The sequence below is a fragment of the Pseudoalteromonas sp. 120-MNA-CIBAN-0494 genome (genome assembly GCF_040308885.1).
GTDB lineage: Bacteria > Pseudomonadota > Gammaproteobacteria > Enterobacterales > Alteromonadaceae > Pseudoalteromonas > Pseudoalteromonas nigrifaciens.
Genome location: NZ_JBEOOE010000001.1, coordinates 1 through 57671, shown reverse-complemented (window position 1 = coordinate 57671; position 57671 = coordinate 1). Strand labels below are relative to the sequence as shown.

49 protein-coding genes, 3 tRNA genes, 1 other RNA gene and 1 pseudogene (1 of these 54 running past the window's edge) are annotated in these 57671 nt (G+C 40.0%); 29 read left to right on the top strand and 25 right to left on the bottom strand.

All coding sequences use genetic code 11. From position 1 onward, the window contains the following. The 4 genes in view from cydD to AAEY55_RS00255 are tightly spaced (at most 12 nt apart) and all read right to left on the bottom strand, a layout consistent with a single transcriptional unit that may run on beyond the window. Nucleotides 1-1457: the 5' portion of a thiol reductant ABC exporter subunit CydD gene (cydD, locus tag AAEY55_RS00270; RefSeq protein WP_350549548.1), read on the bottom strand. It extends 319 nt beyond the left edge of the window; 1457 of the gene's 1776 nt are visible here — the first part of the coding sequence; the start codon lies at nt 1455-1457; its stop codon lies beyond the left edge, outside the window. Further along, nucleotides 1447-1611, bottom strand: a complete 165-nt coding sequence (gene cydX, locus AAEY55_RS00265) for a cytochrome bd-I oxidase subunit CydX (RefSeq protein ID WP_011328678.1) — start codon at nt 1609-1611, stop codon at nt 1447-1449. Before cydX ends, cydD begins: the two co-directional genes overlap by 11 nt. Before the next feature lie 12 nt (nt 1612-1623). Continuing rightward, nucleotides 1624-2763, bottom strand: coding sequence for a cytochrome d ubiquinol oxidase subunit II (cydB, locus tag AAEY55_RS00260; protein WP_089368552.1), 1140 nt, complete (start codon nt 2761-2763; stop codon nt 1624-1626). Continuing rightward, nucleotides 2760-4343, bottom strand: a complete 1584-nt coding sequence (locus AAEY55_RS00255; RefSeq protein ID WP_011328676.1) for a cytochrome ubiquinol oxidase subunit I — start codon at nt 4341-4343, stop codon at nt 2760-2762. The genes cydB and AAEY55_RS00255 overlap by 4 nt, the downstream gene beginning before the upstream one ends. Nucleotides 4344-4678: 335 nt before the next feature. On the opposite strand from AAEY55_RS00255, the gene lpxB reads away from it, so the two are divergent. The 6 genes from lpxB to AAEY55_RS00225 all read left to right on the top strand — a co-directional run bounded on the left by lpxB (nt 4679) and on the right by AAEY55_RS00225 (nt 13008). Beyond that, the gene (gene lpxB, locus AAEY55_RS00250) at nt 4679-5836 is read left to right on the top strand and encodes a lipid-A-disaccharide synthase (RefSeq protein ID WP_011328675.1); all 1158 of its coding nucleotides are present in this window, start codon (nt 4679-4681) and stop codon (nt 5834-5836) included. Further along, nucleotides 5826-6428, top strand: coding sequence for a ribonuclease HII (gene rnhB, locus AAEY55_RS00245; protein ID WP_011328674.1), 603 nt, complete (start codon nt 5826-5828; stop codon nt 6426-6428). The genes lpxB and rnhB overlap by 11 nt, the downstream gene beginning before the upstream one ends. A 2-nt stretch (nt 6429-6430) precedes the next feature. Then, nucleotides 6431-9922 (top strand): DNA polymerase III subunit alpha, encoded by a 3492-nt coding sequence (gene dnaE, locus AAEY55_RS00240; RefSeq protein ID WP_089368550.1) that lies wholly within the window; start codon nt 6431-6433, stop codon nt 9920-9922. A 16-nt stretch (nt 9923-9938) separates the two neighbouring features. Then, complete coding sequence (gene accA, locus AAEY55_RS00235; RefSeq protein ID WP_350549544.1) at nt 9939-10898, top strand: acetyl-CoA carboxylase carboxyl transferase subunit alpha; 960 nt, start codon at nt 9939-9941, stop codon at nt 10896-10898. 452 nt (nt 10899-11350) lie between these two features. Further along, nucleotides 11351-12658, top strand: a complete 1308-nt coding sequence (gene tilS, locus AAEY55_RS00230; protein ID WP_089368972.1) for a tRNA lysidine(34) synthetase TilS — start codon at nt 11351-11353, stop codon at nt 12656-12658. Next, the gene (locus tag AAEY55_RS00225; RefSeq protein WP_182677449.1) at nt 12658-13008 is read left to right on the top strand and encodes a hypothetical protein; all 351 of its coding nucleotides are present in this window, start codon (nt 12658-12660) and stop codon (nt 13006-13008) included. Before tilS ends, AAEY55_RS00225 begins: the two co-directional genes overlap by 1 nt. An 88-nt stretch (nt 13009-13096) precedes the next feature. Here the strand turns inward: AAEY55_RS00225 and AAEY55_RS00220 are convergent, their stop codons facing one another. Next, nucleotides 13097-13993 carry a GGDEF domain-containing protein gene (locus tag AAEY55_RS00220; protein WP_182684241.1) on the bottom strand — a complete coding sequence of 299 codons (897 nt, stop codon included), beginning with the start codon at nt 13991-13993 and terminating at the stop codon, nt 13097-13099. Nucleotides 13994-14121: 128 nt separating this feature from the next. On the opposite strand from AAEY55_RS00220, the gene AAEY55_RS00215 reads away from it, so the two are divergent. After that, nucleotides 14122-16095, top strand: a complete 1974-nt coding sequence (locus tag AAEY55_RS00215) for a cation:proton antiporter (protein ID WP_089368547.1) — start codon at nt 14122-14124, stop codon at nt 16093-16095. A gap of 38 nt (nt 16096-16133) precedes the next feature. On the opposite strand, the gene AAEY55_RS00210 is transcribed toward AAEY55_RS00215, so the two are convergent. Continuing rightward, the gene (locus tag AAEY55_RS00210) at nt 16134-17279 is read right to left on the bottom strand and encodes a patatin-like phospholipase family protein (RefSeq protein WP_011328667.1); all 1146 of its coding nucleotides are present in this window, start codon (nt 17277-17279) and stop codon (nt 16134-16136) included. A gap of 172 nt (nt 17280-17451) precedes the next feature. On the opposite strand from AAEY55_RS00210, the gene AAEY55_RS00205 reads away from it, so the two are divergent. From AAEY55_RS00205 to AAEY55_RS00195, 3 genes are all read left to right on the top strand, one after another. Further along, nucleotides 17452-18321, top strand: a complete 870-nt coding sequence (locus AAEY55_RS00205; RefSeq protein WP_086999367.1) for a DUF3014 domain-containing protein — start codon at nt 17452-17454, stop codon at nt 18319-18321. A 138-nt stretch (nt 18322-18459) separates the two neighbouring features. After that, an RNA gene (gene ffs / locus AAEY55_RS00200) (signal recognition particle sRNA small type) lies at nt 18460-18556 on the top strand. Between the two features lie 326 nt (nt 18557-18882). Continuing rightward, entirely contained in the window at nt 18883-20376 is a 1494-nt protein-coding gene (locus AAEY55_RS00195) for an acetyl-CoA hydrolase/transferase family protein (RefSeq protein WP_011328660.1), read from the top strand. A 228-nt stretch (nt 20377-20604) separates the two neighbouring features. On the opposite strand, the gene AAEY55_RS00190 is transcribed toward AAEY55_RS00195, so the two are convergent. The 4 genes and pseudogenes from AAEY55_RS00190 to AAEY55_RS00175 all read right to left on the bottom strand — a co-directional run. Then, nucleotides 20605-21009 carry a DUF6691 family protein gene (locus AAEY55_RS00190; protein WP_182677443.1) on the bottom strand — a complete coding sequence of 135 codons (405 nt, stop codon included), beginning with the start codon at nt 21007-21009 and terminating at the stop codon, nt 20605-20607. A 3-nt stretch (nt 21010-21012) separates the two neighbouring features. Continuing rightward, on the bottom strand, nt 21013-21426 hold the full coding sequence (locus AAEY55_RS00185) for a YeeE/YedE family protein (RefSeq protein ID WP_179807317.1): 414 nt from the start codon (nt 21424-21426) through the stop codon (nt 21013-21015). A gap of 3 nt (nt 21427-21429) precedes the next feature. Continuing rightward, on the bottom strand, nt 21430-21561 hold the full coding sequence (locus AAEY55_RS00180) for a hypothetical protein (protein ID WP_350549539.1): 132 nt from the start codon (nt 21559-21561) through the stop codon (nt 21430-21432). Further along, nucleotides 21558-21752 (bottom strand): annotated as a pseudogene (locus AAEY55_RS00175) (MFS transporter); the annotation flags it as partial. The pseudogene AAEY55_RS00175 and the gene AAEY55_RS00180, both read right to left, overlap by 4 nt. 123 nt (nt 21753-21875) lie before the next feature. On the opposite strand from AAEY55_RS00175, the gene AAEY55_RS00170 reads away from it, so the two are divergent. Then, nucleotides 21876-24068 carry an exonuclease domain-containing protein gene (locus tag AAEY55_RS00170; RefSeq protein ID WP_192531565.1) on the top strand — a complete coding sequence of 731 codons (2193 nt, stop codon included), beginning with the start codon at nt 21876-21878 and terminating at the stop codon, nt 24066-24068. Here the strand turns inward: AAEY55_RS00170 and AAEY55_RS00165 are convergent. The 5 genes from AAEY55_RS00165 to dinG all read right to left on the bottom strand — a co-directional run bounded on the left by AAEY55_RS00165 (nt 24057) and on the right by dinG (nt 28088). Beyond that, on the bottom strand, nt 24057-24218 hold the full coding sequence (locus AAEY55_RS00165; protein WP_080516815.1) for a YbaM family protein: 162 nt from the start codon (nt 24216-24218) through the stop codon (nt 24057-24059). The genes AAEY55_RS00170 and AAEY55_RS00165 overlap by 12 nt on opposite strands. Beyond that, entirely contained in the window at nt 24208-24483 is a 276-nt protein-coding gene (locus AAEY55_RS00160) for a late competence development ComFB family protein (protein WP_089368542.1), read from the bottom strand. Before AAEY55_RS00160 ends, AAEY55_RS00165 begins: the two co-directional genes overlap by 11 nt. A 140-nt stretch (nt 24484-24623) precedes the next feature. Then, nucleotides 24624-25232 (bottom strand): primosomal replication protein, encoded by a 609-nt coding sequence (locus AAEY55_RS00155; protein ID WP_086999300.1) that lies wholly within the window; start codon nt 25230-25232, stop codon nt 24624-24626. Between the two features lies 1 nt (nt 25233). After that, nucleotides 25234-26010, bottom strand: a complete 777-nt coding sequence (locus AAEY55_RS00150) for a TSUP family transporter (protein WP_011328650.1) — start codon at nt 26008-26010, stop codon at nt 25234-25236. 2 nt (nt 26011-26012) lie between these two features. Then, nucleotides 26013-28088 (bottom strand): ATP-dependent DNA helicase DinG, encoded by a 2076-nt coding sequence (gene dinG / locus AAEY55_RS00145; protein ID WP_350549534.1) that lies wholly within the window; start codon nt 28086-28088, stop codon nt 26013-26015. A gap of 59 nt (nt 28089-28147) precedes the next feature. On the opposite strand from dinG, the gene AAEY55_RS00140 reads away from it, so the two are divergent. The 3 genes from AAEY55_RS00140 (at nt 28148) to AAEY55_RS00130 (ending at nt 35498) form a co-directional block, all read left to right on the top strand. After that, the gene (locus AAEY55_RS00140) at nt 28148-30493 is read left to right on the top strand and encodes a DNA polymerase II (protein ID WP_350549531.1); all 2346 of its coding nucleotides are present in this window, start codon (nt 28148-28150) and stop codon (nt 30491-30493) included. A 373-nt stretch (nt 30494-30866) separates the two neighbouring features. After that, the gene (locus tag AAEY55_RS00135) at nt 30867-33497 is read left to right on the top strand and encodes a TonB-dependent receptor (RefSeq protein WP_350549528.1); all 2631 of its coding nucleotides are present in this window, start codon (nt 30867-30869) and stop codon (nt 33495-33497) included. Nucleotides 33498-33746: 249 nt separating this feature from the next. Further along, a complete protein-coding gene (locus tag AAEY55_RS00130; RefSeq protein WP_350549525.1) occupies nt 33747-35498 on the top strand; it encodes a DEAD/DEAH box helicase in 1752 nt (583 codons plus the stop codon). 36 nt (nt 35499-35534) lie between these two features. Here AAEY55_RS00130 and AAEY55_RS00125 read toward each other — a convergent pair whose 3' ends face one another. Beyond that, complete coding sequence (locus tag AAEY55_RS00125; RefSeq protein ID WP_011328642.1) at nt 35535-35870, bottom strand: ribonuclease E inhibitor RraB; 336 nt, start codon at nt 35868-35870, stop codon at nt 35535-35537. 201 nt (nt 35871-36071) lie between these two features. Here AAEY55_RS00125 and AAEY55_RS00120 point away from each other — a divergent pair, with 201 nt between their 5' ends. From AAEY55_RS00120 to AAEY55_RS00110, 3 genes are all read left to right on the top strand, one after another. Next, nucleotides 36072-37799, top strand: coding sequence for an autotransporter assembly complex family protein (locus AAEY55_RS00120; protein WP_041454736.1), 1728 nt, complete (start codon nt 36072-36074; stop codon nt 37797-37799). After that, the gene (locus tag AAEY55_RS00115; protein WP_182677421.1) at nt 37799-41476 is read left to right on the top strand and encodes a translocation/assembly module TamB domain-containing protein; all 3678 of its coding nucleotides are present in this window, start codon (nt 37799-37801) and stop codon (nt 41474-41476) included. Before AAEY55_RS00120 ends, AAEY55_RS00115 begins: the two co-directional genes overlap by 1 nt. A gap of 90 nt (nt 41477-41566) precedes the next feature. Then, nucleotides 41567-42463 carry a peptidylprolyl isomerase gene (locus AAEY55_RS00110; protein ID WP_182677419.1) on the top strand — a complete coding sequence of 299 codons (897 nt, stop codon included), beginning with the start codon at nt 41567-41569 and terminating at the stop codon, nt 42461-42463. A 38-nt stretch (nt 42464-42501) separates the two neighbouring features. Here AAEY55_RS00110 and queF read toward each other — a convergent pair whose 3' ends face one another. After that, nucleotides 42502-43347, bottom strand: a complete 846-nt coding sequence (queF, locus tag AAEY55_RS00105) for an NADPH-dependent 7-cyano-7-deazaguanine reductase QueF (RefSeq protein WP_011328638.1) — start codon at nt 43345-43347, stop codon at nt 42502-42504. 59 nt (nt 43348-43406) lie between these two features. Between queF and syd the strand changes: the two genes are divergently transcribed. Beyond that, entirely contained in the window at nt 43407-43946 is a 540-nt protein-coding gene (gene syd / locus AAEY55_RS00100) for a SecY-interacting protein (RefSeq protein WP_089368970.1), read from the top strand. A gap of 97 nt (nt 43947-44043) precedes the next feature. On the opposite strand, the gene AAEY55_RS00095 is transcribed toward syd, so the two are convergent. From AAEY55_RS00095 to AAEY55_RS00085, 3 genes are all read right to left on the bottom strand, one after another. After that, nucleotides 44044-44817, bottom strand: a complete 774-nt coding sequence (locus tag AAEY55_RS00095) for a Zn-ribbon-containing protein (protein ID WP_350549520.1) — start codon at nt 44815-44817, stop codon at nt 44044-44046. 16 nt (nt 44818-44833) lie between these two features. Continuing rightward, the gene (locus AAEY55_RS00090) at nt 44834-45097 is read right to left on the bottom strand and encodes a hypothetical protein (protein ID WP_011328635.1); all 264 of its coding nucleotides are present in this window, start codon (nt 45095-45097) and stop codon (nt 44834-44836) included. A gap of 121 nt (nt 45098-45218) precedes the next feature. Next, entirely contained in the window at nt 45219-45455 is a 237-nt protein-coding gene (locus AAEY55_RS00085) for a DUF2789 domain-containing protein (RefSeq protein ID WP_011328634.1), read from the bottom strand. Nucleotides 45456-45733: 278 nt separating this feature from the next. Here AAEY55_RS00085 and AAEY55_RS00080 point away from each other — a divergent pair, with 278 nt between their 5' ends. Continuing rightward, nucleotides 45734-46375: a GNAT family N-acetyltransferase gene (locus AAEY55_RS00080; protein ID WP_011328633.1), complete on the top strand. Its 642-nt coding sequence runs from the start codon at nt 45734-45736 to the stop codon at nt 46373-46375. Nucleotides 46376-47048: 673 nt separating this feature from the next. Here AAEY55_RS00080 and AAEY55_RS00075 read toward each other — a convergent pair. Next, on the bottom strand, nt 47049-47348 hold the full coding sequence (locus AAEY55_RS00075; protein WP_011328632.1) for a DUF3301 domain-containing protein: 300 nt from the start codon (nt 47346-47348) through the stop codon (nt 47049-47051). Further along, nucleotides 47349-48377, bottom strand: coding sequence for a DUF3549 family protein (locus AAEY55_RS00070; RefSeq protein WP_089368533.1), 1029 nt, complete (start codon nt 48375-48377; stop codon nt 47349-47351). Between the two features lie 210 nt (nt 48378-48587). Here AAEY55_RS00070 and AAEY55_RS00065 point away from each other — a divergent pair, with 210 nt between their 5' ends. The 4 genes from AAEY55_RS00065 (at nt 48588) to AAEY55_RS00050 (ending at nt 51263) form a co-directional block, all read left to right on the top strand. After that, nucleotides 48588-48908, top strand: coding sequence for a YqcC family protein (locus AAEY55_RS00065; RefSeq protein WP_192531553.1), 321 nt, complete (start codon nt 48588-48590; stop codon nt 48906-48908). After that, complete coding sequence (gene truC / locus AAEY55_RS00060; RefSeq protein ID WP_011328629.1) at nt 48901-49665, top strand: tRNA pseudouridine(65) synthase TruC; 765 nt, start codon at nt 48901-48903, stop codon at nt 49663-49665. The genes AAEY55_RS00065 and truC overlap by 8 nt, the downstream gene beginning before the upstream one ends. A gap of 3 nt (nt 49666-49668) precedes the next feature. Continuing rightward, nucleotides 49669-50112: a flavodoxin gene (locus AAEY55_RS00055; RefSeq protein ID WP_011328628.1), complete on the top strand. Its 444-nt coding sequence runs from the start codon at nt 49669-49671 to the stop codon at nt 50110-50112. A 77-nt stretch (nt 50113-50189) separates the two neighbouring features. Then, nucleotides 50190-51263, top strand: coding sequence for an aminoglycoside phosphotransferase family protein (locus AAEY55_RS00050; protein WP_338411595.1), 1074 nt, complete (start codon nt 50190-50192; stop codon nt 51261-51263). Nucleotides 51264-51307: 44 nt separating this feature from the next. Here AAEY55_RS00050 and AAEY55_RS00045 read toward each other — a convergent pair whose 3' ends face one another. Both AAEY55_RS00045 and gloB read right to left on the bottom strand, forming a co-directional pair. After that, nucleotides 51308-52891, bottom strand: a complete 1584-nt coding sequence (locus AAEY55_RS00045) for a LysM peptidoglycan-binding domain-containing protein (RefSeq protein WP_350549515.1) — start codon at nt 52889-52891, stop codon at nt 51308-51310. A 156-nt stretch (nt 52892-53047) separates the two neighbouring features. Further along, on the bottom strand, nt 53048-53821 hold the full coding sequence (gene gloB / locus AAEY55_RS00040) for a hydroxyacylglutathione hydrolase (RefSeq protein ID WP_350549512.1): 774 nt from the start codon (nt 53819-53821) through the stop codon (nt 53048-53050). A gap of 53 nt (nt 53822-53874) precedes the next feature. Between gloB and AAEY55_RS00035 the strand changes: the two genes are divergently transcribed. Beyond that, nucleotides 53875-54642 carry a class I SAM-dependent methyltransferase gene (locus AAEY55_RS00035; RefSeq protein WP_011328624.1) on the top strand — a complete coding sequence of 256 codons (768 nt, stop codon included), beginning with the start codon at nt 53875-53877 and terminating at the stop codon, nt 54640-54642. A 21-nt stretch (nt 54643-54663) separates the two neighbouring features. Here the strand turns inward: AAEY55_RS00035 and rnhA are convergent, their stop codons facing one another. Then, on the bottom strand, nt 54664-55128 hold the full coding sequence (gene rnhA / locus AAEY55_RS00030; RefSeq protein WP_011328623.1) for a ribonuclease HI: 465 nt from the start codon (nt 55126-55128) through the stop codon (nt 54664-54666). 68 nt (nt 55129-55196) lie between these two features. On the opposite strand from rnhA, the gene dnaQ reads away from it, so the two are divergent. From dnaQ to AAEY55_RS00005, 5 genes are all read left to right on the top strand, one after another. Then, entirely contained in the window at nt 55197-55910 is a 714-nt protein-coding gene (gene dnaQ / locus AAEY55_RS00025; RefSeq protein ID WP_086999245.1) for a DNA polymerase III subunit epsilon, read from the top strand. Nucleotides 55911-55919: 9 nt separating this feature from the next. After that, nucleotides 55920-57290 carry a TIGR03503 family protein gene (locus tag AAEY55_RS00020; RefSeq protein WP_350549508.1) on the top strand — a complete coding sequence of 457 codons (1371 nt, stop codon included), beginning with the start codon at nt 55920-55922 and terminating at the stop codon, nt 57288-57290. A 98-nt stretch (nt 57291-57388) separates the two neighbouring features. Next, nucleotides 57389-57465: transfer RNA gene (locus tag AAEY55_RS00015), tRNA-Asp, on the top strand. Nucleotides 57466-57491: 26 nt separating this feature from the next. Continuing rightward, nucleotides 57492-57568, top strand: a tRNA-Asp gene (locus tag AAEY55_RS00010). A 26-nt stretch (nt 57569-57594) separates the two neighbouring features. Next, nucleotides 57595-57671, top strand: a tRNA-Asp gene (locus AAEY55_RS00005).

Sequence of the window (57671 nt, the reverse complement as noted above, 5' to 3'; positions counted from 1 at the left end):
AGCCCCTCACCTTGCTCGCCAATTAAAGTATTAAAACCATCAGGCAGTGCCTTTATAAAATCCAAAGCACCTGCTTGCTTTGCTGCATGTTCAAGCTCTTGTAGTGTTGCATTAGGCTTAGCTAATTTAATATTGGCAGCAATAGTGTCGTAAAATAACGTGGCTGATTGCGGTATCCACGCAATGCGATTTTGTAATTGCCCAATATGTGCAGTACTTAAAATTTGCTTATTAATACTTATATGCTTAATTACCTCAGGGTGAAACCCTAATAAGCAATCAAATAGGGTACTTTTACCAGAGCCACTGGCACCAACAACGGCAATTAACCCTTTATTGGGGAGAGATAAGTTTATATTTTTTATTCCTTCGTCACTATTTGGGTAGGTAAAGCTAAGGTTATTAACAGTAATTGAGCTTATAGTGGCACTAATGTTGTCAGTAGTGTGTTCACTTTGTTGCTCAGGCAATGGGGCATTTAAAATAATTAGCATGTCGGCGGCGGCACTTATACCTTGCAAGCGCGCATGATAGTGGCTGCCTAATTGACGCAGCGGCAAATAAAATTCAGGCGCTAACAGTAAAACTACAAAACCAGTGGCAAAATCAAGTGTGCCAAAAAACAATCTAAAACCAATAATAACTGCCACTAATGCCACACTAATGGTCGCTAAAAACTCCAATGCAAATGATGATAAAAAAGCAATTTTTAATACGCTAAGTGTTGCGTGTCTAAAGTCATCAGATATTTTAGCAATTTGTTTTAGCTCTAAGCTAGTTGCGTTAAATAGTTTAAGTTGGGTAAGCCCTTGTACGCGATCAAAAAAGTAATTCCCTAATACCGCCAGTTGTTGCCAGCGTTGTTGATTAAGCGCTTCGGCTTTTGAGCCCACTAAAATCATAAAAAAAGGAATGAGCGGGGCAGTTAATAAAAATATTAGCCCAGCTTTGTAATCTGTCGGAAAAATAACGATTAATATAGCCAGCGGAATAAGCGCACTGTAGGCAACGCCAGGTAGGTACTTAGCATAATAATCGTGTAGCGCTTCTACACCATTGTGCAATGTATTGAGGGTAGCACCTTGGCCATGTTGCTCTACATAGCTTGGCCCAAGTAGACTGAGCTTATTAAGTAGGGTTTGGCGCATTGCCGACTTTATTTTAAGTGCAGCATAAGCGCTAAAGCGTTCACTTAGTGCTAAAAATACCGCGCGAAGCAAAATAATACCGGCCAAAGGCCATAATAAGTAAGTGATTTCAGCCAAGCTTTGCTGTTCAAAAATTACATTATGAATAGCCTGAGCAAGTAAATAAGCCCCTGCAATCATGAGTAATGCGTTAACAGTACCCAGTGCAATGCTAAGCTTTAATAGCATTGCAGCGGGTTTACTTTGACGCTTTAAAAAAGCGCGCAAAGACTGCTGTTGCGCGCGATCAGGGCGGGTGTTAGTCGTCATTTTTAGTTGTGTTAGTCTCTTTTAATAAATCATGCATTACTTGCTCGTCATCAGCAATACTGTCTTTATTTTGCTGAAACTCATACCACATTACATTTATTACACCTAAGGTACAGGCTAAAAGTACACCTAAAATCCAAGCGAAATACCACATAGTTTAGTCTCCTTAGTAGCTACCGTGAGGGTTGTTTTCTATTTCTTCTACCGTAACGCGGCGCCACATTTTTACGTAACACCAGATGGTGTAAGATAAAATAATTGGCACAAAAATAACTACGGCAACAAACATAACGTTAAGCGTCATATGGCTCGACACCGCATCCCAAATAGTTAAACTAATATTTGGGTTATTACTCGATGGCATAATAAAGGGGAACAGTGATACGCCTGCCGTCATAATAATGCCTATTAACATTAAGCTTGTTGAAGCAAGCCCTAATGCGGGTTTATTTAATTTAGAGAACAACAATGCACTGAGTGCCATTGCAAACGCTAAAATAGGGAAGGTCATAGTCCAAGGGCGCTCACTGTAATTAGTTAGCCAAGCACCTTGCGCAGTTGTAACTACTTTTGCCAGTGGGTCGGCATGGCTTTGTGTATCCGGCATAGATACAATTTGATAACCCGTTAAATTAGCAACCCAAAAACCAGCTGCTGCAAATAGCACAATAAATAGAATAAGTGCATAACGACCATATTGCCCTGAGCGCTCTGCAACTAAGCTAGCAGTACGCAGTTGTAGCCACATACCTGCATGAGCTATTAACATAGTAATACTAATTACACCTACTAACAGTGCAAATGGGTTGAGTAGTGCAAAGAACGAACCTTGGTAACTTACTCGTAAAAAATTATCAATGCTAAAAGGCACACCTAAAAAGAGGTTACCAAAGGCCACACCAAATACTAATGCAGGAATGGCACTGCCAGCAAATAGGCCCCAGTCCCAGTTATTACGCCAGCGTTTTGAATCTACTTTACTGCGGTAATCAAACCCAAGTGGTCTAAAAAATAATGCAAACAATACCAGCATCATAGCAAAATAAAAGCCTGAAAAAGCCGCTGCATATACCATAGGCCACGCGGCAAATAGTGCACCACCGGCGGTAATAAACCATACTTGGTTGCCATCCCAATGCGGGCCAATAGTATTAATAACGGTGCGGCGCTCTGAATCAGTTTTACCCACTAGGCGCAGCAGCATAGCAACGCCCATATCCATGCCGTCGGTAATTGCAAAGCCAATTAGCAGTATGCCTATGATCAACCACCACAGCATTTTTAATGTTTCATAATCAAAAATCATGATTGCTCTCCTCTACCTTCAGTGGTGTTATTAGGTAGTTCAAAGTGATACTTACCGGTATGTAGTGAGCTTGGGCCTTGCTTAATAAAGCGTAGCATTAACCAACCTTCAACAATGGCTAAGCCGGTATAAAATACAATAAACCCAGTTAAGCTAATTAAAATATCGTTTACCGTTAGCGTAGAAGTTGCTAAAAAGGTTGGTAATATTTCAGAAATAGCCCAAGGCTGGCGACCATATTCAGCCACAATCCAACCAAATTCAATGGCTATCCACGGCAGTGGAATACTTAAAACAGTAGCCCATAACAGCCAACGTTTTTGCTCAATAACTCGCTGCGCGTTATAGTAAAAAGCAAGAATAAACACACCCAGCATTAATACGCCACAGCCAACCATAATACGAAAAGACCAAAACATTGGGCCCACTTTAGGAAAAGAGTCTTTAACTGCTTTTTGAATTTGCTCTTCTGTGGCATCTACTACATCAGATGTATAACGCTTCAGTAATAGGCCGTAGCCTAAATCGTCTTTTAGGGTGTTAAATTTAGCGACGTTTTCAGGCGTGTCATCACCAGCGCGCAGTTTTACTAGGTATTCGTACGCAATCATACCGTTACGAATTCGCACTTCGTGTTGTTTTTCTAGATCGTTAATACCGGTCACTTGCTCATCGAGCGAGCGAGTTGCAATAAGCCCTAATGCATACGGGATTTTTACAGCGCCGTGAGTTACCTGCTTTTCTGAATCTGGGAAACCTATAAGTGTAAACGCTGCTGGAGCTTCTTCGGTATGCCATTCTGCTTCAATGGTGGCCAGTTTTACTTTTTGCACTTCGCCTACTTCATAACCCGATTCATCGCCGAGCAAAATAACACAAAAAATAGAGGCTAAACCAAAGCCAGAGGCGACTGAAAACGAGCGTTTAGCAAAGGCTAAGTCGCGTCCTTTTAAAATATAATAACCACTAATACCGAGCACAAACATAGATGCAGCAACATAACCTGCAGATACGGTATGAATAAATTTAACCTGTGCTACAGGGTTAAATACCAGCTCTGCAAAGCTGGTCATTTCCATGCGCATGGTTTGGTAATTAAACTCGGCACCTACTGGGTTTTGCATCCAGCCGTTGGCAATTAAAATCCATAACGCCGACATGTTAGTACCAATTGCCATTAAAAAGGTAGCACCTAAGTGCTGGCGTTTAGAGAGCCGGTCCCAACCTAAAAAGAACATACCCACAAAAGTTGATTCTAAAAAGAATGCCATTAACCCTTCAATAGCAAGGGGAGCCCCAAAAACATCACCTACGTAATGGGAGTAATAAGACCAGTTGGTACCAAACTCAAACTCCATGGTAAGACCCGTAGCCACACCAATTGCAAAGTTAATACCAAACAATTTTCCCCAAAACTTAGTCATATCGCGATAAATTTCACGGCCGGTCATAACGTAAACCGATTCCATAATAACTAAGATCCAAGTCATACCTATGGTTAAAGGTACAAATAAGAAGTGAAAGAGGGCGGTAACAGCGAACTGCAATCGCGATAGATCCACAAAGGTTTCATCTATCATGTTTAGCTCCTAATATGTGATGTAGTTACAGCACAAAGCAATAATTTGACGGGTGCGTTGATTTTATAAGGTTTCAGTAATTACTGAAAGTTACATTAGTATTTACTTTTGACCATTTGAAGTCAACATTTATATTAGCAAAACGCAATATAAGCGGTTAGTGCTTAATCAGTATCAAAAGCATACAGTACCTGGGCTATTTTTAGCAAATTTAAGCACTTAGTTTTAAGCATTTAATCCAATACGAAAACGCGGTAAACTAGTTTCAATTAACGCCCAGAGCCTGTTAACCCATAAAGGCAAACAGGCCCTAGTTTACGTGTGAAAAAAATCAAATGAATAAAGATCAAAAACAACTACGAATTGGTATTGTGGCAGGTGAACTGTCGGGCGATATTTTAGGTGAAGGCTTAATTAAAGCACTTAAAAAGCATTTTCCCGATGCGATTTTTGAAGGTATAGCGGGCCCTAAAATGCAGGCGCAAGGCTGTAACACGCTTTACGACATGGATGAGTTGTCGGTAATGGGGTTGGTTGAAGTATTAGGGCGCCTACCGCGCTTGCTTAAAATACGTAAACAACTGGTGCAACATTTTATTGATAACCCACCTGATGTATTTATTGGCATAGATGCGCCCGATTTTAACTTGCGCGTAGAAAAACCCCTTAAAGACGCCGGAATTAAAACAGTACAATACGTAAGCCCCTCGGTTTGGGCATGGCGAGAAAAACGCATTCATACCATAAGTGCTGCTACTAACTTAGTGCTTGCATTATTACCGTTTGAAAAAGAATTTTACGACAAGCACCAAGTACCTTGTACATTTGTAGGGCACACATTAGCAGACGATATAGCGCTTGAGCACGACGACAGCAAAGCCCGCAAAGAGCTAGGTTTAAGCCCTGATGATAAAGTACTTGCCCTGCTACCTGGTAGTCGCGGCTCAGAAGTAGGCTTATTAAGCGAAACCTATATTAAAACAGCCGTGCAGTTACAAGCGCAAAACCCAGCACTTAAAATTGTGGTGCCATTGGTTAACGCCAAACGCAAAGCGCAGTTTACTGAAATTTTAAATGCTACTGCGCCAACGCTTAAAATTAGTTTGCTGGATGGGCAATCAAAACAAGCTATGCAAGCAGCCGATGCTATTTTATTAGCGTCGGGTACTGCCACGCTTGAGGGCATGCTGTATAAAAAGCCCATGGTAGTGGGTTATAAAATTAAACCACTGAGCTATTGGATTTTTAAAACCTTATTTACCTTTAATATAAAGTATTTTTCATTGCCGAATTTATTGGCCGATGAAGAACTCGTACCCGAGTTTTTGCAAAGTGAGTGCAATGTAGCTAATTTAACGCAAGCACTTACGCCTATGCTAAATACCGATAACCAAGCATTAAAAGCACGCTTTTTAGCGATCCACAAAAAAATTAGGTTAAATGCCAGCGAACAAGCAGCCAATGCTGTAGCGGAGTTAATAAATGCAAATTGAACGACCCAATGTAGCCCTTATTGCCGGTGTTGACGAAGTAGGGCGTGGCCCCCTTGTTGGCGACGTAGTTACTGCTGCCGTTATTTTAGATCCCTCAAAGCCTATTGCAGGTTTAGCAGATTCAAAAAAATTAACGGATAAAAAACGCCAAGCGCTTGCCATTGAAATTCAAGAAAAAGCATTGTGCTACGCGTATGGTCGTTGCAGCCCAACAGAGATTGATGAACTAAATATTCTGCACGCCACTATGCTTGCCATGACTCGCGCAGTAGAGGGGCTAAGCACGCAACCTGAATTTGTATTTATAGATGGCAACCGCCTACCTAAGTTAACCATGCCAGCGCAAGCAATAGTAAAAGGCGACAGCTTAGTAGCCGAAATTTCAGCCGCTTCTATTTTAGCTAAAGTAGCGCGCGACAACGAAATGGTAGAGCTAGATAAACGCCACCCAGAATATGGTTTTGCAGGGCATAAAGGCTATCCAACCAAAGCGCATTTTGCAGCACTTGAGCAATATGGCGCAATAAAGGAGCATCGTAAAAGCTTTAAACCAGTGCAACGTGTATTAGCGCAAGCCAAGGGTGAGGCGTAAACATGGCAGCTCCAGATTTTGTTCACTTAAGAGTTCACTCTGATTTTTCGATGGTTGATGGCCTTGCCAAAACCAAGCCAATTGTAGCCAAAGCACAAGAACTACAAATGCCGGCAATTGCTATTACCGACCAAATGAACTTATGTGGCTTAGTGCGTTTTTACGAAACAGCCCACAGCACAGGTATAAAACCTATAGTGGGTGCTGACTTTTGGCTACGCAGCCCTGAGTTTGAAAACGAGCCAAGCCGCATTACTATTTTAGCAAAAGACAATCAAGGTTATAAAAACCTCACTTTATTAATATCTAAAGCATATCAGCGCGGGCATGTATTTCATCGCCCGGTGATTGATCGTGATTGGCTAATAGAACTTAAAGCCGGGTTAATAATACTCTCTGGTGCAAAAGACGGTGATTTAGGTAAAGCGTTATTAAAAAATAATCCGAGTGTTATTGAATCGGTTGTTAGTTTTTATAAACAGCATTTTAGTGATAACTACTACCTTGAGCTGGTGCGAACTAATCGACCGCTTGAAGAAGATTACTTGCACATGGCGGTAGAGCTTGCTGCTAAAGAGCAATTACCCGTTGTGGCCACTAACGAAGTGGTGTTTTTAAAACCAGAAAACTTTGAAGCACACGAAATTCGCGTGGCTATTTTTGATGGTTATACACTGGATGATAAACGCCGCCCTAAACGATTTTCAGAAGAGCAATACTTAAAAACGCCAGAGCAAATGGCTGAGTTATTTAGCGACATTCCAGAGGCATTACAAAACACCGTAGAAATAGCCAAACGCTGTAATGTAACGGTGCAGCTTGGCACTTACTTTTTGCCAGATTATCCGACCGGCTCACTTAAAATTGAAGACTTTTTAGTTAAGGTGTCACAAGACGGTCTTGAAGAGCGATTGCAGTTTTTATTTCCTGATGAGCAAGAGCGTAAAGAAAAACGCGTTGAATACGATGAGCGTCTAGATATAGAGCTTGGTGTAATTAACGAAATGGGATTCCCAGGTTATTTCTTAATCGTAATGGAATTTATTCAGTGGAGCAAAGATAACAATATTCCAGTTGGCCCTGGGCGTGGGTCAGGTGCAGGATCACTGGTAGCCTACGCGCTTAAAATTACCGACCTTGATCCATTGGAATTTGACTTGCTGTTTGAGCGGTTTTTGAACCCAGAACGTATTTCAATGCCCGACTTCGACGTCGATTTTTGTATGGATAGGCGCGATGAGGTGATTGATCATGTATCGGCCTTGTATGGGCGTAACGCGGTATCGCAAATTATTACCTTTGGAACCATGGCGGCAAAAGCGGTAATACGCGATGTTGGCCGAGTGCTAGGTCACCCGTACGGTTTTGTTGATCGTATTTCAAAAATGATCCCAGGCGATCCTGGGATGACACTTGCCAAGGCATTTGATATAGAGCCACGCTTGCAAGAAGCCTACGATGGCGACAATGAAGTAAAAGATTTAATCGACATGTGTCGCATTCTCGAAGGGTGTACACGTAACGCCGGTAAGCATGCGGGTGGGGTAGTAATATCGCCCACCACAATTACCGACTTTGCTGCTCTTTATTGCGATGACGAAGGTAAGTTTCCGGTTACTCAGTTTGATAAAAACGATGTAGAAACTGCCGGTTTAGTTAAGTTTGACTTTTTAGGCTTACGAACGCTGACTATATTGCAGTGGGCGCTCGACATGACCAACGAGCGCTTAGCGCGCACCGGTAAAGAACCAGTAGATATTAATACTATTCCGTTGGATGATAAAAAGAGTATTGACTTACTACTGCGCGCCGAAACGACTGCGGTGTTTCAGCTAGAATCAAGGGGCATGAAAGACTTAGTAAGGCGCTTAAAGCCCGACAGCTTTGAAGATATGATTGCTTTAGTAGCCTTGTTTCGACCCGGTCCGCTGCAATCGGGCATGGTAGATAACTTTATCGACCGAAAATTAGGTCGCGAAGAAATCTCATACCCCGATGCGCAGTATCAGCACGAAAGCTTAAAACCTATTTTAGAGCCAACCTACGGCATTATTTTGTATCAAGAACAAGTAATGCAAATAGCCCAAGTATTAGCAGGCTATACACTAGGCGGCGCCGATATGCTGCGCCGTGCTATGGGTAAGAAAAAGCCCGAAGAAATGGCAAAACAGCGTTCAACATTTGAAGATGGTGCGCGAAATAACGGCATTGACGGCGAACTAGCAATTAAGATCTTCGATCTGGTAGAAAAGTTCGCAGGTTATGGTTTTAATAAATCGCACTCCGCTGCGTATGCATTAGTGTCGTATCAAACACTGTGGATGAAAACCCATCATCCAGCAGAGTTTATGGCTGCGGTAATGTCGGCCGATATGGATAATACCGACAAAATAGTTATTTTGGTGGATGAATGTGAAAACATGAAACTCACCTTGCTCCCGCCTGATGTTAATGCAGGCGAGTTCAAATTTACAGTAAACCTGCAAGGCGAAATTGTTTACGGTATTGGCGCTATTAAAGGAGTAGGTGAAGCACCTGTAGATGCAATTTTAGAAGCACGCGCTAAGGGCGGACCATTTAAAGATTTATTTGATTTTTGTGCCCGTGTTGATTTAAAACGCTTAAATAAACGTGTAACCGAAAAACTTATTTATTCAGGGGCACTTGATCAGCTAGGCCCTGAAAAAACTCAATCAGGGCGCGCCACGTTATTGGCAAGCTTAAAAAGTGCCATGCGCGCCGCCGATCAGCACAATAAAGCAGAGTTATTAGGGCAAAGTGATTTATTTGGCTTATTAGCCACTGAACCCGATGAAGTAGAGCAAGCCTTTATTAAAGCCACAGGACTCACCGATAACGAATGGCTCGATGGCGAAAAAGAAACCCTTGGTCTTTATTTAACCGGTCATCCAATAAATCAATATCGCCGCGAGCTAAAATATTATACCAGTGGTAAATTGGTCGATTTACAGCCTACTAATCGCGATGTAGTATCTACAGCTGCAGGGCTTGTAATTTCGGCCAGAGTGCTTATTAATAAAAAAGGAAATAGGTGGGCATTAATAACTTTAGATGACAAGAGCGCCCGCATTGATGTACGCTTATATTCAGATGAGTTTGAAAAATACCAAGATATGCTCCAAGTTAATAATATTTTGGTGATATCTGGACAGGTCAGCTTTGATAACTTCTCTGGTGGTATTACAATGACCGCCAGAGAAATAAACACCATTGCTCAAGCGCGTGAAAAACGTATTAAAGCGATTAAAATGACGCTGAACATGGTGCAAGTCGAGGCAGGTTTCTTCGATAAATTACAAAAAGTACTCGAACCATATAAAATGGGAACGTGTCCGATCAAGGTTTATTACCAACGCCCAGATGCATTGGCGCAATTAACCCTAGGGATCGAATGGTGTGTTACGCCAAGTGACGACTTAATTCATAAGTTATCGCTAATGGCAGCGCAAGATGTAGAACTAGAATTTAACTAATTAGGTAGTTTAGAGCATGAGCCTCAATTATCTTGATTTTGAGCTTCCGATTGCAGAATTAGAAGTGAAAATTGAAGAATTACAAAATGTAAGCCGCGCTGGCGAATTAGACCTTGAATTAGAAGAGGAAGTCAGCAAGCTAAAAGAGAAAAGCGACCGATTAAAAGAGAAAATATTCTCTGAACTTGGCGCTTGGCAAGTATCACAGCTGGCACGTCATCCGTTGCGTCCTTATACTCGAGATTATATCGAGCGTATTTTTACGGAGTTTGACGAGTTTGCAGGTGATCGTACTTTTGCTAATGATCCGGCAATTTTAGGTGGTATAGCGCGTTTAGATGGCGAACCAGTAATGGTTATTGGCCAACAAAAAGGCCGTGGTACCGCTGAAAAAATTAAACGTAACTTTGGTATGCCAAAGCCTGAAGGATACCGTAAAGCATTGCGCTTAATGGAAATGGCTGAGCGTTTTAAAATGCCAATTATGACCTTTATCGACACCCCTGGAGCTTATCCTGGTGTGGGTGCTGAAGAGCGTGGCCAGTCAGAAGCTATCGCCCGTAACCTTAAAGTAATGGCCTCTTTAAAAGTGCCAACTATTTGTACGGTTATTGGTGAAGGTGGATCGGGTGGTGCGTTAGCAATTGGTGTTGGCGATCGTGTTAACATGTTGCAATACAGTACTTACTCAGTAATTTCACCTGAAGGGTGTGCATCTATTTTATGGAAAAGCGCCGATAAAGCCCCACTTGCTGCTGAAGCTATGGGTGTAACTGCTAAGCGAGTTAAAGAGTTAGACCTAATTAACAACTTAGTAGATGAGCCATTAGGTGGAGCGCACCGTAATTATGATGCTATGGCACGTAATTTAAAAGTGCGATTAAAGCGTGACTTAGCCGACCTACAAGCACTTTCGCTTGAAGAGATGCTTGTTCAGCGCTACAAACGCTTAATGTCGTTTGGTTATTGCTCTTAAATTCTTTTAATAATTAGCAATAAATATTTAAAAAAGCCGCTTATGCGGCTTTTTTGTTTTAAAATGGCTAAAATCAAGTACCTAAAACTTAGGGTCTGTTTATCTTTCAAGGTTAAATTTACAGCAGTGTGTTTGGTATTTAGGCAAGGCAGAGCCTATGTGGTGTGGTTATTCCCCATAAATAGGCGATAACGTAGGATCAATGCCAAACATGCGCTGCCCGAAGGGTTCTGCCTAGGGGCGATTGACTCTTTGTTGCCTACATGGATGTAGGTAAGGGGCGTGAGCAGGACGCGGAAGCTTTGCTCGGTTTTTACTTAGCCCACTAGGTTACAAACCTCGCGCCGTGATTAAATCGCCCCTAGTTTGAATGAATTTTAATCCGCAAAGGTCAACCAGACCCTAGTATTTTAAAATTATTGGCTAAATTATCTGGAGCTCAGGTTAAATTAATGCACACATCGCTTATTTATCAACAAGTAAAACAATCATTGGGTCAATATATTGAGCAAGGTCATAGGGTGTTTACTGTGGCACTTTCTGGTGGCGTTGATTCTGTGGTGTTACTGCATTTAATGCATGCTTTACGAGTGCAGGATCCTGCACTGCAAGTTTCTGCTATTTATATACACCATGGTTTGAGCCAGTATGCCGACGACTGGCAGGTTTTTTGTCAAACCCTGTGCAATGAGCTAAATGTGCCATTTCAAACGGCTAAAGTAAATATAGAGCAGCAGTCACGCACGAGCCTAGAGGCGCAAGCGCGCGATGCTCGTTACCAAGCATTAGATGAGCTAAGTCCACATGGCAGCATTATTTTACTTGGGCAACATTTAAACGACCAAATAGAAACCTTTTTACTGCGCTTAAAACGTGGCTCGGGTTTAAAAGGTTTAGGTGCAATGCAGCGCGAGCGCACTTTAACCAGCGGCCGATTATGTTTCAGGCCGCTGTTAGCGGTAAAACGCAGTGATATAGAAGCCTTTGCGGCGCAATATGCACTTAACCATGTTACCGATGATTCTAATACTGATGAGCGCTTTGAGCGTAACTTTATGCGCCAGCAAGTTGTGCCAATATTAGCAGCGCGCTTTAATGGTTTTGAACAATGTACCGCTCGCAGTATTAGTTTACTGCAGCAGCAACACGCTTTACTCAACGAATATACTCACATTGATTTAACGCAATGCGTTAATTCTCAGCAGGCGTTAAATATAAGTGCTATTGCCAAATTTACTCCTATTAGAACAGCCAATGTAGTACGTGCATGGCTAGAGCTATTTACTCATGTATTACCATCGCAAAAGCAGCTGGAGCAAATAATTAATCAGGCTATTGCAGCTAAAAGCGATGCACAAATGCTTATTGAGCTTAGTGATGGACAAATACGCCGCCATCAAGGGCATTTATATTTTGTTGTACCAAGTACGCAAATATTAAACAACACACTAATTACTCGCAGTGAGCTAAAGCTTGCCGATGGTCGCTTACTAAAAAAACACAGTGGCGTAGGAGTCAGAGCGCCAACTGCAGATGAGCAAGTAAGCGTGCGTTTTAATTGTAATAGTGCGCGCATCAAACCTTTAAAAAAACCAGGAAGTAATACACTCAAGCATTGGTTTAAAGATGCAAAAGTGGCTCCTTGGCTGCGTGCTAATGTGCCGTTAATTTTTTATAATGATGACCTAGTACAAGTGGTAGGCTATTTTATAAGTGCTAACCATAGTGATGAAAACGGTATTTATTGGGAGTGTAAATAATGAGTAAGGAGCCGCATGTAGGCTTATCGTTAGTAAATAAAGCACCACAAGGTATGCTAATTACAGCGGTTATTGCTGTGCTTGCTAATTATTTTTTAACGCTTGATGTAGTGACATTAGGCTGCGCTATAGCGGGTGGAATAGTGTGCGCTAGTATTTTACTGGCTTATTGGTTAGGTAAAGGTGGGCTGTTTTTTATTTTAGGAGTGAGTGTACCGCTGTTGTTAGTGTTATTTACGCCACTTGCTAGTATTGCTGCATTACTTAATTTACTCAGTGGTTTCTTTTTTGGTTTTTGCATTGCGTTGGTTATGTATAAATTTTTATCGGCAAAGTTGCTCCCTAAGTAGGTAGACTTATTAAAACTACTTAGGCAGCAATAAAAAGCCTAGCGGGGGAAGCTAGGCTTTTTATTTACAACAATATTAACCGCTGTACTTAATATGCTTTGGCGCAATTTCGTCCCGCTGCTTTGGCTTTATATAAACCTTTATCAGCTCGCGAAAAAACATCGTTTTCGGTGTCTTGGCTACTCGCTAAAGTAAAGCCAATACTGGTAGTAACTAAGTACTGCGCCATTATTTTTGAGTTTTTAACGCGTTGCATAATGCGCTCAGCTATTACTTTATTAGTAGTAAACTCAGGATCTTCAATGAGTATTGCAAATTCATCGCCACCAAATCTAAATACAGAGTCAGTGCCTCGAATAGAGCCATTAAGTACTAAGGCAAATTCTTTAAGTACATCGTCACCCACTTTATGACCAAAATTATCGTTTACTTGCTTAAAACTGTCTAAATCAAGCAACATTAAACTAAATGGGCGCTGGTAACGGCGGCAGTTTTCAAGCTTTTGCAGTAAGGTGTCATTAAATTGACTTCTATTGCTTAGTCCAGTTAATGCATCTTTTGTGGCAAGTTTTAATACCCGGTTATACATTATCGCATTACGTAAAGGGTAGAGCAGCGCACTATGAAAATATTGTAGTTTTTTTTCTATGGCCACACTCAGTGGGTATTTACTAAAGTATATTAATTGCCCTAAATTACTGTTCTCTACATTTAAATCAAAGGTATAAGAAAGCGTATCAATATCGCAATCAGGCGTTTGCACTGTACCTAGCGCAGACTTGAACTGTATACCTGAAAAATTTAGCAGTTGTTTTGCAAATTTTGCGTAAATAGCTAATATATCTTCGAGTATTAAACTGGTTTGTAATTTTGCAGCTAGCTCTTGCGTTGCTGCCGGTTCATTTTTACGATAATGCTCAGCCGAAAACGGCAAAAACTCTCCGCGTCCAGCAATACGTTGTGTCAATATATGCACATTTTCCATTCAATTATTCCCCCGAGTATATGATCTTATAATACTAAGCGAATTTTATGCCACATTTAAAAACTGGCCGATAAATTGATGATTGCTATAGTTAAGCATGGCTGTTTTTATAAGTAACGAGGTAATATTTGCAAAATATTAATACTCAAATTTTTACTTTATTAGTCGCTGCTGTCTTATTTGTATGGATTTTTAAGCGCGTAGGGCTACCTCCTATATTGGCTTATTTAGCAACAGGGGTTTTAGCAGGTAGTCACAGTGTTGGCTGGATGACGCAAACTCACGAAATGGATTTAGTAGCTGAACTAGGTATAGTATTTTTATTATTTAGTTTGGGGCTCGAGTTTTCTATTTCGCGCCTAATGGCAATGCGCAATATAGTATTTGGCTTAGGATCATTGCAGGTTGTAGTAACCAGTACAGTGCTTATTGTGATTTTATATTGCTTAAACTTTAGTTTGCTCACCAGTTTTACAATTGGCGTTATTATGATGCTGTCCTCAACTGCTGTGGTTGTTAAGCTATTAAAAGAAAACGGAGAGTTAAATCAACGCCGTGGGCAGCTCGCCATTGGAGTGCTTTTATTGCAAGACATTGCGGTTGTGCCTTTACTGATTATTTTACCTTTATTAGCCGCTACCGGATCGCAAAGTATTAGCTGGGCGTTAGCAGTAGCACTCACTAAGGGGGCGTTTGTTTGTTTACTACTTTGGGCTATAGGTAAATGGATTTTGCCTAAAGTATTTAATGAAATTGCGTTAGTACGTACCGACGAGCTATTTATGCTTACCACTTTGCTGGTAGCTTTATTTGCTGCCTTACTCACCTACTCATTTGGTTTATCTATGGCACTGGGCGCTTTTTTAGCAGGCATGATGCTAGGAGAAAGCCATTACCGGCACCAGCTTGAAGCAGACATTAGGCCATTTAGAGATATTTTAATGGGGTTGTTTTTTGTCACTGTCGGCATGCAGCTCAATGTAATGTATGTGCTTAATAATAGCTTACTTATTATTGGCGCATTAGTTGGGTTATTAGTATTAAAAATAGCGGTAATGGCAATAAGTGCTCAGCTAATGGGCGAGCGAAAACAAGACGCGCTAGCATGTGCATTTATGCTATGGCAAATGGGGGAGTTTGGTTTTGTACTTATAGCGCTAGGCGCTCAGCATCAGTTACTAACTAATCAGCAAGTATCGTTTTTAATTGCTTTAGGGGTGCTTTCTATGGCGCTTACGCCCTTTTTAATTGATAAAACACCTTTTATTTTAAAGCGTATTGGCGTGCTAGATCGTGCAAGCCAAGCGTGGGAAAGTGAACCTAAAAGCAGCACACTGTATAGTGATCATGTCATTATTTGTGGCTTTTCACGGGTGGGGCAAACGGTTGCACGTTTTTTAAAACCAGAAGCCATTGATTATATAGCAATAGAAAGTAATCCAATTTTAGTTCAAGAAGGTAAAGCGGCTGGTGAGCCTATATTATTTGGCCATGTTAAACAAAAAGATATTTTAAAATGTGCGGGAGTAGAGCGAGCACGTTTAGTCATTATTACCTTTACTGAGTTTGAGCAAACGCAAATAGTAATAGATGCAATCAAGCAAGTTGCCCCAGAGGTAAAAATACTAATAAGAACCAAAGACGACAGTCAGCTGGAGCGTTTAAAAGAACTGGGGGTTACCGAAGTTGTGCCAGAAACCCTTGAAGCTAGCTTAATGTTGGTTTCGCATGTTTTGTCTATGTCGGGGGTACCAATGAGCCGTATTATTCGCCGTGTTAGCACCGAAAGGCATAACCGTTATCAATTATTGCAACGCTTTTTTACCGGTGAGTACCTTGATGTAGACGAAGACGCGCATGAACGCCTTGAATACTTGCATGTAATAGCGCTACCCGATAAAGCTTTTGCGGTTAATAAAAGTATTGCGGCGCTTAATTTAGCAAAACGAAAAGTGTCTATAAAAGTACTGCGCCGACAAAATAATGAAATAGAGAACCCATCAGCTCACACTATATTACTAGCCAACGATATTTTAATACTGCAAGGTAAACCAAGGCGCGTAGAGCGAGTAGAGCATTATTTATTTGATGGTATTGAGTAAGTTACTTAGATGATGCAGGGCGAGCATGCATCAGCGCCCTAATCTAGCTCTAAAAACTTACGTATTTCAGGCAGCTTTTTCATGCCATCCTCATAACCAATTTGTATTAAATGTTGAGTATAACGTTTTTCAAATAATAAATAGCTGGTTAAACTCGATTGCGAATGTTTTTTAACCCCTATGATCCTAAGCAACACTTTAATTGCCCATGGCATATCGTCGTAGTACTGCGCGGCAATAGCATTAAAGTTTTGTGATGGGTTGATCACGCAGGTTTCTATGCGCTTAAGTTCTTGGTGTTTATCGCGAGCTGGCAGCAAGCCTAAGGTGCGGTTAATTCGCTCTAGCCGTTCTAAGTCAGATTGCATAGTGTCGGTAAACACGCTGTCGAGTAAATGCCCTGCAACCGAAGACAGCCCAGGGTAATGAGCAGAGTAACCCACAGGGTGTAACTCTTTAGGCTGCTCAACACCAATAATGAATATTTTTTCAGCGCCTAAATGTATTGATGGGCTTAGAGGCGATAACTGATGTATAGAGCCATCACCAAAGTAATGGTTATAAATATTTACACTAGGAAACACCATAGGAATGGCGCTCGAAGCCATTAAATGCTCAACATTAATACGCGTAGCGCGGCCCTCACGTTTAGCGCGTTGCCATGGTAGGCGTGTATTAGATTGATAAAACGCCACCGAATCACCAGTAGTATAACTAGAGGCGGTAATCGAAAGCGCTTCTAAGTAATTGTGATGTAAATTGCGTTCAATGCGATGTAAATCTAATATTTCGTTTAATAATTTACGCAGTGGCCGATTGTTTAATAAACTCGCAGGCGGATGATTTATATGTTCTGACTGAAAACTGGTTAAAATATTACGAGTAATATGACCAAATACACTTAAAAAATCACTTTTATACACCATAGAAGTAGAAAAGTTCTTCCATACAGACTCGAGCTTTCTAACTGCTAAGTGCGCGCAGGAGGCATAGCAAGCTAGCGCCGCAGAGTTTATAGCCCCAGCAGATGTACCATTTATTACTCTAAATGGCAGAGGCGCTGTTCTAGGCATGCTATGAGCTAATGCTTTAAGTACGCCTACTTGATAAGCAGCGCGTGCGCCACCCCCTGTTAATAGAAGGGCAACTTTGGGTTTGTTAGGATCAACTTGCTTGATTTTCATATAAGGGACTAAACTGTTCTACGTCTTTACTTTATTTATTTACTTTAAGTCTTTAAGCTAGAAGAATCAAAGGATACCTTAGCTGCTTTTAATATTATTTACTGTAAGCTATGAATTAAACTCATTTAGAATACTCTAAGTGATATTGCATTTTAATTTTAATGGAGTTCGTATGTCAGATAAACCATCAGCGTCAGATGTTCAAAAACGTCCACCTAATAACAATCTACTTTTTGCCATTATTATTTTAGTGGTACTCGTATGCGCCGCTGCATTTGTATTGCTTAAGCCAAGCAACGAGGCAGAAGTGCTTACTGAGGTTGAGCCAGCACCAGTAGAGCAGCCTATGATGGAGTTAAAGCCAGAGAATGATCCTGTTTTAGATGTTCCATCAGTATTGCCAGATAAACCACAAGATTATGAAATGCCAGCGCAGCGTGATGCCGAGCCAGCAGCCGTGCAATTACCACCACTTGATGAAAGTGATGCAGTCGTTGTGGCAAAAATGGATGAATACTTAAGTGATTCGGTAATGGAGCTAATGATTACCGATGATGTTATTCGCCGTGGTGTCGTGTTTGTTGATAATTTAGCAAAGGGCAAAGTTGCTACAAAACATACACCAGTAATAAAGCCAGAAGAAAAATTTAGTGTCACAGAAGGTGATATTTTAACTATCGATCCTAATAGTTATGAACGTTACACCCCGTATGTAAAAATATTTACTAGTATGAGCGCCGCCCAAGCCGTGCGTTTATTTGAAGAATATAAACCGCTTATTAATAATGCCTATACAGAAATTGGTTACGGCGATAATGAGTTTACGCAAACGCTTGAAGATGCAATCGACTTATTACTCGATACACCAGAGCCAGAAGGTAACTTACCATTACTGCGCGATTCAGTAACCTACCAATATGCATTTGCAGAGTGGGAGCAATTACCCGCTGCACAAAAACAGCTTTTACGTATGGGCCCAGAGAACATGAAAAAAGTAAAAGCGGCACTGCGTAATATTAAAGCGCAGTTAGAGAGCAAATAGTAAACATAAAACAGTTTAAAAGGCCGCGATTGTATATGAAGTATGCAATCGCACTTTCTTTTTCGATTATCCCTTGAATAACGTAGCAAAAGTAGAGATAATCCCTCCCGCGCCAACCAAGGCCCTCAATGGTAGTCTTATTGGTCCTCTCGCAACACTAGCAGGCGAACCTGGTCAGGCCCGGAAGGGAGCAGCCACAGTTTGTGACGTGTGTGCCGAGATGTGGCTGGTAAGACTGCCACCCAAATTCCTCATTTGGGTGTATAAACTAATTACTTATAATTAAGCCAATTTTTAAACTACATTTTATTCAATTTATTTCTCTCTCATTATTCTACTTTTTTCTAATTTTAATCCCATACTTTAAATACTCACTTAAAACTTACGCTATATCAGCATATTAAATTTATATGAATGCTCGTACATTAAAGTAGATTGCTACCACCAAGGCACTTTATTCTGTGTTTGCGTAACTTAATTTAGTAAATGCGACCTAAGTCTAGATTGCGAAGTGCGCTGTAATACTTAAAATAACGCCAAATTAAAAAGGGGCTCAGTAGTATGCAGTTAGAACGTATCCGCAATAGCAATCTGCACCAAAAAGTAATGTCAGCAGAACAAGCTAGCCAATTTATTAAAGATGGAATGACAGTAGGCATGAGTGGCTTTACTCGTGCCGGTGAAGCTAAAGCCGTGCCAAGAGCACTGGTTGAGCGTGTTAAAAATAACCCAATGAAAATAAACCTAATGACCGGTGCGTCGTTAGGTAATGATTTAGATAAACTACTTACAGAAGCGGGTGTGCTAGCCCGCCGTATGCCTTTTCAAGTAGATAGTACATTACGTAAAGCGATTAATAACGGCGAAGTAATGTTTATTGACCAGCATTTATCAGAAACCGTTGAGCAGTTGCGTAATCATCAATTAACTATGCCTGATGTGGCGGTTATTGAAGCGGTAGCAATTACTGAAGAAGGCCATATTGTGCCTACTACTTCGGTAGGAAACTCTGCAAGCTTTGCTATTTTTGCTAAAGAAGTGATTATTGAAATAAATATGTTGCACAGCCCTGAACTTGAAGGCTTGCATGACATATATATTCCTTCGTATCGCCCTGTGCGCCAACCAATTCCTTTAACTAAAGTAGATGATCGTATTGGTAGCACGGCTATTCCAATTGATCCTGCTAAAATTGTTGGCATTGTTTTTACTAATCAGAGCGATTCGTTTTCAACAGTTACCGACCCTGACGTAGATACAGCGGCTATTGCCAGCCACTTAGTGAGCTTTTTTAAAGAAGAAGTAGCACAAAAGCGTATGGCAGAAAACCTAGGGCCATTACAAGCAGGTATTGGTAATATTGCTAACGCGGTAATGATGGGATTGTTAGATTCTGATTTTGAAGATTTAACAATGTACTCAGAAGTATTACAAGATTCGACCTTTGATTTAATTGATGCCGGTAAACTTAAATTTGCTTCAGGCAGTTCAATTGTTTTATCAGAGCGTTGTAATGCAAAAGTATTTAATAACCTATCAGAATATAAAGATAAGTTAGTGTTACGTCCGCAAGAAGTGTCGAATCACCCTGAAATAGTACGCCGTTTAGGGATCATTGCCATTAATACTGCGCTTGAGTTTGATATGTACGGTAACGTAAACTCAACCCATGTTTGTGGTACTCGCATGATGAATGGTATTGGCGGCTCGGGTGACTTTGCACGTAATGCGCATTTAGCGATATTTGTTACTAAGTCGATTGCTAAAGATGGCGCTATTTCGAGTGTAGTACCTATGGTAAGCCACGTTGACCATAACGAACATGACGTTGATATATTAGTAACCGAGCAAGGCTTAGCCGATTTACGCGGCTTAGCGCCACGTGAACGTGCTGTACAAGTTATTAAGCACTGTGTGCACCCAGATTACCGTGACGCCATGCTAGATTACTATGAGCGCGCTTGTAAGCGAGGCGGACACACACCTCATTTATTAGAAGAAGCGTTTAGCTGGCATATTCGCCTTGAAGAGCAAGGCAGTATGAAAAAAGCCTGATAAATATAATCCCAAATTGCACCAATCCATACAGTTAATCTGTTTTGGGTTTAATTAAACGCTCCTTTTAGGGGCGTTTTTTTAGCGCTACTCTACACAATTAATTAGCCACTTAGTCTTGAGTATTAAAAGGCCTAAATTCGGATAATAAGTGCTGGCTAATTACCTTTAAGTAATCCATTAACACCTGGTATTAATGGGTTACTTAAACAGCCTCTAAAATTAAACTTAAGTAAGCTTTTTAGTTAGCCACATACCGCCTAGCACGGCCGCAAAAAACAGCAAAAATTCCATTTTAAGAGACACTAATTGAACCAAGCCCGGGCCTGGGCATATGCCACTTAAACCCCAGCCTAAACCAAAGAGTATTGAGCCAGTAATTAAGCGCGCATCAACTTTTTTTAAATCACTTAAATTAAATGATCCTGAAAGGAGTGGCTTCTCTTTTTTTGCAACCCATAACCACGTAAGCATCATTATTAGCATGGCAACAGCCATCACTATAATTAAGCTTCCATCCCATTGGTTTCCAAAGGTAAGAAAGTTAATTACTTTAGCGGGGTTTGTCATACCGCTAATAATAAGCCCTAAGCCAAATATAAAGCCTATAACAACCATCATAATTGCTTTCATTATTTATCCTACCAGGTTTGCTGTAATAAAGGCGACGAGCATAAATGTACACGTTGCAACCCAAGAGCGGGTAGAAAAACGCGACATGCCACACACACCATGGCCACTTGTACATCCATTAGCTAAAGTTGTACCTACGCCAACTAAAAGCCCCGCAACAACAATAAGCCAAGGCGACAACTGTAATTCGGCTTCTAATAAAGAAGGGGCAAATACCCTTACAGCTACACCTGCCAACAACAACCCTAAAATAAAGTATAGCTGCCAACGAGAGCCCGAACTTACTTTAGCAAATACAGACTTAACAATGCCCGAGATGCCTGCAATTTTTCCGTATAAAACCAGTAATAACGTACACGCTATGCCTATTAATGCACCGCCTATTGCAGCCGACACTGGGGTGAATTCTGTTACCATTTTTTAAATTTCCCAAACAATAGAAACACCTAAACCGGTTTGTTTCATTTCGATTGATACTTGCTGATTCGGCGCTAAGTAGTTAGCACCCGTTATTTTTTTGCTGGCGACTAATATCACCGTTTTTAAAATCACATAGATTCGAGCGTTTTACCGCGCGTTTCTTTAATATATTTAACAACAAAAAATAGGCTTATAAGTGCCGATAACGCATAAAAGCCATAAGCACCGGCAAGGCCAATGTTAGCCAGCATAATAGGGAAGGTCATGGTAATGGCAAAGTTAGCAATCCACTGCGCACTGGCGGCCACAGCAAGGGCTGTACCATCATAATTAGCGTAAGAAATAATATTATTAGCACTATTAATGGTGCTAAATCTTATCCTAATTAACGCCTGGTAACTCAAAGCATTACTGGTTACAACTTTAAGATTGAATAATAAGCATAAATGCTAGATACTGTTTTTATATACAGCTATGGCAATGTTATGAAAAAAGAATTACCAGCAAAATACTATTTAGCGCATTTTAGAGAGCTTATTGAGTTTGTAACAAGTAAATGTATGCATTTACTTGAGCCCAAGCACAGCGAATTTATTAATAAGATTAATCAGCTTGATGAGCAAAGCCAGTGTATGTTGGCGCGCGTGTATTCGCGCAAACCCTATTTAGTACAAGCGCAGTCCCTCACTTATGAAGAAATAACCTCGCCGCATCAGGCTATTTATACGCTAAAAAAAGCAGGTATTTTATTTGAGCCGAACGAGCAGCATTATTCACAGCTTTTGGCGCACTTAACCAAACCTGCTTTACTAGAGTTACTAAGTAATTACGACGAACAAATAAGCTATAAAAAGAGCGCCGCTAAAGGCGCGCTGGTGGATATTGCCCGTGAGTTTTTTAAAAGCTGCCCGCACGAGCTTGCACCGCTTTATAGCCAGTATGTAATTAATAACCGCAGCGATTATTATGAGTATTTTGAGTTTTTATTTGCAGGTAAACTAAGCAGTGGTGATGTGAATCATCAAAACCGTTTTGTAATGCGAGATTTAGGTTTAACCGCTACGCGTGAAGGGCATAGCGAGAGCTTATCGCGCTTTGAAACGAAGGCCGAGGCGCAATCAAACTATTTATTAAACCGTTACCGATTAGCATTTAAAAATATAACTGATGAGAACGATTACGTTGCTTTAGCGCCGCAGGTTCTAGTGCAAGCTGCGTATGGTGCAATAGCTGTTGCGCTTAAAAATAAGTTATTAGTACAGCTTTTTAAACAGTTAAAAAACACCAATAGCGAACTTGCTTTTAGTTTACTTGAAGGGTGTGTTGATGATAGCGAAGCACACGAAATTCAAATAAGAGAGCAATACAGGCTTGGTAATAAACAGTGGGTAAAAGCACGCTTAGAAGCCATTATTGAAAATCCGCTAACGGATGATTTACTGTACTTTGCTGACGACTTTTTAATGCGTAAATTTAATAAGCAAACGCGTTCGCGTTTAAGCACTATGCTTGCTGACACTCAGTGCGTACTCGAAATTGACGAATTATACCGAGGTGAAGTAGAGCAAGGCGTAAACGATTATTACACTGGCCAAGGTATGCAGGTATTTAATACCGAAAACACATTGTGGCAAAGTTTGTTTTGTTTAGTATTTTGGCACGAATTATTTATTGATACCCCTTATCCGCTATGCAATGAGTTTGATATTTATCCGCAAGTATTAAGGCTTGGTAATTTTTATGCAGCGCAACCAGCGCAAATAAATGAGCGCTTAGCACAGTGCCAAACACCTCAGGCATTACTTAAATTAGTATGTAAAAATGCAGCGCAATACTTTGATCAACCTAACGGTTTATTTAAATGGCATAACGAGTTATTACAACCACTAGAAGCGCTGATTTTAAATAGCCCAATTGAGGCGTTAATTACTCACTTAACTAATATGAGTAAACATTATTTACAGCTAAAAGACGGCTACCCCGACTTAATGGTTATCCATAACGGCAAAGTACATTTTGAAGAAGTAAAAGCCCCAGGCGACAAGCTAAGGCGAAATCAATTAACGACTATAGATAACTTAAAGAGCAGTGGTTTTGAGGTACATATAGCCGTTGTTAAATGGTTTATAGATCCCAACCGCATTTACAGCGTAGTTGATTTAGAAACGACAGGCGCATTAAAAGGCGGTAACAAAATAACCGAAATTGGCTTAGTTAAAGTACAGCATGGCAAAGTAATCGATACCTGGACTACTTTAGTTAACCCACAGCGACATATACCTGGGTTTATCACGTCGTTAACCGGTATTAGCGATAGCATGGTAAGTAATGCGCCAGTATTTGCAGATATAGTAAAACCTTTAATGGCTAAATTAGCGGGAAGCATTTTTGTTGCGCACAATGTTAACTTTGACTACGGGTTTATTAAAAAAGAATGCGAAATGGCAAAGGTGCCTTTTAAAATGCCCAAGTTGTGCACTGTGGTGGAATCGCGTAAAGCCTTTGCGGGCTTAAAGTCGTACTCGTTGGGTAATTTGTCAAAGCACTTTAATTTAAACTTAACTAGCCATCACCGAGCGCTTGCCGATGCAACCGCCACAGCGCAGTTGTTACTGTTAATTCAAAAATCACAAAGCTAGCTTATTACTCTGCTTTTTTTCAAAGTCGATTTTTACTATTTCGAGTGCTTTAAGTACTTCATCAGGAGCAACGTCGTGTTGCTCTAGTAGCATAATTAAATCGACTGCGAGTTTTATATGGGTTGGTGCTTGTTGTAGATTATTGCTCATGCTGAGGTTTCTTTTTTGCAATTTGGCTAATTGCTACATCAATGGCTGTTTGCACTCGCTGTTGCATATGCATACGCTCTGTTTGTGATAAATAATAGGCCATATCTACGTCGGAGCGAATATAGCGCGCAGGCAGTTGATTTAAAACAGTACAGCAAAAATCGGCCATTACATCATCAGTATACTGCTCATTAAGTTTGCGATTAATTATTTCTTCTAAAACAAATTTTTCATAAAAGTTATGTATATCTTCGTGTAATTGCATATTCCACTCGCTCGTTTTTAATCCATTTAATTGAGTTTATACCAAGGTGCAGTATAAATCGAGGGTGTAGTTTTACAGCTATTTATTAACGGTTAATTAGTTAGTGGCTTGATTGGTATTGTAAAACATACTTAAAGTGTTTAGCGAAGTTGTTGTTTTTCTACACGTTGTATTTTTTCTTCGGTGGCCGAAATCGCTTTTCTACAGCGGCCTAAGCGTGCATGCGTTGTTAATATTTCCATATTTAGCTTTTGTGCTTTAGCCGGGGTTGCTTTATCCATTTGCATTTTACGCTCTTCAATCATTAGTAATAATCGGCGTTCAAATTCGTGATTTTGTTTAAGTTCGTCATAAAGCTCATGAGATGATTGTATTACTTGTTGCACGGCTTGTTTATAAACAGCTTGTTTGGGGCGCGGTTTATAGTGACTTTTATTTTCTTTTATCCAAATAGGGGTTGATTTAATAACATTAAACACAGCTTGTACTTGTGTTGCTATACGCTCAAGTGCATAGGTGTATGCATGGCGATGCTCACTTGGTGGTAAAGACGATACTTCGTCTTCTATTTCGGTTACATAGTCGGCTAGGTTCATACTTTTAGTACTAAAAACAGCACGGTCAAATAAGCTTGGTTGCGCTTGCATATAACGGTTTTTAGAAAACAGTTTGGCTTTATCAAATTGCTCGGCTTGCTGCTTTAAGGTTGCAACTTGTTGGCGTAGTTTATCAAAAGCGGGTGAGTGCATATTAAAAGTAAGCCTCGTAAATAAGTTTTAGTGCTAATAATATAACCATAGTATTAAATACTGGGCGAATAAACTTGCTGCCAAAGCGTATTGCTGAATGCGCGCCAAACCATGCGCCTAGCATGATAAAAAAGCCCATAGTAATACCCAGTAAAAAGTTAACATGGCCTAATGCTACAAAAGTAATAAGTGAAATAAAGTTAGACACAAAGTTCATTGAGCGCGATAAACCACAATTTAGCAGTAGGTTCATTTTATATAGCATGCCGTTTGAGGCGGTCCAAAAGGTGCCTGTACCTGGTCCTGCTAAGCCATCAAAAAAACCTAAGCTTAAGCCTTGCAGCCACTGCTTTATTTTCATTGTTTGCGTAAGCTTAGGTAGCTCACTTCCCTCTGTGGTACTTAAACTACCAAACAAGCTATAACAGGCTACAACAATTATAATTATAGGTAATAATTTATTTAAGAAGTCGATACTTAAATGATCAACTATTAAAGTGCCTATTAATGCGCCAATGGCGGTGGCAAAAATAGAGGCTAGCCAAAACTTAGGGTTAAATAAGTCTTTTTTATAATAAGTATAACTTGCAGTTAAAGAGCCAAAGCTTGCGGCTAATTTATTTGTGCCAAGCGTTAAATGCGGTGGTAAGCCTGCTGTTAATAAAGCAGGAACCGTTAACATACCACCACCACCGGCGATGGCGTCAATAAAACCTGCGGCAAGTGCAACGGCACATAAAATAGCCCAGGTTGTTGGATCGAGTGCAAGTTCAAACATTATTAATAATCTATCTGTCTTTTAAAAGGAGGTAAGGTGTCGAGCATTGCTTTGCCGTATCGCTTAGTGATCAAGCGCCTATCGAGAATAGTTATACAGCCAGCATCGCTTTCTTTACGCAGCAGTCTACCACAGCTTTGTACCAATTTCTTTGCCGCATCGGGAACGGTTATTGATAAAAAAGGATTGCCGCCTTTACTTTGTACAAACTCGGCTTGCGCTTCTTCAATTGGCGAGGTGGGTACGGCAAAAGGAATTTTTGTAATTATTAGATTCTCTAGGTATTTTCCTGGTAAATCAAGACCTTCTGATAGGCTTTGAGTGCCAAATAAAATGCTACCTTTGCCTTCATCAATATTTTTAGTATGTAATTTAAGCATTGCCTCACGCGACATTTCGCCTTGTACTAATAAGTTAAAACCTTTTGTTCTAAGAAACTTTGATACATGGTCCATTTGCCAATAAGAAGCAAATAATACTAGGTTGGCTTTTTTGGTGTCTAAATACTCAGGTAGAGTATTGGCTAAGTGATCGCTAAATGCTTTATCGGTTGGTTCAATTTTAGAAACCGGAATACGCAAAGTTGCTTGATTAGGGTAGTCGAAAGGCGAGGGCACTTTAATAAATTTAACGCCTTCCTCTTTGGCCAGGCCTGCTTCGTAAGCAAAATGATCAAACGAGCCTAAAGCACTTAATGTAGCCGAGCATAAAACTGCGCCCGCGCACTCGCTCCATAGCTTGTCTTTTAAGTAGTAACCTACTTCAATAGGGCAGTCGCTTAATAAATGGTCATGGTGGTTTTTATACTCAAGGCGCTTTATCCACCTAGCATGGGGTGTGCCTTCACCTTTATTTGCATAGCTAAACCACAGCTTATTTAATTGCTCTAAACGATTTATGTATTGCCCGCTCTCGCCTAAAATAGGGTCGGCTACGTAGGGTTTTATATCGCCGTCGCTTACATCTTGGGTTAGCGTGTCATGCATTTTACTTAAGCAGCGCAGTGCATCTTGCGTGGCTTCGCTTATATCTTTGGCTTTACTGTGTAGTGACTGTGGAATTTCGCCATTTTCGAACCTGTAAGTATCATCTTTTGAATATTCAAAGTCAGCATTATCGAGAATGTCGCGTACTACTTTTAAATCTTTGTTGGCGTCGTTAATGCTATCGCAAAGCTTAAAGTTTTGTCCTATCGCCTTTTGACCCACTATTACTTTAGCCATTTTGCCGCTAAATTTAGTGAGCTTATCGAGCCACTCTATAGTGCCTTTTATTGTCGCCGCCGCTGATGAAAAGTCGCGAGTGATGTGTGCTAAGTGGTGTGCTTCATCAATTACATAAATAGTGTTGTCGGGTTCGGGTAAAATTTTACCCCCGCCTAAGTCTAAATCTGCAAGCAATAAAGAGTGGTTGATCACCAGTACATCCATTTGCATTAATTGCTGGCGGGCAAGCTGAAACGGGCAGGTTTGATGCGCTTTCATTTGGCGCTGGCACGAATGTTTATCGCAGGCTATTAATCCCCATACTTTATCGGGAACCGTGTCGGCCCAGCTATCTCTGTCGCCTTGCCATTTTTTAGTTGTATAAGCGGTGTAAAGATCATTTAAACATTTGGTTTCCATTACGCTTAAAGGGGAGCTAAGCGTAGGCATAAATTCCATTTGTGTTTGACTATCACCGTTAACCGCATTGTGTAGTTTATGAGCGCAAATATATCGCTGGCGACCTTTTACTAAATCAAACTTAAAACTAAGCCCTGAATGCTTTTTAAAAAAAGGTAACTCTTTGGCTATTAACTGCTCTTGCAGCGCAACTGTGGCGGTTGAAATAACTAATTTCTTTTTTTGTGCTAGCGCAAGTGGCAAAGCGCCTAAACAATATGCCAGAGACTTGCCCGTGCCTGTACCTGCTTCTATAACGCAAATACGTTGTTTTTTGTGATATTCACCTGCTAGCGTTTTTGCTATTTCGGCAACTAAGTAATTTTGGCTGCTACGCGGGCGGTAATCACTTAGGTTATTAGCCACATGCTGATGTACTTGCCTAATAGTTTTTTTTAATGAGCTCGATAGCATGTGATGATTACCTAAAGTATGTATATAATTACAGTGTATATATTAAGTGGGATCGGACATTGACACAAGCAATCTATCAGGGCTTTATTTTATCAAGGCAACAATACTCGTCTAAAAACAGGCAGGGCCTTACTTTGTGTTATTGGTTAAGCTCTGAGTCTGGGCCTATAAAGGTGGTTGTTGAAAACCAGCAAGCCGTATTTTTTATTGCGCAACAACAACTTCCTCTTGCACAAACGTTATTAGCCAAAGCCAAAATAAAGGTAAGTTTTAAAGCGGTTAATATGCGCCACTTTAGTGGTGTTGACTGCACAGCCTGCTATTTTAACGACAGTAGTAGCCTTTATAAAGCAAGAGCCCAGCTTGAGGAGCAAATAAATATATACGAAGGGGATATTCGCCACAGCGACCGATTTTTAATGGAGCGCTTTATTAAAGGAGGAGTGTGGGTAACTGGAGAGGCGCTACAAAAAAATGGCTTTATCGAAATTACTCAAGCAAAACTAAAAGCTAATCCAAACTATACGCCACAGCTCGCGTCGCTTTCATTAGATATAGAATGTAACGCAGAAGGCGTGTTGTTCTCTGTTGGATTAGTTGGTAATGGCCTCGATTGCGTATTAATGATTGGTGAGCCACAGCCTCACAGTAACACATTTAATATTGACTGGTGCGCTGATGAAATAAATCTACTGCAAAAATTACAGCGCTACATTACTAGTAACGATCCGGATGTGATTGTGGGTTGGAATGTAATCGAATTTGATTTTAGCGTACTTAACGCGCGCGCAGAAGCATTAGGACTGGTGCTTAATCTAGGTAGAGATCAACAACCTTTAACAATTAGAACGGGTCATTACACCCGGCTTACTTTACCCGGGCGCAGCGTAATAGATGGTATAGATACACTAAAAAATGCCACTTATCATTTTGATAGTTATTCGTTAGCTAATATTTCTCATAAAGTGCTGGGCGAGTCTAAGTTAATTCAAGCAGATAATCGCCTTAGCGAAATTATTCGTCAATTTAATCACGACAAGCTCGCTCTTGCCGCTTATAACCGCCAAGACTGTATATTAGTAAATAGAATTTTTGTTAAGTTAAAGCTATTTGAATTTGCCATAGTAAGAACTCAACTTACGGGGCTTGAACTAGAGCGTATGGGCGGCTCGGTAGCTGCATTTACCAACCTATATTTACCCTTATTACATCGCAGTGGCTATATTGCACCTAATTTAGGCGATCATGGCTTATCGTTTGAAAGCCCGGGCGGTTATGTAATGGAGTCGACTCCTGGGTTATATGAAAATGTATTAGTGCTCGACTTTAAAAGCTTGTATCCGTCAATTATGCGCACTTTTTGTATTGATCCATTAGGCCTTATAGAGGGGCTAAACTCTCCCGAAAGCGCGGTAGCAGGGTTTAACGACGCACTATTTTCACGCGAGCTGCATCACCTACCCAAATTAATTAAGCACTTAACCCGTACTCGCCAAAAAGCCAAAGACACCAACCAGCCAATGCTTTCTCAGGCAATAAAAATAATAATGAACAGCTTGTATGGCGTATTAGGCTCTAAAGGTTGCCGGTTTTACGATCCAAGGCTCTCAAGTTCAATTACACTGAGGGGACACGAAATCATGCAAACCACCCGAAAATGGATTGAAGAGCTGGGTTATGAGGTTATTTATGGCGACACAGATTCAATATTTGTAAAAGTAAATGAGCGCTTAAATGCTACAGATTGCAATGAAATAGGCAATGATGTGATGCAAATTATTAACAAACGCTGGTCTGATAGCATTAAAACTCGCTTTTTGTTGACCAGTTATTTAGAAATAGAGTTTGAAACCCATTACAGCCCGTTTTTTATGCCTACCATAAGAGGAAAAAAAATAGGCTCAAAAAAACGTTACGTTGGCCAAATTGATAAAAACAACGCCAAGCAGCTCATTTTTAAAGGAATGGAAACCGTGCGCAGCGATTGGACCCAGTTTGCTCAAGAGTTTCAAACTGAACTTTTTAAAACATTATTTGATCAACAATTTAAAATAGAGCAATTAAACGACATTATAAAAAGCTACACTAAAAAACTATACGCAGGGGAGTTTGATAAAAAACTTATATACCGTAAACGTTTAGGCCAAAATTTAAGTGACTATGTAAAAAATATTCCCCCGCATGTGCAAGCAGTAAAAAAATATAAAGCGAATAACCCCGACTTTGATGTAAAGCGCGGCCAAATAATAGAATATGTTTATGCTATTAATGGCGCTGAAATTTACAATGCAAATAACACCCTCAATTACCCTCTTTATATACAGCGGCAGCTAGAACCTGTTGCCGATATGATTCTAAGCGCACTTGGCGTACAGCCAAACTCAACCCAAAGCACCTTGTTTTAAGCTTAATAATCAGTAAAAAATCAAAGTGTGAAACTGATTAAATAAACTGTTTACAAAAATTCACATGCCGAAAGTTAACAAGTATGATTTCAATTAAACTACAGTCGAAAATAACACTGAAGTAAACTACTTTAAAAACAATGGGTTATTTTTATTTTTTAATTTGTATCGCACTTACCAAAAGACTTTTTGTAAACGGCCAGTACTAATAGCGGTGATTAAGTGTGATATATGATAATGACAGGTCACTTAAAGTTAATTTTATGTTGACCTTTCTGTTCTCATAGTATTATCATTGGTTGCATAATCATTGTTTATTCGTAATCAGATGATTAAATATAAAAAAATAAAATAGTATTCTTGGGAGAATCAAATGTTAAATAATAAAGTTTCAAAAGCTGTTCGCTTAGCGATTGCTTTTAGTGCGGCTTCAACTGCTATATTTTCAGCTAGTTCTTTTGCTGCTGAGAAAAAAGAAAAGATTGAACGTGTAGAGGTTACAGGATCACGTATCAAACAAGTTGATATGGAAACTGCGTCACCAGTAACAGTTATTACTGCGGCTGATTTACAACTTTCGGGTGAAGCATCTGTTGCTGATGTTTTAAATAACACCTCAGTTAATAGCTTTGGTTCTTGGCGTGGTATGTCTGGTTACGGTAATGGCGCAGCAGCTACTAGTAATATCAATATGCGTGGTCTTGGTGCGCAATATACTCTAGTTTTACTTGATGGTCGCCGTATGCCAGGCACAAGTTCATCTTCAGGTGCAGCGGCGGATACATCACGTATCCCAATGGCTATTGTTGAACGTATTGAGATTTTACGTGAAGGTGCATCAGCAGTTTATGGTTCTGATGCGGTTGCTGGTGTTATTAACATTATTACTAAAAAAGACTTTAACGGTTTAAGCTTTTCTTATGATACAGAGCTTCCAAGCGTAGAAGGCGGTGATACTAACCGTTTCAATATTAGTTCTGGTTATGCAGGTGACAAAGGTAACATTACACTATCATACGAATACTACGAAGCTGATTCAGTATTCGATAAAGATATCTGGAAATTAGACGATCCAACGTATGGAGATTATTCATCATTTAGTTCTGTACCAAATGGTGTTGGCGCTAGTGGTTGGGTTTCAAACTCTGATATGTGTGCCGAAGCTAATAATACTGTTAATTCAGGTGGGCGTTGTTTATATAATTATGGTGAGGTTACTAAATTATTTGGTGATGTAGTACAGAACTCAGTACTTTCTAATTTTAATTATGAACTAGCAGAAGATATTAAGTTCAGAGGCCGTGCAAGTGCATCTTTTTCTGAAACAGATTCACGTTATGCGGGAACTCCTGTTTCAACTACTTACCCTACGATGGCTGCGTCTAATCCAATGAACCCAGCTGGTGAGGATTTAACACTTTATATGCGTTCAGCTAATCTTGGTGATCGTGATACACGTACAGAAATTAATACTATTGATTTCTTGGGTGGGATTGTTGGTTTTAGCAATATTGGACATGGTATTGATTGGGAGTTTAACATACAACATAGTCGTTCAACTACAAATTCGTTTGGAACCAATTTAATAAATGATTCTGTGGTTCAAAAGTTAATAGACTCTGGTGAATACGATGTTTTTAATACTGGAGGAGCAAGTTTTACTGATTGGGATGCAGGCATGAAAGATTTGTATGGTCAAGCTGCCCATACAGGCGTGTATCAGGCGAGATTTCTTAGTACGCAATTTGATACATTAGCATCGACTACATTATTTGATAATGGCGATATTTCTATTGCTGGTGTTGTAGGTGCGGAATATGAAAAAGTAGAATTCAATCAAAATAGTGATCCACAGTCTGCTCTAGGTGGAATTTCAGGTGGTTCAGGTGGTGATGATGTTAATGCGGATCGCAACCGTACTTCTGTATACACAGAAATTCAAGCAAGCTTACCGTTTAATATTGATATAAACGCTGCTATTCGTTATGACAAATATGAACAAGAAGGTGACGTAGGTTCTCAGTTTGTAAGTGGTGAGTTCAATAATGTTGCACCACAAATTGGTATTGCTTGGCGTCCGATGGATGAGCTTTTAGTAAGAGCTAGCTGGGGTGAGTCATTTAGAGCTCCAAATATGGGCGAGATGTTTTCTAGCCAATCGCTTAGCTTTGAAAAATCATATGATACTCTTTGGTGTGACACACAAGGTAATGCTGGTTCTGATGCAATTTACTGTAACCCAAATGGATCACAACAACATAAAACGTGGTTCGGTGGTAATCCAGATTTAGAGCCAGAAGAAGGTGACTCATTTACAACTGGCTTTGTTTGGAATGTTACTGATAATTTATCTGTCGAGCTTTCATATTACGATATTACTTTAAATAATCGTATTGCAGCAATCAGTGTTGCACGTTTATTAAAAGATGAGCAAGACAATGGCAGCATTCCAGCGATTGTACGTGACCCTAACACAGGTAAAATCGATACTATGTATAGTTTTGATCAAAATATGGCAAGCCTCAAAACTTCAGGCTTTGATTTCAAAACCGCTTATATGTTCGAATCTGATGTTGGTACTTTTGCACTTAAAGGTGAAATGAGCTATGTCAAAGACTATGTTGAAGTAACTGAAGAAGGTGCTGATCCATTTGACTATGCAGGTCTGCAAGATTACCCTGAGCTTCGTGGTAACGCGACACTTGATTGGAAAAATGGAGATCTTGGCGCAGCATGGACAACTTATTACATTGGTGATCAAGAATCGGGAGCAGATGAGTTTGGTAATGCAAGCCTAGCCAATATTCCAAGCTATATTAAACATAATATCCAAGTTTCTTATAGTCATGATTGGAATGGCAAAGTAGTTCTTGGTGTTAATAATGTGTTTGATAAAGAAGCACCTCAGTGGTATGACGGTTTTAGAGGTTATCGTGATGCCTCTACATCATTATATGATGTACTAGGTAGAAGTATATTTTTCAAAATTGAACAAAACTTTTAGATAAATCATTTCTTATAATTAAATGTTAAACGCAAGTTTAATACTTTTAAATAAAGCACTGAGTATTGAAATACTCAGTGCTTTTTATAAATAATGTTTTTATCTTATAGATCCCAGATAAAACTGTGAACTTAATAGAGACTTAACTATTAAAGTATCGCTCTCTCAACTATAGTAATCTGCGACTTACATCCTGTAACTTGCTAAACTTCCTAAACTTCCTATCACTTCAAATTCAATAATTATCTCATGACCTACACTCTAAGACCTTATCAGATCGAGGCGGTTGAACGTACCGTTTTACACTTTAGAAAAACCAATGATCCCGCAGTGATAGTATTACCTACTGGTGCGGGTAAAAGTTTGGTAATTGCTGAGCTTGCGCGTATAGCTAAACAAAAAATATTAGTACTGGCGCATGTAAAAGAGCTGGTAGAGCAAAACTCACAAAAGTATAAAAGCTTTGGGCTTGAGGCGAGTATATTTTCGGCAGGATTAAAAGAAAAATCGTTAAACCATCAGGTTACTTTTGCTAGTGTGCAGTCGCTATCGCGTAATTTAGATCAGCTTAATGAGCATTATTCACTGTTAATAATTGATGAGTGCCATAGAGTTAATGGTGATAAAAAAAGCCAATACGGTAAAGTTATTAATGCCTTGCAAGCGCATAATCCGCAGTTAAAAGTATTAGGGTTAACGGCAACGCCTTATCGGTTAGGTATGGGGTGGATTTATCATCATCACTATCATGGTTTTGTGCGGGGCAATAAAGACAGCCCATTTAAAAGCTGTATTTTTGAATTACCGCTGCGCTATATGATCAAACATAACTATTTAACGCCACCCAATGAAGTGGATGCGGCGATTAGTCATTACGACTTTTCGGCGTTAACCAGTGACGCATTTGGCCGTTATACTAATGAGGATATGAATGCGTTACTAAAAAACAGCGCACGGGCAACGCAAGCCATTTTACAACAAGTAATGCAGTACAGTGAAAGTCGTCAAGGTATTATGATTTTTGCCGCTACGGTTATGCACGCAGAAGAAATTTTAAGCTATTTACCTCATCAGCAAAGCGCCTTAATTACAGGTGACACACCTAATAGCGAACGCGATAAAATAATTAAGCAATTTAAAGCCAAGCAATTAAAATACCTGGTTAATATATCGGTACTCACCACCGGGTTTGATGCACCTCATGTTGATTTTATTGCTATTTTACGCCCTACTGAGTCGGTGAGTTTATACCAGCAAATTGTCGGCAGAGGGCTTAGATTAGCCGAGTCAAAAACAGATTGTTTGGTGATCGATTATGCCGGAAATGGTTTTGATTTGTTTCACCCTGAGGTCGGCGATAAAAAAGGCGATAGCGATAACGAGCCGGTACAAGTGCTTTGTCCTGGCTGTGGCTTTGCTAATATTTATTGGGGTAAAACTGACTCTACAGGAAAGGTTATTGAACACTTTGGTAGGCGCTGTAAGGGCTTGCTAGAAGATGATGAAGGTAATAAAGAGCAGTGCGATTATCGTTTTCGCTTTAAAGAGTGTGATGAATGTGGTGCGCAAAACGATATAGCCGCACGTAAATGCCATGATTGCGGTGCGGTGATGGCCGACCCTGATGATAAATTACGCAATGCTTTAAACTTAAAAGATGCACTCGTACTTCGCTGTAGTGGTTTAAGTGTAACGCAGCTTAAAAATGAGATGATTAAAGTAACGTATTTTGACGAAGACGGTGCAAGTTGCGACGAAGTTTACGATATTGCAAATAAAGGGGCGGCGTATATTTTTAATCGGCAATTTGGTAAGCGGGTAGGCCAAGGTCAAGCACCCGTAAAATTTAAAACAGCAGAGCAGGTAATTAACGCACAGTTAGATTTAATTGCGCCCGACTTTGTAATTGCGCGTAAAAGTAAAAAATATGGTTGGAAGGTAGCAGATAAGCTATTTGATTATAAAGGCAGTTTTAGAAAAGCTAATCAGTTAAACCCTTAGGTTTAACTGATTTATAATTTAGTATGGCAATGCAGGTTAAGCTTCTTCTGCGTCCATTAATCCCCAACCATCGCCGTAACCGTTAAAGTTATTAGCTATGCTTTCAATGTATTGCTCAGCTTGGCCTAATAGAGTGTGCTCAGGAACCATTTGTACTTGAGTAATTACTTCCCATACGCCAGTGTCTTGGCATTTTTCGAGTTCAGCATGCTGTACTAATGTATCGGCTACTACTTCTTTGGCAAACTTTTCTGCATCGCTTTGTTGCTCAAATAAAATATAAAAATCGACTTGGTGCATTTTACTTAAATCAATACCAGCGGCGGCTATTTCAGCTAAAAGTTGGCCATTTTCGTCATCAGGAAATTGCATTAAAAAACTCATTAAAATTATTGTGTACTTGTTAGGGCTATTGTAACCAAAATAAACGCTTAAAGCGTACTAATTTTAATATTATAGATTGCATATTATGTCACTGGGTAGCTATTAAGTTAATGTAAGGCTCATTACGGCTATGATATTATAGAGTTGATGCATCGTTATATTTTAAGAATTAAAGGTAAGGATATTTACTTGTTTAATCAGTTTTTGCGTTACATGTTTATTTTTTGCATTCTTCTGAGTGCTCAGTCTGTTGCCTCTGAAAATGTAATAGAAGATTATGAGATTAAAGGGATAAATGACGATTTAGAAAAAAATGTTGCGCTTTATTTAAAACAACTTATAGGTGAAAAGCCGACCTTGACCCTGCGCCGCTATGCAAAAAAACAAGTCGAGAATAGTATTAAAGCATTAGGGTATTACAGCCCTAAAGTAGAGGTTAACTTTGATAAAGATGAGCGTGATTTGGTGGTTAGAGTTGAGCGAGGGCCAGCTACTCGCATCGCTGCAATAAATATTAGTGTAAAGGGGGCTGGCAAGCAGGACCCCGCTTTATTGGCAGTAATTAATAATATTACCCTAAAGCAGGGAGATATTTTAAACCACGGACATTATGACAGCGCGCATAAAAAAATAGAATCAATGCTGTTAGAGCTAGGTTATTTTGACGCTAAATGGCCTGCGCGTAAACTAGAAGTATCTTTGGGGAAACATAGCGCAGAAGTTACTTTTATTATTGAAACTGGGGTGCGTTATCAGTTTGGCGATATTGTAATTGCTAGCGATACACCTGCTGAAAAGTATATTCGTTCTTTAGCGCCTTTTGCCAAAGGGCAGCCTTATAAATCGACCCACATAGCCGATTATAATCTTGATTTATCAAGCACTCCTTATTTTACTAGTGTACGAGTATATGCAGATATAACCGAACGTAAAAATAACCAAGTACCTATAAAAGTAGATGTATTACATAAACCTGCAAATAGCTATGAAGTGGGTGGCGGCTTTAGTACCGACTTAGGCCCCAAAGTGCGCTTTAAATGGAGTAAACCATGGATAACGCAAGATGGCCATTACCTAGAAAGTAACTTAAATGTGTCTGAGCGACAACAAGATATTTCAATGGCTTATACAATCCCAGAGGATGATCCTAATGACGATTTATGGCGTTTTTCGGTTGGTTATAAACTTGAGGATGAATTAGCTAATAATATTTATAGTGAAATACTTACCGGGCAAGTACAACGCCAATGGTTAACTGATAATAACTGGGTGCGTACCGCTTTTATACGCCGCGACCATGAAACATATAGAATAGGTGACGACGAAGAAGAAAGCAGTGAAATGTTAATGCCGGGTATTAGTTATGCACGTAAAAAATCAAAAGGGGGAACAACCCCTTATTGGGGCGAACAGTGGTTAATATCTGCAGAGTTTGGCGTAGAAGATGTACTCTCTAGTACTAATTTGATCCGCGTGCAGTTACAAAACGCTTGGCTGAGAACTTATTTAGACCGCCATTTAGTGTTTTTAAAAGCGAACCTAGGTGCCATGTTGGTCGATAATATAGCTAATGTGCCGTATTCACTGCGCTTTTTTGCTGGTGGCGATCAAAGTGTGCGTGGTTTTGCGTATCAATCAATTTCACCCGAAAACGATGAAGGGCAGCTAATAGGGGGTAAGTACTTAGTCTCTGGTACTGCAGAATACAACTATCAGTTTGCGCAAAATTGGCGGGTTGCTTTATTTGTAGATGGAGGTACTGCAACCAATGATTTTTCGGATAGATTTGAAGTAGGTGCTGGTTTTGGTTTTCGTTATTTAACACCTGTAGGTCCGGTTAGAATTGACCACGCTTGGGGACTTACCAAAGAAAGTAAAAGCACCCGTTTGAGTATTACTATAGGGCCTGAAATTTAATGACTGTATTTAAAAAAATAACTGCAAGTATCAGTGCTGTTTTAGTCATACTGCTAATAACCGTATTTTGTATATTATTTACTGCACCCGGTAATCAATTTATTGCTTATAGTGCAAACAAGTTGGTTGATGGTTTAAATATTGACATTAAAAACGGTCGGTTTTTATATAACGATGTATTTAATGTTAGGTATAACAATAACGGGGTAGATTTTAATGCCCAGCAACTAAAGCTTAATTTATTTTGGTGGCAGTGCGACGGTATTTGCATTGATAATTTAAGTGCTAATACAATGGCCTTAACTTTGGAGCAATCAACTGAAGCAGTTGCAGAAGAGCCATCTGAGCCACTAACTAAAATTACCTTACCTTTTAATATCGCTGTTAAAAATATAGCTGTAAAAGTATTTACTTTAGAACACCCAAGCGCCAACGTGCGTGTTGATAACTTTAAGTTATCGGCAAAAGCGATGGGATCAGAGCTTGTAGTAAAAAGCTTAAACATACCTAAAATACTGGTTACGCTAAAAGAGCAAGCCCAATCCCAGCAATCACAAACAGCATCAACGGCAATTACGAAGCTTCCTGCACTGCCTAATATCGAATTTACTTCACCACTGGATATAACCATTGAGCAGTTTGATATTGATAAAGTGGCTATACAGCAGGGCGAACAAGACTATGAGATAGAAAATATAGCACTGCAAATGACTGTAGAAGATGCCAAAATAAATTTATATTCTTTAGCGGCTCGTTATCAGCAGTGGCAATTAAATACACAACTTAACACAGAGCTTGCAGGTAATATGCCGCTAAAAGGTCATATTGTATTAAAAAGCCCGCTACACCAAGCTGACTTATCACTCAGTGGCGACTTGGCAAATTTAAATGTTGATTTAGAAACCACAGGGCAATTTCCGCTTAGTTTAAATGCCAATGCTAATTTAAAGCAAACAAACTACCCATTTACAGTTAAAAGCAAAATAAACCAGTGGCTGATCGACGCACAAAGCGAGCAGTTAACGCTACGTAAGGTTAACTTAAGTGCGCAGGGCAACGCAGATGACTATCAACTTAGTTTAACTGCAACGAGCCAGTTAGGCGCGTACCCGGCCGTTGATTTAAACACACAATTAACGGGCACGCTTACCCATGCACAGCTTTCTACATTGTCGGTTAAGGCCAACGACAGCACTGCAAAAATAAATGCCAATGTTAACTGGCAACAAGGTATACAAGCAGATTTTGCAGGGACGCTATCGCATTTAAAAGCGCAATACTTAACAGATGCAGTAACGAGTGATATTTCTGGGCAGTTTAAAGGCTCATTTAATGCACAAACGGATACTTGGCAACTGAAAATGAATAATACCAAACTCACCGGCACACTTAACGACGTGCCATTAGAGTTTGCCGCAAACTTTAGGCTAGATAATGCATTAAAAGCTAATATTGATAGTTTTTATTTAAGCAGTGGTAAAAATAAATTAGAACTCAATGGCCAAATAGATAGCAAATGGTTAGTAGATGGCAATATAACACTACAAAGTGATGAGCAGGCTAATATGCCATTTATTGCAGATGGTAAGGCCAATATAGCCCTTAGAGGTCAAAGGTTAACACCGTCGGTTGACTTAGCATTAATGCTGGAACGTTTTATTTTTGATGAAATAAATATAAGTAAGTTATCTGTTAAAGCTGATCTTGATACAGCGGCCGATTGGCAAACTAATATTGCAATAGATGTTGGTTCGGCTTTAGTTGCTGAGCAACAAATTAACAGTGTAAAAATAGATGCAACAGGGGATAAAAAAGATCATCAACTTACCGCATCTGTTGATGCGCAACAAGGTGCAGTTGAGTTTGAAGTTAATGGTCAACTTACCAATGCGATTTGGCAAGGTGCATTGAGCAATGTGCAGTTAAGCGATAAAAAGCTAAGCTTTAACAACAGTAAAAAAATTACAATTAACGTAAACACCCAAACAGGCGATTTTGATGTAAGTAAGCACTGCTGGCAATCTGCACAAAGTGAGTTGTGTATCGACACTTTGTCGCAAAATAAACAGTTAGGTCAATTCAATGCTAAATTAAACAATTTAGCACTTGAGGAACTAAAGCATTTACTACCTGATAATGTTGGTGCAGAAGGCGCTTTAACAGGGGAATTTGTTGCAAACTGGCAAGCGAGTGCGCTGAAAACATTACGCGCTTCTTTAAATTCAAATAACTTAATAGCCAAATACAATTCCGAAGAAGATAACTTTCGTTTACCAATAGAAACGCTTAGTGTGAATGCATTTACTGATTCTCAAACAGGTAAATTAACAGCTAACTTAAACTCTAGCGTGTTAGGTGAAATTACCACCCAAATTAATGTAGATGACATACAAAACACGCAAGCGTTAAGCGGTAATGTAAACATAGATAAAATATTATTTTCTAACTTGCAGCCATTTTTAGACACTATTGAGCAGCTCAAAGGCAATATTAGCGGTAAAATTGCATTAGCAGGTACATTAAAAGAGCCACTCCTTGAAGGTGAAGTAAATATTGATGATATTAATTTACAAGGTGAGCAACTACCAATAGCACTTGAAAAATCGAATGTGAGTATTTTATTTAACAAAGCGACAGCAACAATTAAAGGCCTTTTAACAGATCCCCAAGGCGGGAATATTAAATTAAATGGCGACATAGATTGGCAAGGTGAACAACCAGCCGTTAACGTTGCAATAGTAGGTGAGCAATTTTATGTACGTGCTCAGCAAGGAGTCGTTTTTAAAGTATCTCCAGATTTAAAAATTGGTTTGGCTAACAACGCAATAAACCTTGTGGGTGAAGTAATTGTCCCTTATGGGCGAATTGAAATAGAAGAGCTGCCAGAGGGCGCTGTGCAAGTTAGCGATGACGAAATAATCGTTGATCAAAAAACCAAAGCGACTAAAAAAGTGCCATTTGATTACGATATAGATTTAAAACTGATTGTAAAAAATGACGTGAAAATTGAATCATTCGGTCTAGAATCTAAAGTAGAAGGCGATTTGGCGATTAAAATGAGCCAAGGAACTCCTATTATTGCCACAGGCGAGCTTAAGTTAGTAAACGGTACATACTTAGCATTTGGCCAAGATTTGTTAATTCGTACCGGCCAGGTTGGCTTTAGTGGCTCAATAGAGCAGCCTTACTTAAATATTAAAGCCATTCGTAATCCCGAAAACACCGCCAATGGTGTTATTGCTGGGGTAACGCTTACAGGTAATGTAGAGCAACCCAGGCTAAAAGTGTTTTCGGAGCCAGCGATGGATCAGGCACAAGCTTTGGCCTATTTACTCAATGGCCAACCACTAGGCGAGGGCGATAGCTCCACCGATGCTATGCTCACTCAGTTGTTACTTTCGCAGGGGGTTAGCCGCAGTGAAGGGCTGGTTTCTAAAGTGGGTGAAACGTTTGGTTTGTCGGATGTTAGCCTTACCTCTAAAGGCAGTGGTGAGCAAACAAAAGTAGAAATATCAGGCTATGTGGCACCGAGCTTACAAGTAAAATACAGTGTTGGTATTTTTGACTCCCTTAGTGAAGTGGCAATACGTTATCAGCTGCTTTCGCAGTTTTATATCGAAATAACCAGTGGGCTATATCAAAACGTAGATATACTTTATAAGTTTGATTGGGACTAATAACTACAGGTTAAAGCAGATGTTAGCAAGTAATAACCAAGCTTAAGGATAAGACCCTAATGTAAAACTATAATAATAAGGCGCTAATTTATGAAAAAGTACCTGTTAACAGTGGCCGCTGCGATGTTATTAAACGGCTGTGCTGGACAATATAAACAAAGCATTACCACGCAACAAGTTGAGCCGAAAATAAAGTACACTGCCAGTGACGTTATTACTAAAGCCGCCGAGGACGAGTGGCGAGTGGTTAACTCGCAAAATATTTTAAAAATAACCTTACCCACAGGCGCCACTTATATTGAGCTTAATCCGCAGCTTGCTCCACAGCATGTAAAAAATATTAAAAAGCTTGCGCGAGAAGGCTTTTATCAAGGAACGAGTGTTTATCGCTTTGTTGAGGGATTTGTAGCTCAAGGTGGTGCTAGCAGTGCTAAAAAGATTATTAAGACTGCAAATAAATCACTTTTGGCCGAGTTTTATTTAACTACTAAACACCCGTTGGCAATTACAGCCCTTGAAGGTGATGGTTATGCACCTATAACTGGTTTTTTAAATGGTTTTGCGGTTGCTCAAAACGCACTACAAACCCAAACTTGGCAAGTACATTGCAGTGGCATATTTGCAATGGCGCGAGATAACGATATAAATAGTGCAAGCACCGAATTCTTTATCACTATAGGGCAAGCGCCACGTTATTTAGATAAAAACACCACTGTATTTGGACGCGTACTTGAGGGTATAGAGCATGTTAACCGCTTAGAGCGTACCGCTCGCAATGATAAAGAATTTAACCCAATAACTGATATTCAAGTACTTGAAGACATTAATAATAGTGATAAAAGTGTTTTTAAAGTGATGAAAACAAACTCACAGGCATTTAAAAACCTAATTGCGGCAAGAAAAAATCGCTCTGAGCCTTGGTTTGTACATACAGCTAATTATATAGACGTGTGCGCTGTGGCTATTCCCACCAAACGTAGTGAATAAAAAAGGAGCCTAGGCTCCTTTTTTATTACAATAAACACTTATTGGCGGTTAATTTTAACTGCAAATGGCGTGTCGTTATTATGAGTTGAGCGATACGGATTTATATCAAGGCCACCACGGCGCGTATAGCGAGCATAAACTTCAAGATTTTTAATGCTGAGCTGAGTGCTTAAATCGCTATAAATACGCTCCACGCATTGTTCATGAAACTCATTATGGGTTCTAAACGAAATTAAGTAGCGCAGTAACGACTCTCTACATATTTGCTCACCTGTATAACGAATAATTACACTTGCCCAATCGGGTTGTGAGGTAATTAAGCAGTTAGACTTAAGTAAGTGGCTATGCAGGGTTTCGGTTACCGTTTTATTGCTTTGCGATTTTAGAGAATGAGCGTCAATATCGTAGTTATCAATTTCGATATCTAAATCATCAATACACTCACCAGGTAATGGGGTGTAAGGAAGGCAGTTATACTCATCTGCATTGTATAAAGTTACCTGTACTAAGCTGTTAACCACTGCGGTTAGATCTTTAACTAAATGCTGTTTTACTTCATCACGGCTGTTAAATCGAGTTTGGTTAAAGCTATTTAAATACAGTTTAAACGATTTAGATTCAACAAGGTGACTGCTTTGGCAGGCAAAAGTAAATACAGCGATAGCGACTTGCGGCTTGCCTTTGGCGTTTAACCACGACAGCTCGTAACCAGTCCAAATGTCTTGGCCTTTGAATGGTAAAGCGGCTTCGTCAATATTTAAAGCATCTCTATTTAGCTTGCGTGCAATTGGAAAAAGTAAGCTTGGAGTATATTGATCTATATATTCAGTTGATTGGCCTAACACACTGCCTTTAAGGTCGGGAGAATTGCTGTAATCTGTCATGTTTGCCCTTAAATAGTTACAATAGCGGCATTATATCTAATTTAAATGAGTTTCATAGTATGTCTGTTGTATTGCAGTTAACCCAGCTACACCAAAGGTTTAATGACAAAACCCTAAAAAATACGCAAAAACATCCACTTATGGTGCACGATGAGCAATGGCCAAGCCCATGTGAAATAGGCAATGTTGATCAACAAGGTAATATTCAGTGGCAAGCTGTGCTGCAGCAACCTGCAGGCTCGCTTAATGATTTAGCTAAGGCGTTGGATGTTACATTTCCAAGTGGTTTAAATGCGCTTTATGGGCATATGTATGGTGGCAATATTCAAGCTAGTATTGATGGTCACCAAGTTGAATTGTTACAGGCATGGAATAGCGATGACTTTGATTTATTGCAACAAAATATAACTGGCCACGTTTTAATGAAGCGTAAACTTAAACAACCTGAAACAGTATTTATAGGGTTAACAGCACAAGATGATTTGTTAGTAAGTGTGTTATTGCACAGCGGTGAAGTGTGCTTAGAGTACGTAGGCAAAAAAACGCATCATGTGCTTGCTGCCAATATAGAAGAATTTTTGCAAGCGCTTGAGGTTTAATTAAAACAGGCGTTAATTACCTTAAAACGATTTAGTGTAAAGTATTAGCTCGGAATTAATTTTAATATCGAGCTAATACATTAATAATATCTTTAACTTATTGAAAGTCCCACGATATGTTAGACACTAAGGCGCAGGGCTCACACCTAAAATCAAATAATCCAAACCAGGATTCAGGTAACCTCCAATCGCCATTACAGCTTGGGCATTTACGCTCTAGTTCAGAAGTTTTATCGGTGCCACCTACGCGGTATATATAGTAATACACAGGTTTTTTAGTTAAAAAGCTAATTCGTTTAGCAATGTCTTTACCGCGGCGGAATAAGTCGCTTTTAATACTCGAAATTTCTTCAAGAGCAGGAAACTCACAACGTGTTGCGCCATTAATTTGAATTTGATCGCAGGCTTGCCAGTCTTCCTGCCATTTAATTAAGGTTTTATAATCACCATTAGCAATTGCTGGGATCCGAAATAGCGGTACCGGTAAAAAGTCGTCACCACAATAAAGTGGGCTACAAGTATGCACATAAGTGGTGTATAAAATATAGCTAGAAGGCTCGGCGCAGCAATCAGACCCATTAGAATGAATATCTTGACCAATAATTTTTACTTTTGGCGCAAGTAAACCAGCGCTGTGCAATTGCTCAATGCTGTGTTTTACAAATGGACTATTGTTAAGCGGGTGCATAGCATCTTCGTTTGGGCACATAACACGGGTAATAAAGTAACCATCTTTTAAAACAGTAGGAAACTCTTCGCCCATTATTTGGCCATTAAAACGTAGCGCATTAACCAAGCGATTAATAGCTTGTTCGGCTTTCTCTAAAGTGGTGTCTTGGTAGCAATCAAAGGTTAAATCAACAACGAACATTTATAGTCTCGAATTATTATTTTTCTAGTAGGGTAAGTAACCGGTCGAGCTTTTCTTCAATTCTGTCTAGCTGCGAAGTTTTAGAATCGCTACTACTCGGCTGTACTTGGCTTTTCATTAAGTTATAAATTGAATCTGGATTGTTTTTATACTGACTCACCGCCGCAATAATAACAGGCATCGGCACAGGCTTAATTAAACGACTTTTAGTAAGCGCGACAGTAGGTACTTTGCCTTCATCAAGAAGGACTTTAATTGCATCAAATACAGCAGCATTCATTAGGTTTATAACTCTTTAGTATAAATAGGTACGCAGCATGAAGCTGCTGCGTGGAGGCTATAGTAACAATAAATAGGGAGGGGCACATTAAATGTCCCAAATTAAATCAATTACCTTAAAATTAATTGCCTTGGCGAAGGCGTACATCAAGCTCATCAATAACTTCACTCCAATCACTGTCCTCTGCGAGTGATTCAGCTAAAAAATGCTGTTGAGATTCATCCCAAAAAGGTGCATCTTGTATTAACGTTGTATCTTCAATCGCATGGGAAGCAATAAAAGCATCAATCTGAGCTTCAGAACTAGGTAAGCCAAGTTGTGCAAACAGTGTATTTATATCGTGCTTTGTTGTATCCATGTTGTGCTCCTAGCGTGTCAAAATAAGATTATAAATAAACTATAGTCTAAGCCAGCTAAACTCACGCTGAATTTACCATTAATAACTTTACAGCTATAGTTTAGAAAGTGAGTAAATAAAGCGCTTATTTAGAGAACAAATATAAATTTATTATGTGTGTAAGTTGTAGCTATGAGTAAACCCAATCGCATTAAGTTAGTGATTATAGCGCCAAGCTAATGGTTTAATCATAAGGCGAAAATAATGATGTGTTGTTCTAATACAAAAAAGGAATAATAATGACTGTGACCACCCAAGCCGATACATTTAGCGTACAGTATTTAGCCGCAGAAGATATAAGTATTGCCGCAAGTTTAATTTATCAGGCGTATCACGACGATCCTATTTTACAAACTATGCTCAATTACGAGCAAGAGAGTAAATCGGCCTACGAAAAAAAACTTCGGTCATTAATTCGCGAAGAGCTAAGCAGCTTTTGGCAAGAAAAGCAGCCGCTTATTGGTTTATATCGTAACGATAAGCTCAAAGCCGTTGCCTGCGTGTTCGAATCAAACAGCCAATTACAGGCGCAGCGTTATTGGCATTGGCGCTTAAAGCTAATGTTAAGTGCTGGTTACTTACAAACCAATCAACTAATAGATAAAGAGCAAACAATTAGAGATGCACTAGAGCAGCAGGGCAACTACTATTTTTTAGCTTTTATTGCGGTCGATCCGCATTTTCATGGCCAAGGGTTTGGGCGTTATTTATTAAGAGGCCTAAATGACCTAGTTCAATCTAATGCTGAGTCTACAGGTATGGCGGTGTTTGTAACGCGCAAAGAGCATACTCAATTTTTTAAAACCGAAGGGTTTGAAAGCTTTAAGCAGCTTACTTTTAATAAGATTGCGGGCGAATTGTTATTTAAGTCAAAAAACTAAATTTAATTTAGGTTATAAGGTAGCCTGCATTGGTGGTTTACATCCCAAAACGGACATATGACCGTGAGATATATCTCACATCGCTGTGCGAGTTGTCAGTTTAAATTGCATTGAAATAGTTATTCCTTACCTATTTGATTGATATGTAAGGTTATTTTTATAGTTTGTGTTTTTTAATATAAATGCCATTTAATAATTAACAGCTAGGTACTATATCTACTAGCCATTTGCTTTAAACTTTACTTTGTCAAGACGACACAGCTCAATGATTGAGTGATTGCCAAGGATACGGAAGTAGGCAACATAGCAGACGCTAGCAAGAAGCAAAACGGACAAGTTAACACGGATGCAAGGATGAGTAGGAAAGTGCATGATGCGCTTAAGTGGCAGGAGCTACTAAGGGATAATCAAGGATGGCGCTACAGGAAGTAGCCGGAGCGTTAGTTTACGCAGGACAGCCAAGGTGGCAAGAGGATATTGCAGGATGCAATGTGAGGGTGAACAAGGTTGTTTGCTCGTTCAGAGGATGATAATACGGATTACACAGGTAAAGGATACCTAACAGGATGTTTGTCAATTGGGGCGTAACTTTAGTTACGCCTTAGTTTTTTGTGTTTTACTTATTTTTAAATTAAACCTTACCCTAAATTAAACTTTTAGCGCAGTATAAAGGTTATATTTTATGCGGTGGAATAACCACACTTTTTAAATACTCATTTTCCATGATCAGTATTCCCTGATAGGCATTTTCGCCATCACTTGAAAACTCAAAAATAAATTCGCTTTTCACTCCAGGTTTACCACTTTTTAAAAAGCCAAAGCGGCGTTTACTACAGGCAACGCTCATTAATTGCACCTGCAGTTGTTCGCTTTGGCGTTTAGCATGAACGTTCGCCGCCTCGGCTACCTTTCGGTTTAGCCAAAATAAGTAAATTACACTACCAATAAGTATGAACGTCCATAAACTTGCCATTTAAGAGAATAACCTTCCAATTGCACGCGCGAGGGTTTCGCTACGATTTTCTTTACGTAATAAGCCTAATAAATGCGGGCGAATGGTGGGTATTGCAACTAAATCAGCAAAAACACTCACAAATAGTTCAGTAATTTGTTGATGGTGTGCACAGTTGTCCATAAATACATGCAAGCGTTCAGGGTCTTCTAGTTGTTTAAAACAACGCCCAGCAATAGTGAGCAGTACGTCAGCATCTTGATTAACCGATGAAGTTAATACGCTATCGACCAATTGGGCGGTTAAGCCTTGCGCTTGCGCTTTAGAAAGCGAACGTAGCGCTACTGTAACAGCAAACGGGTCGTTATTTTTTATAGCCGCTTGGCCGAACTCTACTAGTAATTGACTTAATGAGGGCGGTATTTCTACATGCTCAAGCATGGCGCTAAGGGGTTGTAATACCTCAACGGGCAAATGAGGCCAGGCTTTTTGTAAATTAGCTAAGTTAGTCTCATTATCGAGGCGCAGTGCAAAATCGGCAATGCCTTGTAATGCCACACTTTGCCAATTTTCAAAACCCAGCTTACCACTAAAGTACAGCTGCGTATGCTCGTAATACTGTGATGCAGGTTGTTTTAATAGTACTTTAAGTTGCGCATTAAAGGCTGCTAATTTATTAGCGTTTGGTGTAAAAACATAAGGATTGTTATCAAGTTTACCATCGGCTTGCTCACCGGTAAGCTGTGTGCCGAGAGCTTCAATTACCATGTCGGCAAAGTGATCGCGACTCGCACTCACCAGTTTGCTTTGCTCATCTACTGGAAATTTCAAAAACCATACATAAGGTTCTTTACTCGCTTTACTATCCCAAAACTGAATAGCTAACCACGCATGACCAGCAAGCGGATATGGGTAAGGGACTTGTGCTTGCTCTATGGCTAAAAATTGTTTTTTATCAAGCTTAGTTATGTGTCTACCAATATCAAACGCGCGCCACTGAGTACCTGCATTATCTAAAAGCTGCCCTAATGTCGCTATTTGCTTACTCATCGTTTTCTCAATTGTTTTTACTACAAAATTGCGTCAATTATACGCCATAGCAAAGGTTGAGGGAACCGCGCTTATAGAGTTTGAGTTTTGATTTTGCTAAATAACTGAGCAAGCGGGGGTAATATTAAGCGGGTATTTTCAGTTACTATAATTTCCCTCTTAATAAATACAAATGGTATTATTACTTCATCTAGTTTTAAGAGGGCGGTTATGTACCAGCAAACCCAAGCTTATTTAGTGCAGTTAAGGGCACTTTTAAAAAAGCATCAGCTTTGGCAAAATGAGCCAATAGCAGCAGAAGCATTACAATCAAACGTGCCTTTTTGCCACGACACCATGGCATTTGAACAATGGTTACAGTTTGTATTTATTGAAAAAGTTGAGCAGCTAATTATTGATAAGCAGCCATTGCCGCGCAACTTTGCAATTGCTCCTATGGCACAAATGACGCTTGCGAGTAAAAAAGGCAGCGATGAAATTATTACTCTGTTAACAGCTCTCGATGCCTTTTTAGGAGATCCAAATGAGTGAGCGCCCAATACCAATTGAGTATGGCGAACTGACTATCTTGTATCAGGATGAAAACTACGTAGCCATAGATAAACCCTCAGGCTTATTAGTGCATCGTTCGTTTTTAGATAAGCACGAAACCCAGTTTGCTATGCAAATGCTACGCGATCAACTTGGGCAGCATGTTTTTCCGGTACATAGGCTCGATAGACCCACATCGGGGGTGTTACTGTTTGCGTTAAGTTCAGAAGCGGCCCGCGATATGAATCAGTTATTTATTGAAGGCACTATTAGTAAACGCTATTTAGCCTTAGTACGTGGTTTTGCACCCGAGTCGGTATTTTTAGATAAACCACTAAAAGAAGAGCTGGACAAAATAGCAGATAAGTTTGCCGATCAAGACAAAGCGCCACAAGAAGCGCAAACTCAGTTTAACTGCTTGCACCAAGCAGCCTTGCCTATTCCCATTGGCAAGTACCCAACGGTGCGCTATTCCCTCGTAGAATGTTTTCCTAAAACGGGGCGTAAACATCAAATTCGTCGGCATTTAAAGCATTTATCACTGCCTATCATTGGCGATGTAAACCATGGTGATAATCAGCATAATCAATTTTTTAGGGAGCATTTTGAGCTGCGCAGATTAATGTTATTTGCAACTGAGCTTAGCTTTGTGCACCCTTATAGTAATGAATCAATAACAATTAAAGCGCCACTAGGTGATGCAATGCTCAGCATTTGCAAACAACTAGGTTGGCCAGATGAAGAAAAGGATTATTAATTAATGGCACATATTAGTATTTTTGTAGGCAGCGTATATGGCGGTGCAGAGCGTTTAAGTGACGAAGTAGCCACAACAATAGAGCAAGCTGGGCATGGCGTTACGGTATTTAATGAGCCAGTGTTGAGCGACATTCAAAGTGCATCACATATTTTAATTATCACCTCAACAACCGGCCAAGGCGATGTGCCTGATAACTTGGCTGATTTTTATAATCAGTTAAATAGTACTTTTCCTATGTTAACCGACAAGCCATTTGGAATTATTGCCATGGGCGACAGAAGCTACGGCGACACCTTTTGTGGTGCAGGGCGCAGCTTTGATGAATTATTACGTGACTTACAAGCTAAGCCTGTTGGTAACCGCTTAGAAGTTGATGCCTGCGAAGACTTTGAACCTTGGCCGGTTACCGAGCCGTGGTTAAAAAATTGGCTTAGTAAGCTTTAATTATTAATAAAGGTGAGTGTTACCCTAAGCTCACCTTTATTATCTGAGTTATTTTATTTTTAGGTAGCAAGATAGCTATGCAGCTAAATCCCATCGCGGTTCATTTGTCTGAAAGTTTTGGCGTAGGCAATCAGCATATCAGTATCAAACCAATCGGTAGTGGGCTGATCAATAGTACATGGTTACTTAGCACTGCTAAAAAGTCGCTAGTAGTACAAAAGCTCAATGTTGATGTGTTTCCTGAGCCCGATTTACTCGTAAAAAATGCCCGTTTAATAGAGCAACACCTAACTAGCAAGCAGCAATTGGGTGAGTACAACTTAGATATTATTCGCCACGTAGCGACTATTAATAATGACTATTTAGTTAACTGTGATCAGGGGGTATGGCGAGCACTAGAGTTTATTGGTGGCAGTTACAGCGACGATGTAGTCACTAATGCTACCCAAGCGCAAACTGCGGCGAATGCCTTTGGTCAATTTGCTGTGGCGCTAGAGGATTTTGATGCAGAACAATTGCACCATGTGATCCCTGACTTTCATAACTTAGCCATGCGTGCACAGACGTTTAAAACTGCAGTTAGTCTTGACCCAGAGCAGCGCTTAGCTAGTTGCCAAGCTGAGGTTGATTTTTGTTTATCGCAATTTACACTCATTGATGAACTCCAAGCATTAGCAGGATCTATACCGGTAAGGCCTTGTCATAACGATACAAAAATAAATAACATGCTGTTTTGTGAGCAATCACATAATGCTAAAGCGGTAATCGATTTAGACACCTGTATGCCAGGGTATTGGCTTTACGACTTTGGTGATATGGTACGCACCTTTTGCTCACCAGAGCAAGAAGACTCCACCGATTTAAGTAATGTAGGTGTGCGCGAAGAAATATTTGCAGCCATAGTTAAAGGTTACGTAGAGCCATTAAAAGGCCTGATCACCGAGCAAGAAAAACAAAGCTTTTGGCTAGGCGCTAAAGTGATGACCTTTATGATAGGCCTGCGATTTTTAACAGATTATATTGATGGCGATAATTATTTTTCAATCAAACATGCCAATCATAATTTAGAGCGGGCGCAAAATCAGTTTGCGCTTTATAAAGATATTATTGCAAAACAAAGCACCCTTAAAGCAATATTAGCACAAGCCTAAAATAACTAAGGCGCTATAAGCGCCTTAGTTTTACCTGTTGCAGTTTAACTGCTTCTAACATCTACTTTTAATTTAAGCTTTTGCCCCGGCTGTAAATACTTTTGCCCGGCTAAACTATTCCACTTTATAATGTCGTTTACAGTTAAGTTAAACTTAGACGCAATACGCGCTAACGAATCACCACGGCGCACTTTATACGTAATTGTACGATGCGTAGTGTTTGCTGCTGTCTTTGCTTTATTAGCAGGTTTATATACCGTTAGCTTTTGATTTAAACGCAATGTGGCGCTTTTCTTCAGCTTATTCCACTTTGCAAGCTCATCCATAGTGACATCGTATTCACGACTAATATCCCACAGCGTATCACCACTTTTAACCGTATGCGAAAGCTTAGTACGGCTGGTATTATTAGCCGCAGAGCGCATTTGCTCTGGTAAATGTTCGCTATTAATTGCGCCATCAGTTAGTGGCACTAATAGTTGCTGACCGACTCTAATTGTATTTGAGCTTAACTTATTTAATGATCGGATTGCACTGGTGCTGGTGGTAAACTTTTTGGCAATAACCGATAAACTGTCGCCACGCTCAACCGTATATTGCTGCCAGCGTAAGCGGTTTTTAATATCAGTATTAGCTAATTTTTGACTAAACTGCTCAGCTTTATCAACCGGTAATAGTAAAGAATGCGGGCCATTAGGATCGGTTGCCCAACGATTAAAACCAGGGTTTAACCTATACAACTCAGTGAGTGTTATATCGGCCATTTCTGCAGCGAGTGCTAAGTCAATTTGCGAACCAATTTCAACTACTTCAACAACTTGTGCATTTATAATAGGATTCCACGTCACGTTAAAGTCATCTGAGCGCTTTAATAAGTCGGCCAGTGCTAATAATTTTGGTACATAGGCGGTGGTTTCGCTAGGTAAATCAAGAGACCAAAAATCGGTCGGCAAGTGTTTTTTGCGATTCTTTTTAATCGCGCGCAACAAGCGACCTTCACCCGAGTTATAAGCTGCAATGGCATTGAGCCAATCGCCCTCAAGGGTTTTGTGTAAATACGACAAGTAATCAAGCGCAGCGCGAGTTGATTGTACTATGTCGCGACGCCCGTCATACCACCAGTTTTGCTTTAAATCGAAACGCTCACCGGTTTGTGGCATAAATTGCCAAATACCCGACGCTGTGCGATGCGAGTAACCAAACGGATCAAAAGCACTCTCTACAATAGGCAGCAGTGCAATTTCGATAGGCATTTCACGTTTTTCTATTTCTTCAACAATAAAATGCAAATAAGGTTCGGCACGCTTCGAAATACGATTTAAATAAGATTGGTGCTTTGCATAATAGTTACGCTCGGTAACTACGGGGCGATTTTGCGGCACCTCTATTGAAAGCTGGTAACGAATACGCTCCCATACATCATCAAAAATAGGTGCTTCAGTGTCAGTATCTTTAACGTGTTGATACTTGGCGCTGCTCATTAATGCATTGCTAATATCGTGTGGACTTGCGCCTCCAAGCTGCTTATTTGCTTGAGTTGCGGCTTGCGAGTCAGTGTTTTCGTTTGTTAACGTTTGACAGCCGCTTAGTGCTAATACTAAAACCAGTAATAGGGGAGATTTATTCATAAATACCAATACATGGGGTAAAAAACTCGGCGAATACTACCCGTTATGAGCTAACATTGCCACTTGTGACCTTTTAAAACACTTAGCAATAATCAAATGCTAATTTTAACTTTTTGATTGCTAAACAAAAAGTACATGTGGCTATTGGTTAGCGGATTAAAAATGGTCTTTGAACTTTCTCAGACCCGCAAAGTTTTCCCAAGGTTCATTGTTTTTTGTAACCGAGCAAAATTCATTTGGTAATAGTTCAGTAATGTTAGGTAAATCGCTGCGCATAAAGGGGTTTATTTTTAGCTCTTGGCCGATAGTGCTTGGTAAAGTAATTTCATTTTTGCTGCGCAGTTCATCTACTCTTTTACTATAGGCAAGTAGCTCTGGGTTACGCGGTTCAATGGCTATTGCAAAAGCGAGGTTAGCTTGAGTGTATTCGTGAGTACAGTAAACTTTGCAATCAGTAGGTAATTCGCGCAGTTTATTAAACGAGTGCCACATTTGCTCTGCAGAGCCTTCAAATAAACGCCCACAACCACCACTAAATAAAGTATCACCAGTAAAGGCAAGTTGTTCATTAACATAACAAATATGATCTAGAGTATGCCCGGGTGTCGCTATAATATTAAAAGCAGTATTAAGCACTGTAATACTTTGGCCATCAGTAAGTTGCTGAGTAATCCCCTTAAACGGGCTGTTAGTTGGGCCGTATACAGCAATATTTGGGTTTTCGCTAACCAGCTTTGCTACGCCATCGGTATGGTCGTAATGATGATGGGTAATTAAAATACCCGCCAAGGTTAAATTATGCTGCGCCAAATAATCAAGTACTGGCTCTGCTTGGCCCGGATCGACTACCCAAGCTTGCGTATTATTGCTTGTAGTTAAGCACCAAATATAATTATCTGAAAAGGCTTTAATTGCTTTGACTTGCACCATGTAACGTTGCTCTATAAAGTGACAGTTAACACCTAGTATAACGAGCTCATAAAATGAAACCAGCCCTTAGTTTTCAAGAAGGACCTAAACCGTTGTCATGGCAGCAGTTTCCTCATGGGGATTATTTACGCTGTGAGATTGAACGTAAATTAGCGCCGTGGCTCCCCCGTATGTTTGGCTACCATATGCTTAAGTTAGGTAGTTTGAGTGGCGAGTTAAACACCAGTAAATGTTTAATAAAACACCAAGTGTGCGTAGCGCAAGCGGGCGCTCACACCGGCGTTATTGCCGATATAGACGAATTACCATTTTATGAGCACACTATTGATGCATGCATTTTAAGCCATTGCTTAGAGTATCACTCAGATCCTCACCATATTTTACGCGAAGCACATCGCACTTTAATTCCAGGTGGGTATATTGTGGTAACAGGCTTTAATCCGTTTAGTTTATGTGGGCTTGCGCAATTATTACCATTTAGTGGTCAGAAACTGCCATGGACAGGGCGTTTTTTTACCCCTGCACGGGTTAAAGATTGGCTTAATTTATTGGGATTTGAAATAGTGAGTGATGAGCGCTTTATTTACTCATCACTGGCGCGAGGTAATAGATTGTCGCGTTTTGCGTTTTGGCGTAGCTTTACCAAACAATACTTAAAACCTATGGGCAGTGTTTACATGCTGGTGGCACGTAAACGTGTTGCACCGCTCACACCCATTAAACCTAAGTGGCATGCTCGCCCGCGCTTTACAACAGTAGAAGGGGGCCTTAGACAAACCTCAAAGCAACACTTAAAGCATTGTGAGCAAAATAAAAAGTAATTTGGTATGTGCTAATCAGCTTTAAGGTTGATAACCTACATCATCGAGTAAATCTTTACTGCCAGCGGCATCGCGCGCTAAGTCATCTACAATTTCATTGTATTTATGACCGCTATGCCCTTTAACCCATTTCCAGGTTACGGTGTGTTTAGCGCACGCTAAATCGAGTCGTTTCCATAAGTCGACATTTTTTACTGGTTTTTTAGCTGAGGTTAACCAGCCGCGCTTTTTCCAATTCGTGATCCAAGACTCAATACCTTGTTTCACATATTGGCTATCGGTAGTGATATTAATAACACATGGGCGAGTTAATACTTCCAGAGCCACAATTGCCCCCAGCATTTCCATGCGATTATTAGTTGTTAGTTTATAACCTTGACTCAATTTTTTTTCATGTTCGTTATAAATCATGAATATACCATAACCACCGGGGCCTGGATTACCTAAACACGAACCATCGGTATAAATCTCTACGGTTTTTTCCACTGTTTTACCTTGATATTATGTACAATAAAGTGATTATAGAAAGATACCAGAGTCAGGATTAATTCGATATGGCACGCAGACAAATAGTTTTAGATACAGAAACCACCGGCATCGACCCTAAACAAGGGCATCGTATTATCGAAATCGGGTGTGTTGAATTAGTAAATCGCCGCTTAACCGGCAATAACTTTCATGTGTATATTAACCCGCAGCGTAACAGTGAAGAAGAAGCAATAGACGTTCACGGTATCACTAATGAGTTTTTACGTGATAAACCACTGTTTCATCAAATTGCTCAAGAGTTTTTTGATTATATTAAGGGTGCAGAACTGGTTATTCATAATGCGCCGTTCGATATTGGCCATATGGATAACGAATTTTCTCTGCTTAACCAGGGCTATCCTAAAACGGCCACCTTCTGTCAAGTACTCGACACGCTTAAAATGGCGCGTGACTTGCATCCAGGACAAAAGAACAACCTAGATGCGTTATGCCGTCGTTACGACGTAGATAACGCTAAGCGAACCTTGCACGGCGCATTACTGGATTCTGAAATATTAGCCGACGTTTACCTAGCAATGACTGGCGGACAAGTTAAGCTAAATTTGAATCAAAACAAAAATGACGATACCGAACAGCAAAAAGGCGGAATACGACGCTTAAGCGCCCAAAGAGCACCTCTTGTAGTATTAAGCGCCAGTGAGGCAGAACAAGCTGCACACGAAGCACGATTAGATATTGTTAATAATGAAGGCGGCCACTGTATATGGCGCGCTGATTAAGGCCATATTATGAAAACCTTTTATTTGGTAACCGCATTAGTATCTGCTAGTTTTTTTGCAACCAGCGCATATGGCGTTAAACAAGTTGAAGTACTAAAGCGTGATGGGAGGCAAAATGAAATCCCTTTATTAGATAATCGTTTTCGTATTGATAGTAAAGTAGCTGAAATAACCTTACTTTTTTTTAGAAAACCAGGCTCACCGGCTGTTATTTTAGTAAGGCCCGATGGCAGTAAATATTTTGCTACCGAATCAGTTAAAAACCCTGGCTTAAGTTGGCATGACGAGCTTAGTTATGATTTGGTTACCATACGCAACCCCATGGCTGGCCCTTGGCAAGTTATAGGTAATATCTTACCCGACAGCCGCATTGTCGTATTAGGCCAGGTATCACTTGAGGCAGAGCCGTTACCGGAAATGCTGTTTCGAGGCGAGACAATAAAAATCACCGGAAAAATTTTAAATGACGGTGCTCCCATAAATGCCAATCTATTTAGAGATGTCGTTACCTTAAATGTTGATTTTGTAAGTACTAATAGTGCAGAGGCTGCTAATTTTGGAGCCAGTACTCAAGAAGTCGCTGAATTTAAAGATGATGGCCGAGGGTTTGACGAACGCCCAAACGATGGCGTTTTTACGGGCGAGTTTAAATTAGACTTTCCCGAAGGAGAATGGATCCCCGAACTCTACATAGCAACCCCCTTATTACAACGTCGAATAGTGCAAAGCAGCATTGTGGTACATTCTGCCCCAGTAAGTTACGACATGACGCTAGCAGAGCAAGAAAGTAACGAGCACCTTTTAGCTATTAATTTAGATGACACAATAGTTAAGCCAGAAACCGTAATTATGCAGGGTAAAATTTACTACCCTAATAACGAAGAGCAAATGTTTAGTATAGAGTCGGATGCACAACATACGAGGCAGTTAGCAATTAAAAATTATGGTTGGGGTCGATATAGTGTCGAGCTGTCTATTTTTGGCACAAATATAAAGGGTCGTGAGTTTATGGCAACGCTGCCAACGTACAAATTTGAAATTGCACGCCCAATAGAAGCGGTACCAGCAGTTGATCCAGCGACCATAATTCCACCTGATTTAATGATTGAGAGTGAACCCGTAGCAGAAAAAATAGCGAATTGGGTTTTACTCAGCTTAATTATTGTTGGAAATCTGTGCGTTTTATTAATGGGTTGGCTGGCAATTCGTATTTTTGTACAGAAAAAATCGCTTAAATTTAAAGTGAAGCTGCCTTTTATAAATAAAAAGACAACAACAAATGACGATGTTGGTAATTCTGAAAAAAAGCAAAGTACTAAAAACGGCTCAAAAAATGACAAAAGCGGTGAAATTTTAAACCTTTCGATGACAGATGACTAAAAAACCTAAATAAAAGCGAAAAAGCCCTTGACGAAATAGGGGCTGGTTCGTATTATTCACGCCGCTGTCAGGGGAGACTCAAACAGCAACGAAAATGTGGAGTGGTAGTTCAGTTGGTTAGAATACCGGCCTGTCACGCCGGGGGTCGCGGGTTCGAGTCCCGTCCACTCCGCCAATTTTCGAAAACTTGTAAGCAAAACTGGAGTGGTAGTTCAGTTGGTTAGAATACCGGCCTGTCACGCCGGGGGTCGCGGGTTCGAGTCCCGTCCACTCCGCCAATTTTCGAAAACTTGTAAGCAAAACTGGAGTGGTAGTTCAGTTGGTTAGAATACCGGCCTGTCACGCCGGGGGTCGCGGGTTCGAGTCCCGTCCACTCCGCCA

Bases quoted from the DNA above. Each gene is read 5' to 3' on its own strand.
- cydX (WP_011328678.1), bottom strand. From the start codon at position 1,611: ATGTGGTATTTCGCTTGGATTTTAGGTGTACTTTTAGCCTGTACCTTA.
- cydB (WP_089368552.1), bottom strand. From the start codon at position 2,763: ATGATTTTTGATTATGAAACATTAAAAATGCTGTGGTGGTTGATCATA.
- AAEY55_RS00255 (WP_011328676.1), bottom strand. From the start codon at position 4,343: ATGATAGATGAAACCTTTGTGGATCTATCGCGATTGCAGTTCGCTGTT.
- lpxB (WP_011328675.1), top strand. From the start codon at position 4,679: ATGAATAAAGATCAAAAACAACTACGAATTGGTATTGTGGCAGGTGAA.
- rnhB (WP_011328674.1), top strand. From the start codon at position 5,826: ATGCAAATTGAACGACCCAATGTAGCCCTTATTGCCGGTGTTGACGAA.
- dnaE (WP_089368550.1), top strand. From the start codon at position 6,431: ATGGCAGCTCCAGATTTTGTTCACTTAAGAGTTCACTCTGATTTTTCG.
- accA (WP_350549544.1), top strand. From the start codon at position 9,939: ATGAGCCTCAATTATCTTGATTTTGAGCTTCCGATTGCAGAATTAGAA.
- tilS (WP_089368972.1), top strand. From the start codon at position 11,351: ATGCACACATCGCTTATTTATCAACAAGTAAAACAATCATTGGGTCAA.
- AAEY55_RS00225 (WP_182677449.1), top strand. From the start codon at position 12,658: ATGAGTAAGGAGCCGCATGTAGGCTTATCGTTAGTAAATAAAGCACCA.
- AAEY55_RS00220 (WP_182684241.1), bottom strand. From the start codon at position 13,993: ATGGAAAATGTGCATATATTGACACAACGTATTGCTGGACGCGGAGAG.
- AAEY55_RS00210 (WP_011328667.1), bottom strand. From the start codon at position 17,279: ATGAAAATCAAGCAAGTTGATCCTAACAAACCCAAAGTTGCCCTTCTA.
- AAEY55_RS00205 (WP_086999367.1), top strand. From the start codon at position 17,452: ATGTCAGATAAACCATCAGCGTCAGATGTTCAAAAACGTCCACCTAAT.
- AAEY55_RS00195 (WP_011328660.1), top strand. From the start codon at position 18,883: ATGCAGTTAGAACGTATCCGCAATAGCAATCTGCACCAAAAAGTAATG.
- AAEY55_RS00190 (WP_182677443.1), bottom strand. From the start codon at position 21,009: ATGAAAGCAATTATGATGGTTGTTATAGGCTTTATATTTGGCTTAGGG.
- AAEY55_RS00185 (WP_179807317.1), bottom strand. From the start codon at position 21,426: ATGGTAACAGAATTCACCCCAGTGTCGGCTGCAATAGGCGGTGCATTA.
- AAEY55_RS00170 (WP_192531565.1), top strand. From the start codon at position 21,876: ATGCTAGATACTGTTTTTATATACAGCTATGGCAATGTTATGAAAAAA.
- AAEY55_RS00165 (WP_080516815.1), bottom strand. From the start codon at position 24,218: ATGAGCAATAATCTACAACAAGCACCAACCCATATAAAACTCGCAGTC.
- AAEY55_RS00160 (WP_089368542.1), bottom strand. From the start codon at position 24,483: ATGCAATTACACGAAGATATACATAACTTTTATGAAAAATTTGTTTTA.
- AAEY55_RS00155 (WP_086999300.1), bottom strand. From the start codon at position 25,232: ATGCACTCACCCGCTTTTGATAAACTACGCCAACAAGTTGCAACCTTA.
- AAEY55_RS00150 (WP_011328650.1), bottom strand. From the start codon at position 26,010: ATGTTTGAACTTGCACTCGATCCAACAACCTGGGCTATTTTATGTGCC.
- dinG (WP_350549534.1), bottom strand. From the start codon at position 28,088: ATGCTATCGAGCTCATTAAAAAAAACTATTAGGCAAGTACATCAGCAT.
- AAEY55_RS00135 (WP_350549528.1), top strand. From the start codon at position 30,867: ATGTTAAATAATAAAGTTTCAAAAGCTGTTCGCTTAGCGATTGCTTTT.
- AAEY55_RS00130 (WP_350549525.1), top strand. From the start codon at position 33,747: ATGACCTACACTCTAAGACCTTATCAGATCGAGGCGGTTGAACGTACC.
- AAEY55_RS00125 (WP_011328642.1), bottom strand. From the start codon at position 35,870: ATGCAATTTCCTGATGACGAAAATGGCCAACTTTTAGCTGAAATAGCC.
- AAEY55_RS00115 (WP_182677421.1), top strand. From the start codon at position 37,799: ATGACTGTATTTAAAAAAATAACTGCAAGTATCAGTGCTGTTTTAGTC.
- AAEY55_RS00110 (WP_182677419.1), top strand. From the start codon at position 41,567: ATGAAAAAGTACCTGTTAACAGTGGCCGCTGCGATGTTATTAAACGGC.
- queF (WP_011328638.1), bottom strand. From the start codon at position 43,347: ATGACAGATTACAGCAATTCTCCCGACCTTAAAGGCAGTGTGTTAGGC.
- syd (WP_089368970.1), top strand. From the start codon at position 43,407: ATGTCTGTTGTATTGCAGTTAACCCAGCTACACCAAAGGTTTAATGAC.
- AAEY55_RS00095 (WP_350549520.1), bottom strand. From the start codon at position 44,817: ATGTTCGTTGTTGATTTAACCTTTGATTGCTACCAAGACACCACTTTA.
- AAEY55_RS00090 (WP_011328635.1), bottom strand. From the start codon at position 45,097: ATGAATGCTGCTGTATTTGATGCAATTAAAGTCCTTCTTGATGAAGGC.
- AAEY55_RS00085 (WP_011328634.1), bottom strand. From the start codon at position 45,455: ATGGATACAACAAAGCACGATATAAATACACTGTTTGCACAACTTGGC.
- AAEY55_RS00080 (WP_011328633.1), top strand. From the start codon at position 45,734: ATGACTGTGACCACCCAAGCCGATACATTTAGCGTACAGTATTTAGCC.
- AAEY55_RS00075 (WP_011328632.1), bottom strand. From the start codon at position 47,348: ATGGCAAGTTTATGGACGTTCATACTTATTGGTAGTGTAATTTACTTA.
- AAEY55_RS00070 (WP_089368533.1), bottom strand. From the start codon at position 48,377: ATGAGTAAGCAAATAGCGACATTAGGGCAGCTTTTAGATAATGCAGGT.
- AAEY55_RS00065 (WP_192531553.1), top strand. From the start codon at position 48,588: ATGTACCAGCAAACCCAAGCTTATTTAGTGCAGTTAAGGGCACTTTTA.
- truC (WP_011328629.1), top strand. From the start codon at position 48,901: ATGAGTGAGCGCCCAATACCAATTGAGTATGGCGAACTGACTATCTTG.
- AAEY55_RS00055 (WP_011328628.1), top strand. From the start codon at position 49,669: ATGGCACATATTAGTATTTTTGTAGGCAGCGTATATGGCGGTGCAGAG.
- AAEY55_RS00050 (WP_338411595.1), top strand. From the start codon at position 50,190: ATGCAGCTAAATCCCATCGCGGTTCATTTGTCTGAAAGTTTTGGCGTA.
- AAEY55_RS00045 (WP_350549515.1), bottom strand. From the start codon at position 52,891: ATGAATAAATCTCCCCTATTACTGGTTTTAGTATTAGCACTAAGCGGC.
- gloB (WP_350549512.1), bottom strand. From the start codon at position 53,821: ATGGTGCAAGTCAAAGCAATTAAAGCCTTTTCAGATAATTATATTTGG.
- AAEY55_RS00035 (WP_011328624.1), top strand. From the start codon at position 53,875: ATGAAACCAGCCCTTAGTTTTCAAGAAGGACCTAAACCGTTGTCATGG.
- dnaQ (WP_086999245.1), top strand. From the start codon at position 55,197: ATGGCACGCAGACAAATAGTTTTAGATACAGAAACCACCGGCATCGAC.
- AAEY55_RS00020 (WP_350549508.1), top strand. From the start codon at position 55,920: ATGAAAACCTTTTATTTGGTAACCGCATTAGTATCTGCTAGTTTTTTT.